52 protein-coding genes, 2 pseudogenes and 1 CRISPR repeat array (2 of these 55 cut by a window edge) are annotated in these 57,671 nt (G+C 39.4%); of the genes and pseudogenes, 35 read left to right on the top strand and 19 right to left on the bottom strand.

Features of this window, described 5'->3' with window-relative positions; genetic code table 11:
* From AC0N32_RS12820 to AC0N32_RS12810, 3 genes and pseudogenes are all read left to right on the top strand, one after another.
* Positions 1-558, top strand: partial view of a D-alanine--D-alanine ligase gene (locus tag AC0N32_RS12820; RefSeq protein ID WP_476394258.1) — the 3' portion only. 432 nt of this gene lie to the left of the window's left edge; the window shows 558 of its 990 coding nt (coding positions 433-990); the start codon falls outside the window, past its left edge; it ends in the stop codon at positions 556-558.
* 67 nt (positions 559-625) lie between these two features.
* Positions 626-1,093 carry a pantetheine-phosphate adenylyltransferase gene (gene coaD, locus AC0N32_RS12815; RefSeq protein WP_476394257.1) on the top strand — a complete coding sequence of 156 codons (468 nt, stop codon included), beginning with the start codon at positions 626-628 and terminating at the stop codon, positions 1,091-1,093.
* A gap of 87 nt (positions 1,094-1,180) precedes the next feature.
* Positions 1,181-1,810 (top strand): annotated as a pseudogene (locus AC0N32_RS12810) (trimeric intracellular cation channel family protein); the annotation flags it as partial.
* A CRISPR array of direct repeats spans positions 1,811-2,934; the repeat unit is 47 nt; unit sequence GTTGTGAATTGCTTTCATTTATCCGTATCTTTGGGATACAACACAAC.
* A gap of 58 nt (positions 2,935-2,992) precedes the next feature.
* Here AC0N32_RS12810 and cas2 read toward each other — a convergent pair.
* The 6 genes from cas2 to katG form a co-directional block, all read right to left on the bottom strand.
* Positions 2,993-3,331: a CRISPR-associated endonuclease Cas2 gene (cas2, locus tag AC0N32_RS12805; RefSeq protein ID WP_007842732.1), complete on the bottom strand. Its 339-nt coding sequence runs from the start codon at positions 3,329-3,331 to the stop codon at positions 2,993-2,995.
* 44 nt (positions 3,332-3,375) lie between these two features.
* Positions 3,376-4,269, bottom strand: a complete 894-nt coding sequence (cas1, locus tag AC0N32_RS12800) for a type II CRISPR-associated endonuclease Cas1 (RefSeq protein ID WP_476394256.1) — start codon at positions 4,267-4,269, stop codon at positions 3,376-3,378.
* 12 nt (positions 4,270-4,281) lie between these two features.
* A complete protein-coding gene (gene cas9 / locus AC0N32_RS12795) occupies positions 4,282-8,463 on the bottom strand; it encodes a type II CRISPR RNA-guided endonuclease Cas9 (protein ID WP_476394255.1) in 4,182 nt (1,393 codons plus the stop codon).
* Positions 8,464-8,824: 361 nt separating this feature from the next.
* Complete coding sequence (locus AC0N32_RS12790; protein WP_476394254.1) at positions 8,825-9,646, bottom strand: lipopolysaccharide kinase InaA family protein; 822 nt, start codon at positions 9,644-9,646, stop codon at positions 8,825-8,827.
* A gap of 13 nt (positions 9,647-9,659) precedes the next feature.
* Positions 9,660-10,700 (bottom strand): glycosyltransferase family 9 protein, encoded by a 1,041-nt coding sequence (locus AC0N32_RS12785; protein WP_476394253.1) that lies wholly within the window; start codon positions 10,698-10,700, stop codon positions 9,660-9,662.
* 260 nt (positions 10,701-10,960) lie between these two features.
* Positions 10,961-13,240, bottom strand: coding sequence for a catalase/peroxidase HPI (katG, locus tag AC0N32_RS12780; RefSeq protein ID WP_476394252.1), 2,280 nt, complete (start codon positions 13,238-13,240; stop codon positions 10,961-10,963).
* A gap of 293 nt (positions 13,241-13,533) precedes the next feature.
* Between katG and AC0N32_RS12775 the strand changes: the two genes are divergently transcribed.
* Both AC0N32_RS12775 and AC0N32_RS12770 read left to right on the top strand, forming a co-directional pair.
* The gene (locus AC0N32_RS12775) at positions 13,534-13,995 is read left to right on the top strand and encodes a heme-binding domain-containing protein (RefSeq protein WP_476394251.1); all 462 of its coding nucleotides are present in this window, start codon (positions 13,534-13,536) and stop codon (positions 13,993-13,995) included.
* Between the two features lie 10 nt (positions 13,996-14,005).
* Complete coding sequence (locus AC0N32_RS12770) at positions 14,006-14,419, top strand: thiol-disulfide oxidoreductase DCC family protein (RefSeq protein WP_476394250.1); 414 nt, start codon at positions 14,006-14,008, stop codon at positions 14,417-14,419.
* A gap of 51 nt (positions 14,420-14,470) precedes the next feature.
* On the opposite strand, the pseudogene AC0N32_RS12765 reads toward AC0N32_RS12770, so the two are convergent.
* A pseudogene (locus AC0N32_RS12765) lies at positions 14,471-15,901 on the bottom strand (alpha-amylase).
* A gap of 188 nt (positions 15,902-16,089) precedes the next feature.
* Between AC0N32_RS12765 and AC0N32_RS12760 the strand changes: the two are divergent.
* Positions 16,090-16,761, top strand: coding sequence for a DUF4290 domain-containing protein (locus tag AC0N32_RS12760; protein WP_476394249.1), 672 nt, complete (start codon positions 16,090-16,092; stop codon positions 16,759-16,761).
* Between the two features lie 2 nt (positions 16,762-16,763).
* Entirely contained in the window at positions 16,764-18,071 is a 1,308-nt protein-coding gene (gene murA, locus AC0N32_RS12755) for a UDP-N-acetylglucosamine 1-carboxyvinyltransferase (RefSeq protein ID WP_476394248.1), read from the top strand.
* A gap of 85 nt (positions 18,072-18,156) precedes the next feature.
* Here murA and AC0N32_RS12750 read toward each other — a convergent pair whose 3' ends face one another.
* From AC0N32_RS12750 to AC0N32_RS12740, 3 genes are all read right to left on the bottom strand, one after another.
* A complete protein-coding gene (locus AC0N32_RS12750; protein WP_476394247.1) occupies positions 18,157-18,468 on the bottom strand; it encodes an NIL domain-containing protein in 312 nt (103 codons plus the stop codon).
* 192 nt (positions 18,469-18,660) lie between these two features.
* Positions 18,661-19,317, bottom strand: coding sequence for a YiiX/YebB-like N1pC/P60 family cysteine hydrolase (locus AC0N32_RS12745; RefSeq protein ID WP_476394246.1), 657 nt, complete (start codon positions 19,315-19,317; stop codon positions 18,661-18,663).
* Positions 19,295-19,750: a DUF1801 domain-containing protein gene (locus AC0N32_RS12740; protein WP_476394245.1), complete on the bottom strand. Its 456-nt coding sequence runs from the start codon at positions 19,748-19,750 to the stop codon at positions 19,295-19,297. The genes AC0N32_RS12745 and AC0N32_RS12740 overlap by 23 nt, the downstream gene beginning before the upstream one ends.
* A gap of 235 nt (positions 19,751-19,985) precedes the next feature.
* On the opposite strand from AC0N32_RS12740, the gene AC0N32_RS12735 reads away from it, so the two are divergent.
* From AC0N32_RS12735 to proC, 4 genes are all read left to right on the top strand, one after another.
* On the top strand, positions 19,986-21,533 hold the full coding sequence (locus tag AC0N32_RS12735; RefSeq protein ID WP_476394244.1) for a T9SS type A sorting domain-containing protein: 1,548 nt from the start codon (positions 19,986-19,988) through the stop codon (positions 21,531-21,533).
* 179 nt (positions 21,534-21,712) lie between these two features.
* Positions 21,713-22,918, top strand: coding sequence for a pyridoxal phosphate-dependent aminotransferase (locus tag AC0N32_RS12730; protein ID WP_476394243.1), 1,206 nt, complete (start codon positions 21,713-21,715; stop codon positions 22,916-22,918).
* A gap of 95 nt (positions 22,919-23,013) precedes the next feature.
* A complete protein-coding gene (gene murB, locus AC0N32_RS12725) occupies positions 23,014-24,048 on the top strand; it encodes a UDP-N-acetylmuramate dehydrogenase (RefSeq protein WP_476394242.1) in 1,035 nt (344 codons plus the stop codon).
* Positions 24,049-24,101: 53 nt separating this feature from the next.
* Entirely contained in the window at positions 24,102-24,905 is an 804-nt protein-coding gene (proC, locus tag AC0N32_RS12720) for a pyrroline-5-carboxylate reductase (RefSeq protein ID WP_476394241.1), read from the top strand.
* Between the two features lie 59 nt (positions 24,906-24,964).
* On the opposite strand, the gene AC0N32_RS12715 is transcribed toward proC, so the two are convergent.
* Positions 24,965-25,381: a VanZ family protein gene (locus AC0N32_RS12715; protein ID WP_476394240.1), complete on the bottom strand. Its 417-nt coding sequence runs from the start codon at positions 25,379-25,381 to the stop codon at positions 24,965-24,967.
* 56 nt (positions 25,382-25,437) lie between these two features.
* Here AC0N32_RS12715 and lnt point away from each other — a divergent pair, with 56 nt between their 5' ends.
* The 6 genes from lnt (at position 25,438) to AC0N32_RS12685 (ending at position 29,271) form a co-directional block, all read left to right on the top strand.
* Positions 25,438-27,072 (top strand): apolipoprotein N-acyltransferase, encoded by a 1,635-nt coding sequence (lnt, locus tag AC0N32_RS12710; RefSeq protein WP_476394239.1) that lies wholly within the window; start codon positions 25,438-25,440, stop codon positions 27,070-27,072.
* A gap of 154 nt (positions 27,073-27,226) precedes the next feature.
* A complete protein-coding gene (gene rpmB / locus AC0N32_RS12705) occupies positions 27,227-27,466 on the top strand; it encodes a 50S ribosomal protein L28 (protein ID WP_007841810.1) in 240 nt (79 codons plus the stop codon).
* A 7-nt stretch (positions 27,467-27,473) separates the two neighbouring features.
* A complete protein-coding gene (gene rpmG / locus AC0N32_RS12700; protein ID WP_027379950.1) occupies positions 27,474-27,656 on the top strand; it encodes a 50S ribosomal protein L33 in 183 nt (60 codons plus the stop codon).
* 20 nt (positions 27,657-27,676) lie between these two features.
* Complete coding sequence (locus tag AC0N32_RS12695) at positions 27,677-27,829, top strand: DUF4295 domain-containing protein (RefSeq protein ID WP_002976755.1); 153 nt, start codon at positions 27,677-27,679, stop codon at positions 27,827-27,829.
* 177 nt (positions 27,830-28,006) lie between these two features.
* Entirely contained in the window at positions 28,007-28,960 is a 954-nt protein-coding gene (gene ftsY, locus AC0N32_RS12690; protein ID WP_476394238.1) for a signal recognition particle-docking protein FtsY, read from the top strand.
* A 47-nt stretch (positions 28,961-29,007) separates the two neighbouring features.
* Positions 29,008-29,271 (top strand): GlsB/YeaQ/YmgE family stress response membrane protein, encoded by a 264-nt coding sequence (locus AC0N32_RS12685; RefSeq protein WP_089998128.1) that lies wholly within the window; start codon positions 29,008-29,010, stop codon positions 29,269-29,271.
* Between the two features lie 66 nt (positions 29,272-29,337).
* On the opposite strand, the gene sppA is transcribed toward AC0N32_RS12685, so the two are convergent.
* Positions 29,338-31,095 carry a signal peptide peptidase SppA gene (gene sppA / locus AC0N32_RS12680; protein WP_476394237.1) on the bottom strand — a complete coding sequence of 586 codons (1,758 nt, stop codon included), beginning with the start codon at positions 31,093-31,095 and terminating at the stop codon, positions 29,338-29,340.
* A 19-nt stretch (positions 31,096-31,114) separates the two neighbouring features.
* On the opposite strand from sppA, the gene folK reads away from it, so the two are divergent.
* The 5 genes from folK to fmt all read left to right on the top strand — a co-directional run bounded on the left by folK (position 31,115) and on the right by fmt (position 37,142).
* The gene (gene folK, locus AC0N32_RS12675; RefSeq protein WP_476394236.1) at positions 31,115-31,531 is read left to right on the top strand and encodes a 2-amino-4-hydroxy-6-hydroxymethyldihydropteridine diphosphokinase; all 417 of its coding nucleotides are present in this window, start codon (positions 31,115-31,117) and stop codon (positions 31,529-31,531) included.
* Positions 31,532-31,554: 23 nt separating this feature from the next.
* Entirely contained in the window at positions 31,555-32,655 is a 1,101-nt protein-coding gene (locus tag AC0N32_RS12670; protein ID WP_476394235.1) for an OmpA family protein, read from the top strand.
* A 28-nt stretch (positions 32,656-32,683) separates the two neighbouring features.
* Complete coding sequence (locus tag AC0N32_RS12665) at positions 32,684-34,150, top strand: OmpA family protein (RefSeq protein ID WP_476394234.1); 1,467 nt, start codon at positions 32,684-32,686, stop codon at positions 34,148-34,150.
* Between the two features lie 77 nt (positions 34,151-34,227).
* A complete protein-coding gene (locus AC0N32_RS12660) occupies positions 34,228-36,129 on the top strand; it encodes a RecQ family ATP-dependent DNA helicase (RefSeq protein WP_476394233.1) in 1,902 nt (633 codons plus the stop codon).
* 65 nt (positions 36,130-36,194) lie between these two features.
* Positions 36,195-37,142 (top strand): methionyl-tRNA formyltransferase, encoded by a 948-nt coding sequence (fmt, locus tag AC0N32_RS12655; RefSeq protein WP_476394232.1) that lies wholly within the window; start codon positions 36,195-36,197, stop codon positions 37,140-37,142.
* Between the two features lie 307 nt (positions 37,143-37,449).
* Here fmt and ribB read toward each other — a convergent pair whose 3' ends face one another.
* On the bottom strand, positions 37,450-38,571 hold the full coding sequence (ribB, locus tag AC0N32_RS12650; RefSeq protein WP_476394231.1) for a 3,4-dihydroxy-2-butanone-4-phosphate synthase: 1,122 nt from the start codon (positions 38,569-38,571) through the stop codon (positions 37,450-37,452).
* A gap of 65 nt (positions 38,572-38,636) precedes the next feature.
* Positions 38,637-39,641, bottom strand: a complete 1,005-nt coding sequence (locus AC0N32_RS12645; RefSeq protein WP_476394230.1) for an LLM class flavin-dependent oxidoreductase — start codon at positions 39,639-39,641, stop codon at positions 38,637-38,639.
* A 361-nt stretch (positions 39,642-40,002) separates the two neighbouring features.
* Between AC0N32_RS12645 and AC0N32_RS12640 the strand changes: the two genes are divergently transcribed.
* The 4 genes from AC0N32_RS12640 (at position 40,003) to AC0N32_RS12625 (ending at position 42,303) form a co-directional block, all read left to right on the top strand.
* Positions 40,003-40,488, top strand: a complete 486-nt coding sequence (locus AC0N32_RS12640) for a hypothetical protein (RefSeq protein WP_476394229.1) — start codon at positions 40,003-40,005, stop codon at positions 40,486-40,488.
* 372 nt (positions 40,489-40,860) lie between these two features.
* Entirely contained in the window at positions 40,861-41,715 is an 855-nt protein-coding gene (locus AC0N32_RS12635) for a hypothetical protein (RefSeq protein ID WP_476394228.1), read from the top strand.
* Between the two features lie 4 nt (positions 41,716-41,719).
* Entirely contained in the window at positions 41,720-42,040 is a 321-nt protein-coding gene (locus AC0N32_RS12630) for a hypothetical protein (RefSeq protein WP_476394227.1), read from the top strand.
* A gap of 2 nt (positions 42,041-42,042) precedes the next feature.
* On the top strand, positions 42,043-42,303 hold the full coding sequence (locus tag AC0N32_RS12625) for a hypothetical protein (protein WP_476394226.1): 261 nt from the start codon (positions 42,043-42,045) through the stop codon (positions 42,301-42,303).
* A gap of 300 nt (positions 42,304-42,603) precedes the next feature.
* Here AC0N32_RS12625 and AC0N32_RS12620 read toward each other — a convergent pair whose 3' ends face one another.
* Entirely contained in the window at positions 42,604-42,975 is a 372-nt protein-coding gene (locus tag AC0N32_RS12620) for a hypothetical protein (RefSeq protein WP_476394225.1), read from the bottom strand.
* A gap of 275 nt (positions 42,976-43,250) precedes the next feature.
* Complete coding sequence (locus AC0N32_RS12615) at positions 43,251-45,380, bottom strand: helix-turn-helix domain-containing protein (RefSeq protein ID WP_476394224.1); 2,130 nt, start codon at positions 45,378-45,380, stop codon at positions 43,251-43,253.
* A gap of 89 nt (positions 45,381-45,469) precedes the next feature.
* Between AC0N32_RS12615 and AC0N32_RS12610 the strand changes: the two genes are divergently transcribed.
* On the top strand, positions 45,470-45,898 hold the full coding sequence (locus tag AC0N32_RS12610) for a hypothetical protein (protein ID WP_476394223.1): 429 nt from the start codon (positions 45,470-45,472) through the stop codon (positions 45,896-45,898).
* Between the two features lie 122 nt (positions 45,899-46,020).
* Here AC0N32_RS12610 and AC0N32_RS12605 read toward each other — a convergent pair whose 3' ends face one another.
* Positions 46,021-46,557, bottom strand: a complete 537-nt coding sequence (locus AC0N32_RS12605) for a gamma carbonic anhydrase family protein (RefSeq protein ID WP_476394222.1) — start codon at positions 46,555-46,557, stop codon at positions 46,021-46,023.
* A gap of 176 nt (positions 46,558-46,733) precedes the next feature.
* Between AC0N32_RS12605 and AC0N32_RS12600 the strand changes: the two genes are divergently transcribed.
* The 4 genes from AC0N32_RS12600 to AC0N32_RS12585 all read left to right on the top strand — a co-directional run bounded on the left by AC0N32_RS12600 (position 46,734) and on the right by AC0N32_RS12585 (position 49,431).
* Positions 46,734-47,612 (top strand): NifU family protein, encoded by an 879-nt coding sequence (locus AC0N32_RS12600; RefSeq protein ID WP_476394221.1) that lies wholly within the window; start codon positions 46,734-46,736, stop codon positions 47,610-47,612.
* Positions 47,613-47,677: 65 nt separating this feature from the next.
* The gene (gene hemH, locus AC0N32_RS12595) at positions 47,678-48,724 is read left to right on the top strand and encodes a ferrochelatase (protein ID WP_476394220.1); all 1,047 of its coding nucleotides are present in this window, start codon (positions 47,678-47,680) and stop codon (positions 48,722-48,724) included.
* A gap of 228 nt (positions 48,725-48,952) precedes the next feature.
* On the top strand, positions 48,953-49,183 hold the full coding sequence (locus AC0N32_RS12590; protein ID WP_476394219.1) for a hypothetical protein: 231 nt from the start codon (positions 48,953-48,955) through the stop codon (positions 49,181-49,183).
* Entirely contained in the window at positions 49,183-49,431 is a 249-nt protein-coding gene (locus AC0N32_RS12585) for a hypothetical protein (RefSeq protein WP_476394218.1), read from the top strand. The genes AC0N32_RS12590 and AC0N32_RS12585 overlap by 1 nt, the downstream gene beginning before the upstream one ends.
* Positions 49,432-49,721: 290 nt before the next feature.
* On the opposite strand, the gene AC0N32_RS12580 is transcribed toward AC0N32_RS12585, so the two are convergent.
* Positions 49,722-50,933, bottom strand: coding sequence for a type IX secretion system plug protein (locus AC0N32_RS12580; protein ID WP_476394217.1), 1,212 nt, complete (start codon positions 50,931-50,933; stop codon positions 49,722-49,724).
* Positions 50,934-51,083: 150 nt separating this feature from the next.
* Between AC0N32_RS12580 and AC0N32_RS12575 the strand changes: the two genes are divergently transcribed.
* On the top strand, positions 51,084-51,722 hold the full coding sequence (locus tag AC0N32_RS12575) for an MBL fold metallo-hydrolase (RefSeq protein WP_476394216.1): 639 nt from the start codon (positions 51,084-51,086) through the stop codon (positions 51,720-51,722).
* Between the two features lie 146 nt (positions 51,723-51,868).
* On the opposite strand, the gene AC0N32_RS12570 is transcribed toward AC0N32_RS12575, so the two are convergent.
* On the bottom strand, positions 51,869-52,423 hold the full coding sequence (locus AC0N32_RS12570) for a thioredoxin family protein (RefSeq protein WP_476394215.1): 555 nt from the start codon (positions 52,421-52,423) through the stop codon (positions 51,869-51,871).
* A 278-nt stretch (positions 52,424-52,701) separates the two neighbouring features.
* Here AC0N32_RS12570 and AC0N32_RS12565 point away from each other — a divergent pair, with 278 nt between their 5' ends.
* From AC0N32_RS12565 to AC0N32_RS12555, 3 genes are all read left to right on the top strand, one after another.
* Entirely contained in the window at positions 52,702-53,298 is a 597-nt protein-coding gene (locus AC0N32_RS12565; RefSeq protein WP_476394214.1) for a TetR/AcrR family transcriptional regulator, read from the top strand.
* A 323-nt stretch (positions 53,299-53,621) separates the two neighbouring features.
* Positions 53,622-54,782 carry an efflux RND transporter periplasmic adaptor subunit gene (locus AC0N32_RS12560; RefSeq protein ID WP_476394213.1) on the top strand — a complete coding sequence of 387 codons (1,161 nt, stop codon included), beginning with the start codon at positions 53,622-53,624 and terminating at the stop codon, positions 54,780-54,782.
* 139 nt (positions 54,783-54,921) lie between these two features.
* Positions 54,922-57,671, top strand: the 5' portion of a protein-coding gene (locus AC0N32_RS12555) for an efflux RND transporter permease subunit (protein ID WP_476394212.1). Its footprint extends 430 nt past the window's final position; 2,750 of the gene's 3,180 nt are visible here — the first part of the coding sequence; its start codon is at positions 54,922-54,924; its stop codon lies beyond the right edge, outside the window.

Genomic DNA, 57,671 nt, shown 5'->3' with positions numbered 1-57,671 from the left:
ATCAATACCGATGAGATCATAGATCACCTCGGATTGCCCGTTTTTGTAAAGCCGAATCAGTCGGGCTCTTCACTGGGCATTTCAAAAGTGAAAGAAAAATCTGAACTGCTTGCCGCTACCGAACTCGCCTTTAAAGAAGATGATGAAATTTTAATTGAAAGCTTCCTGAACGGAATGGAAGTTTCTGTCGGAGTCATTGATTATAAAGGAGAAACGATTGTTTTGGGAATTACTGAAATCGTTCCTAAAAATGAGTTTTTCGATTATGAAGCCAAGTATGAAGGAGCTTCTGAGGAAATTACCCCCGCAAGAATAGACGACGAAACAAGAATCCGCGTGGAAGAAATCGCAAAAAAAGCATACAATTCTCTGGGGATGAGCGGTTTTTCACGCAGCGAATTTATCCTGATGGACGGAATTCCGTACATGCTCGAGATGAATACCAACCCCGGATTTTCTCCGGCCAGCATCCTTCCGCAACAGGCAAAGATTTACGGAATCTCCATCACCGATCTTTGCGGAAATGAGGTTGAAAAAGCTTTAAACAAAAGAAATTAGACATTAGAAATAAGATACTAGAGTAAAAGACTCTTTTATTAGCTTATAACTTATAACTTTATCACGCATGAAAATTGCTGTTTTTCCGGGATCATTTGATCCTATCACCTTAGGGCATTACGACATTATAGAACGGGCGGCGCCGCTTTTCGATAAACTGATCATTGCTATCGGGCAGAATTCACAGAAAAAATACATGTTTCCGCTGGAAAAAAGAATGGAATTCATCCAGAATTCCGTTGCCGAATTCCCGAATGTGGAAGTCGATTATTTTGAAGGGCTTACCGTTGACTATTGTTTTGAAAAGAATGCCCAATACATCATCAGGGGATTAAGAAATCCGGCAGACTTTGAGTTTGAAAAAGCCATCGCCCATACCAACAGAACTTTAGCCCATAAAAAGCTGGAAACGGTCTTTTTACTGACCTCATCGGGAAAATCGTTTATCAGCAGCAGCATTGTACGGGAAATCATCAACCACGGCGGAGAATACGGGCTTTTGGTTCCGGATTCCGTGAGGGTTGAGAAAAGTTAAAATAATTGATCATCTATAAATGATGATTGATAGCTTACATGAAATTGACCCAATTGATTATCAATCATCATTTATCAATCATAATATATGCACGAGCAGTTTAATTTTGCCATAGAAGTTCTTGGGACGATCTCTTTTTCGATGTCGGGAAGTTTTGCTGCTATGCAGAAACGGCTTGATCCGTTCGGCGTACTGATCATTGCTTTTGTAACATCTGTTGGCGGCGGAACCGTGAGGGATTTGCTTCTGGATATTCCGGTGTTCTGGATGCACGATCTCCTGACCTGTGCTTTGATTATCCTGACCAGTATTTTCACGATGATTTTTAAATCTTTTGAAAAAAATTTCAGGGTAACTCTTTTTATTTTCGACAGCTTCGGACTCGGCCTGTTTACGATAATCGGCGTTCAGAAAGGTTTGCACGCGGATATCCATCCTCTGATCTGTATCGGCTTGGGAACGATTACGGGATGCTTCGGAGGGATTATCCGGGATATTCTTCTCAACAGAATCCCATTGATTTTCAGGAAAGAAATCTACGCCACAGCATGTATCGTCGGAGGTTCTGCGTTTCTGTTACTGACAAAATTCACGACGCTCACCTACACTATCATACAGATTTTCACCATTTTACTAATTGTAAGCATAAGAACACTCGCCGTGAAATATCACTGGCAGATTCCCAAGTTCTACGGTTATACTAATGATGCGGAAATGTAATTTAATTGCTTTCATTTATCCGTATCTTTGGGATACAACACAACTGACACTTCAGTTATTAAACATCCACACATGTTGTGAATTGCTTTCATTTATCCGTATCTTTGGGATACAACACAACTTTAATATTTTTTATTTAATAAACTTTCCTGTTGTGAATTGCTTTCATTTATCCGTATCTTTGGGATACAACACAACTGAGAGTTCTTTGGTATTCTTTGCGGATTTGTTGTGAATTGCTTTCATTTATCCGTATCTTTGGGATACAACACAACCATAATTTAATTTTTACCAAAGATAAATAAGTTGTGAATTGCTTTCATTTATCCGTATCTTTGGCATACAACACAACAAATAGGCTTTGGCGGTAGTCAGTTGATGCGTTGTGAATTGCTTTCATTTATCCGTATCTTTGGGATACAACACAACAAAAAACGTACTGAGGAAATCATAGAAGCTGTTGTGAATTGCTTTCATTTATCCGTATCTTTGGGATACAACACAACGAAAGAATCAACCCGGATAACGTAGCCTCTGTTGTGAATTGCTTTCATTTATCCGTATCTTTGGGATACAACACAACCGCCGATAAAGGCGCGTATTCCGCTTACTTGTTGTGAATTGCTTTCATTTATCCGTATCTTTGGGATACAACACAACTTTAAGCCCTAATGAGATGAGGATTGCGGGTTGTGAATTGCTTTCATTTATCCGTATCTTTGGGATACAACACAACAACAAGGCGCTTGTTACCGGAGATTTGGCTGTTGTGAATTGCTTTCATTTATCCGTATCTTTGGGATACAACACAACCACAGCGGTACACCAAATAACAATATATGAGTTGTGAATTGCTTTCATTTATCCGTATCTTTGGGATACAACACAACATCTTTTGACCTATTGCAAAACGTTTACCGGTTGTGAATTGCTTTCATTTATCCGTATCTTTGGGATACAACACAACGTATGAAGCGTGATCGACAAGTCTAATTCTGTTGTGAATTGCTTTCATTTATCCGTATCTTTGGGATACAACACAACTGTTGTATATATCCGCGTTAGCGCTGGCGCGTTGTGAATTGCTTTCATTTATCCGTATCTTTGGGATACAACACAACCTCAACATTTAACCCACTGAATAACAGTGGGTTTATTTATTATTTAGGATTAAAAAAATCAGAAAAGCTCGAGCTGTTGGAAGGTCGGAGGCGGCTCTTCTTTATTCCTGGCAAAGAAGATCTCGATGTCGCCGAACTGCTTATCCGTAATGCACATAATGGCAACTTTTCCGGCTTTGGGAAGCATAAACTTAACTCTTTTAATATGCACTTCCGCGTTTTCACGGCTCGGGCAATGACGCACGTACATGGAAAATTGGAACAACGTGAAGCCATCATCGATCAGGGCTTTCCGGAAACGGTTGGCGTCCTTCATGTTGGCTTTCGTTTCGGTCGGAAGATCATACAATACTAGTACCCACATAATCCGGTATGCATTAAACCTTTCGGCGTTCATATTTTTCTTTGTAAAATGTACAATGTAAAAAGTAATTCAATTCATCAGATCAGTTCGGGATAAGAGATCAGCCGCTTTTCTCCCGTGTAACATCTATAAAGCGAAGAAGCAGTTGATTTTACAGCTACCAGCAAAGGTCTTGTTTTACCGTCAATCAGCACATCCCTGGTCGCAATCTGAAGAATATGCGCTTTGAATTCTTTCGTCAGTTCCTCAGATTCCGGGTAAGCTTTCAGCCACTGCATCACCAGCAAATCGAGAAATGGACGGTAAGGTTCCATCAGATCATCCGCCAGGCAGTACGGATTGTATTTGTTTTTATGAAAGATGCCGAGAACCGGGAGCAGTCCTGTTTCAACAATCGCCCGGGCCACAATGCTCCGGAGCACCGCATAACCGAAATTAAAAAACTGGTTGGGAGAATCCCCGAAACGCTGTCGCAGGAAATCCAGGCTGATCAGGTATTTCCAGTAATGCTGGGCGGCAATTCCTTCTATATTAGTAATATCGCCTGACTTTACATTCCGCTGGTATTCAATCATCGGTTCGTAATAATTTCCAAGCTTTATCAGGACATTTTTCTGGTTTTCAATCTTGCATTCCACCGTCTGTTTCCACAGCTGCTTTTTCAACGGTTCACTGGCTTCCAGCTGGTCTTTTACCCTGTCTGAATGCTCGGTATGTCCGTACAGCGGCAACATGATTCCATGCGGCAGGTGATGCGCATCACAGCTGATCACTACCACATTGTTTCCCATCATTTTCTGAATAAGGTTATGCGAAATGGTGATTTGATAATGGTCCAGCATCAGCAGTCCCAGATCTTCCACAGGGACACTCCCCTTTTCCGTTTTGGTTTCCGGACAGAGGATTTTCAGCTGCTTGTCTTTGAGCTTGAGATAAGCGGGATTGCCAATATAGATGGAGCGGGTGATCATAATGTAAAAATTTTAATATTCTCCTACCTGAACTATTTTCCCCAGATGATTCAGACGAACCTTTAAAACACCTTTTAATCCGCTTAATCCCTCTCTTCTCCAAGTGACTCCTTTCAAGGCAGAATTATCTTCAACATTAGTTTCCAGATGATGCCTAAAAAAATAATCTTTTATGGTAAACTTTTGTACTCTAAACAAGTTTTTAGAAATCAAACTTAGGTTCTTATCATCAAATAAATCCGCTTCTAATGGATCAAAATCTTCAGAAGGAAATAAAAACATTTCATTTTGTTTCAGTGTAAATAAAAACTTCCAGCCTAACTCAGCATTATATTCTTTATCAATAATCGGTAAATTTTGGTTTACTCTTTCAACAGCTTCATAAAAGCTAACAACTTTTTCCTGAAAATTTCCATTTACATCTTCATAAATAGCTACATGATGATTATTGCCAGTACTCACAAAGTCGACAGCTATCTTTCTACCATTTTCATCTAAAATTTCTCTTCCTAAATGATCTTTTTTATAATGTAAAGCTTCAGCATTATTAATCCCTGAAATGGTAACCGTCTTTATAGCAATCCCTTTAGATTTATTAAGCCAGATTGGATTCTTTTCCAAATCAGAAAAAGCTTCTTTGGAATTTCCATTAAATTCTTTTAATCTTTCTATTAATATATTCTTAACCCCTTTATCAATTACCTTTTCAATATTTTTATAATCTTTAAAATTATCCGGATTGACAGCTTTTCGAATTGTATAACCTGTTTCATACCAAGCTAAAATTACACTCTCAGGTATCTTCTCATTTTCACTTAAATAGATGGGATTTTTTGAAATAATATTTTTTCCTGTAAATGCTTTTTTAGGATCTTCTCCAAATTCTTTTAATCTATGTAATAAAGCTTTTCTATAGCTTTCGTTTTGGACCTTTTGAACAGTTTCCCAATCGAATTTTCCTGATATTTTTTCTTCTCTGGTTTTAAGAAATTTTGAGCTTCCGTAAATCGTTTCTTTATGAAGCTGACCTCTTGGTGTAAGTTCTGTCTTTGCAATTATGCCACCTTTTTTCTTAATTTTATTAATGTTCTTAGTTACAACCTTATTTTTAGCTTTATGAGAAATTAAGATCTCATCTAAATATTTTCTGGCTTCTTTTCTAAGATTTTTTACAGGTTCTTTAAATCGTCTTTCTTTTGAACCATTTTTCTTTTCAACTATTTCTGTAATATTTTTCTCAATATTTGTAATTATTTTATGCTCTTTATGCTCTTCATTTTTTCTTGCATTTAAATAATTTAAATACTGAATATGATTATGTGTTGTAAAAGCAACCGTCAAAGCATCCATCGCATGATGGCGATGGTCGTTTCGTTTCGTCCAATCTATAATTCTCTGTTTCTCTTCTCCCTTCGAATTAATAACCGTTTCGGTAAAACCTAATTTTCTGTATTTTTCCAGATTAAGTTCTTTCATTGTATTTACGAGATTCCAATCCTCACGAAGTTTATCTGTTATCCTTCCAGAAGTTGAAATTACAGAATTGGTTATTCCGAAGAGTATTTCCCTAGATTTTTTCGCAATGTATTGGGTGTTCCGTAAATCTCTTTCAATAAAGCCATCTCCTATTTCAATACCTTTTTTTTGTAATTTTTCAAATTTGGCTTTTGTAATTGCTCCTTTATCATACAGATCTCGTATAATGTTGAGAAATTTTTCTAACTTTTCTTTTCCTTCTATTTCAAGATAATCGAAAGCTGTAAAATTTCCTTTTTTGAGATTGGCTCCCCGTGGTACCAAAACTTTATTGGAAAAACTGTCATCAAAAAATCGGGATTGTGGTATGATGTGGTCTATATCATATTTCTCACTAAATAAATTTTCACGTTCAATTTTCGCATTTGTATATAAATCTTTAAAGCCATTATTTGCCAGTTCTAAGTATAACTTATAACGGATAATATCATTTCTTGATGGAACAGGAATATTAAATTCCTTTCTTAAAATTTCAGCATATTTCTGATGCTGTATGGTGGCTTTGTTAATTTCAGAAGTCATGGTCGCACGTTCTTCCGCACTAAATTTAAGCTCTCGTGCAAGTTCGATTCTTATTTCATCAGGTCTTCCGTATTCTTTAATGAGTTCATTTACCAGATTAATCATTTGATTTAAGATCTTTTCAACTACAGGATTTCGTAAGGAATTTTTTGGAAGTATTTCTAACTGCTCCTTTAATACGCGGTTTTCTAACTGTTCTTTGGTCAAAGAATTTTTAGAATGATTATAACCTGCATAATTACAGGCTACACTGTATTTATGCTCTTTGATGAATGGATAAATCTTTCTCATAGCCTTAGTACTCAGACTTCCATAATCCTGAGGAAAACCGATTTCCGCCAATATTTTGGAATGTTCTTTTTTGAAACCGAATTTCTTTTCCAATAATTCATATAGCTTTTCATTCCCGGAAGGAGAATCATCACCTTCATAAGAATAAAGCAAATGCCACAGTTGATAAGAAGACTGTCTTTCAAAATCACTTCCTTCCAATTCGGGATTGAAGTTCAGAATAGAAATATCAATTCCCAATTCCGACAGCTTTTCCCTAACAAATGTTTTTATAATCTTTGCAGAAACATTTATTTTAGAAACTTTTATTTCATCCTCAATGGTTAATTTAAATTCTTTTGGGAATTCTATTCCTTCACTGGCAATAATCTTCAGAAAAGCAGTATACAAATTTTCATTGGTATAGTTTCCTTCAATTTCTTTCAAATTTGCTTTCCACTCTTTTCCTGAATAACCAACAAGATCTAAAACATCCTTTGCCGAAAGTTTTCCTTTAATATTCACTTCATCAAAAATGGATTGTTTAAAATCAAAATCTATAGGAAAAACTTCCTTTGTATCTACATTTTGAAACAGTAAATTATTAAGAACCTGCCAGATTTTAAACTCCTGAAATAACGGAGAAGACTTTGGTGCTACTTTTAAACCAATCGTCTTCTTTTTTATTTTTCCATTTTCTGTAATTTCAATTTTTCTGTTTTCAAACTCACAGATACTGATTAAACCTTTCTGTGATTTCAGTTTTCTTTGATAAAAAATAATAATATCCCGAACTTCTGCTTTTAAATCCTCCGTTAATTCTTTATGATACTTTGCTTGGGTTTCCCAAATTTTATCGAATTCGTCTAAATAATCCTGTCGATAGAAAACCTGATTTTTAAGCTTCGCGTGAGGATTGTCTTTCAACTGCTGAAATAAATATTCTCCAACAGTCTGATTCTTAAAATATAATTCCTTGCTTCTATCACTTATTGCTCCCAAATACCCGCTTGAACTATTCAGATTGCTATTGATCTCCTGAAGAACAACCGCCAGGCTTTCAAAATCCAATTGTTTTTTTACAGCTTTACTTCTCCAAAGATATTTTTCTTCTTTTTTTTCCTGAGTAGTACCTGTTTGTTTTATTCCTACAAGAGAAAATGGTTCTTTTAAAATGGCCCAGGTGGCATTTTTATTCTTTCCCTGTAAATCGTTATAAAGCTGCTCCGTAAGAATTTCAGGATAAAAATTCCTTTGAAAATTCCAGACCTTATCAAATTCCGAATGTAAATCCGAACGGTAAAAATCAGGCAATTGTTTCTTTCCCTCCTGTAAAAGTTGGTATGAATATTCTCCCGGAGTTAAATTCTCTTCATATAATTTTTTGGCAACAAACATTCCGTCTATAATCTGTCCTTCATCATCATTTTTGGCTTTACGGCTGCTTTTGTATCCTCTTTTTTTATTAATTAAAAGTAAGACTCTTGCAAATTCAGCCAGATCAATTTTTTCCTGTGCTGCTTTTGCTCTTAATTCCTGAGTTTGAAAAGTAGAATTTTTGCCTACCTCAGCAAGGAAATCATTTTCAGTAAGAATATTATTTTTTATTAAAATCTCGATAAGATTAGCCCTTCTTAACTTAAACCTTTGAAGATTTCTTCTTGCACTTCTGGCTAAAGTTCTTCCGGCATTGGTCGTAATCGGTTTTCCTTTTTCAAAATTCAATTGTTCATCAACAGTAAGCGGATTGACGCGAACTCCAAGTTTAATGATCTTATTATGTTCAGGACTTTTAGAATCTTCCTGAACATAGGCCCATCCTATTGAAGATACGCCTAAATCAAGTCCAAGTATATTTTTAGTCATAATCTATTAGTTTTTAGAAATTGCTTAAATGTAAAAATAAATGAATAAGTATTTTTACGGGAAACCATAAATCAGTTAAAAAAAAATTTTCTAGATTTGTATTCGAAAGCAATTCACAATAAGGATAATTCCGTTGTGAAAACATTTAGCGCCTCGACTATCTTCGGGGCATTTTTTATTTTCAAAAATGAACTCTTGAAGTAACTTTTATCATTCATAAAAATGCCAGCATCAAACCGGAACAGCATTTTTACGATTGTTAAATACGGATAAAATCATAAATGGTTACAAAATATCATTACAATAAAAAACAGGAAAAATGAAGGCCATTTTTCCTGTTTTTTATTTATGTAACCTATTGCTAATAGGAAAGATACACTTCACACAAAGCAATGCATAGCGGTGACGAAAAAGTTCTTTTAAAAATTTTGGTGAAGTATTTATAGAATTTTAATACCTTCTTTATTTTACGCTTGACAATCTGCCGATTAGCATGCCGGGCGATCCTGTTCAGGCAGAAATCTACCGGACAGCCGTACAGATAAGAATATTGTTCGGCAATGATTCTGATCACCTGAGGATCATTGCTGAGTCTGGCAAAATTTGCAAGTCTTTTATTCAGATCAATCGAATCGTAGAAGCTCATCCTGTTCAGATCGACCATGTAAATTGAATAGGCATCGTTTTCCTTCCGAATTAAAAAATTATTTGGTGAATTGTCTAAAAACAGGATCCCATCATTATGCAGGCGAAACATTAATGAGGTGTACTCTTTTATAATTTCTTCACGGTCAACAAAAGCAGGGTCCCGGAGAACATGGTCAAAAGTCCAGCAATCTTCCAGCTGTTCACTGACGTAGTAGCTGGATGTCAATCCGATAATGTCATGATTTTCAATATAGGCGATAGGTTTTGGGGTCCAATAGCTTTTCCGGAGAAGCATATGCGCATATTCAAATGAGCGCTGTGCTTTAGATTTCCGGTAAAACTTATAGATGTGCCTGTTGATGATATTATGTTGTTTAAATAATTTAAAATTAAAATGTACCCCCTTCAATTTAAATACTTTAATCACATTCCGTGAACCATCTCCAATTAATCTGCCGTCATATTTGAACTTTTTTAATGTTGACAGAATATCATCCTTATACGTATATAAGCCTTCAGCAAAAGTAAATTTCATATTATCTATTATTTTATTCCATGGTTTTACGCAATAAAGCCATGATATTTTCGTTTGATGTGTGTCCTGTGTTTACGGAAAAGCTTTTTGAGTTATAGGGTCTGTAAAGATTTTCATCCGTGACTGAAAACAGCCCTACGGTAGGCGTCCCGCTGGCACTGGCTAAATGCATTACCCCATTATCCGCCGCAATAAACAATTGTGTATTTGCGATAAAAGCCCCCATTTCACGGATGTCCTTACTGTAAAAATGAGGTATGGTAAAGTTTAACTTGGAAATATTTTCAACCGGCAAAAGTTCCACAATGTGATGACCAGGAAATGTCTGTTGTAAACTGCTGTAGAAATCGTGCCACCATTCTTCAGAGTAGCATTTATCTCCGGTAGCATTGGTGAACAGACAGATCACAGGTTTATCAGCTTGCACAATGGAAAATAGACTTTTCCTTCCGCTTTCAATTTCCATGGCGTCCAGTTTCAAATCCAGGAAGGGCGGTTCATTAGTATTGGCAGGCATCCCCAGCTGTGACAAATATTGTCTTAAATTATAAACAGGATGCTTGGCAGAATGCTGGTAACCAACAAATTGCCGCACGTATTTTTCATCATATTCTCCGAACAGCTTAAATTTAGCACGCGCAAAAGAAGTGGAAAGCCTTCCCGATGATGAACCAAAATTCGCATTGATCACCAGATCATACTTCCTTGCACGGAGCGACAGCCATCCTCCTACATATTTAAAAATATTACTAAACGGCTTTTTCGGAAGCTGGATCACCTTGTCAATATTTTTATAATTTTTGTAAATGATTGGAGAGATCTGCCCTTTCACGAAGAGATCGATCTTACTGTCAGGAAACGTATTGATCACTTCCTGAACCAAAGGGCTGAGTAGAAGTAAATTGCCGAGCCGGTGATTGGGTCGTGATATTAAAATTCTTTTTATTTTAAGATCATCTTTTTTAACTGTTTCAAAGTTGGTTTTGCCAATATTTTCAGTAAGCTTTCTCATTAATGACCTCCTAATGGCATTTACTTTTTTCGGTACTTTCATTAAAAAAAATATTTAACAATAATAATCATATTTAGTCATAAAACATTCATGAGTCATGAGTGATTTAACAGAAAATCCATAATAATTACCTATTATGATAATAGAAATTATCTCAGTAATTTTAACACTAAATATCAATACAATGATTTATATCCCTATATAATGAAAAATCCACATTACAATTATGCAATATGGATTTTGTTCTGCTTTAAAAGCTATGTCATTAAGATACTGTAATCAAGACTCCTTCATTGACCGTATTAATTTAAATCAAACCGGTCCAGATTCATTACTTTCACCCATGCTGAAACGAAGTCATTGACAAACTTTTCCTGAGCATCGGAACTTGCGTAGACTTCAGCGATAGCCCTGAGTTCAGAATTTGACCCGAATACCAGATCCGCACGGGTCGCCGTCCATTTTTTCTCACCTGTTTTCCGGTCAGTTCCTTCATACACCTCTTTGTCGTCAGAAGCTGCCTTCCACTGAGTACTCATATCCAAAAGATTAACAAAGAAATCATTGGTAAGCACACCGGGCCTATGTGTAAAAACACCATGCTGTGAGTGATCGTAATTAGCCTGTAAAGATCTCATTCCACCGATCAGTACTGTAAGCTCGGGAGCCGTCAGGGTTAAAAGCTGAGCTTTGTCAATCAGTAAAGACTCTGTAGAAACCGAAAATTTCTTTTTTAAATAATTCCTGAATCCGTCGGCTGCAGGCTCAAGATATTTCATCGATTCCACATCGGTCTGCTCCTGTGAGGCATCGGTTCTTCCCGGCGCGAAAGGGACAATAATAGTATACCCCGCATCTTTTGCCGCTTTTTCTACCGCAGCAGTTCCCGCAAGCACGATGAGATCAGCCAGTGAAACTTTTTTACCCCCGGTCTGGCTTTCATTAAATTCGTTCTGAATATTTTCCAAAACACCCAAAACTTTCTGCAGCTGCTGAGGATTATTCACTTCCCAGTCTTTTTGTGGAGCCAGGCGGATTCTCGCACCATTCGCACCTCCTCTCTTATCACTTCCCCTGAAGGTAGATGCCGATGCCCAGGCCGTAGACACCAATTCTGAAACACTCAATCCCGAACTAAGAATTTTTGATTTTAATCCTTCCACATCCGAATTATTGATGATGGTATAATCGGCCTCAGGAAGAGGATCCTGCCAGATCAGTTCTTCTGCAGGGACTTCCGGTCCCAGGTACCGCGCTTTCGGTCCCATATCCCGGTGGGTCAGTTTAAACCACGCCCTGGCAAAAGCATCTGCAAATGCTTCGGGATTTTCATAAAACTTTCTTGAAATCTTCTCATATTCCGGGTCAAATCTTAAAGAGAGATCTGTCGTGAGCATTGTCGGTCTGTGTTTTTTTGCAGGATCAAATGCATCCGGAATGATTTCTTCTCCGTTTTTAGCCACCCACTGATGTGCTCCTGCCGGGCTTTTCGTAAGCTCCCACTCGTTTTCAAACAGGTTTTTAAAGAAAAAATTACTCCATTGGGTCGGGGTTTCCGTCCAGGTCACTTCAAGACCGCTGGAGATCGCATCCGGGCCTTTTCCTGATTTATAAGTACTGTTCCAGCCGAATCCCTGCGCTTCAATTCCCGCTGCTTCCGGCTCTTTTCCTACGTGATCTGCGGGTCCGGCTCCGTGTGTTTTTCCGAAGGTATGACCTCCCGCAATCAGCGCTACTGTTTCTTCATCGTTCATCGCCATCCTTCCGAAAGTATCGCGGATATCTTTCGCCGCGGCAATAGGATCAGGATTCCCGTCCGGTCCTTCGGGATTTACATAAATCAATCCCATTTGTACCGCAGCCAGGGGTTTTTCAAGGTCCCGTGTATGAATATCACCATCTGCATCATCATCCGAAGGTAAAACACCACGTCCTTCCACCACCCCATCCGAACCGTGCGAATAACGAAGATCCCCTCCTAACCATGTTTTCTCAGCTCCCCAATAAACATCCATATCCGGCTCCCACACATCTTCACGACCGCCCGCAAATCCGAAAGTCCTGAACCCCATCGACTCTAAAGCGACATTCCCTGTCAGGATCATAAGATCGGCCCATGATATTTTTTTCCCATATTTCTGTTTGATCGGCCAGAGAAGTCTTCTTGCTTTATCCAGGCTCACATTATCGGGCCAGCTGTTCAGGGGCGCAAACCGCTGCTGCCCCGCTCCGGCACCTCCTCTTCCATCTCCAACCCGGTAAGTTCCTGCGCTATGCCACGCCATCCGGATGAAAAGTGGTCCATAATGACCGAAATCGGCCGGCCACCAATCCTGTGAATCTGTCATTAATGCGTGAAGATCTTTTTTTACAGCTTCCAGATCCAGGCTTTTAAAAGCTTCCGCGTAATCGAAATCCGGATCCATAGGGTTTGACAATGAGGAATGCTGGCGAAGGATATCTACCCTTAACTGATCCGGCCACCAGTCGGAATTTTTGGTTCCGCCACCGGCTACGTTTTCTTTTTTCATGCTTCCGTTATGAAACGGACATTTACTGATGTCATTAGAATCTTTTTCCATTGGAGTTTAATTTTTTATGTTGATTACAATTCGTTATTTACAGCAAACTTACATTAGTTTAAACATAAATACAATCTATCAAAAATATTTAATCAATAGTTAAAAACAATAATTTGGTAATTTCCGATTTTGGATAGAATATTGTTATTTAATAAACATTTAAGTTAGTGAAAAATGTAAGAGCCTGGAATACAACCTTAAAATTTAGCACAATTTAGAATTATTCCATTATATGATTGAGGTCATATTGTGGAATTTTTATATTATTTTTATAGTAGCTTAAACATTTGAATATGAAAAAAGTTTTGATTATAATTCTCGTCGCCTTTGTGATCATCCAGTTTTTCCCTATTGATAAAACGAATCCTGAACCCACGCCAGGAATGGATTTTCTTAAGATAAAGAATACGCCGCCGGAAGTTGCCAAACTGGTACAAACTTCCTGCTACGACTGTCACTCCAACGAAACAAAATATCCATGGTATTCGAATATTGCCCCTGCCTCATGGGTATTGAAAAACCACATCGATGAAGGAAGGAAAGAACTTAATTTTTCTACGTTTGCCGTTTATCCACCGAAAGATCAGGCACATAAATTGCAGGAGTGTATAGAAATGATTCAAAAGAAAGAAATGCCGCTGGAGTCGTATTTTATCGGACATCAGAAAGCAAAACTGAGTGATGACCAAAGAAAGATTTTAACAGATTATTTTAAAAGGGAGAAAACCGAAACGGAGAGAAAAATGCTTTATTAATTTTGACATCATGGAAGAAAATTGGCAAAACAAAAACATTGTATTTTTTGACGGCGACTGCGGGGTATGTAATTTCTGGGTACAATGGATTCTCGAAAGAGATAGGAAAGACCGGTTTATGTTTGCTTCACTGCAATCGGATTTTGGTCAGAATTTTTTATCGGAAAGAGGATTAAATACCAAAGTTTTCAACACGATGTACCTTTGGAAACCCGGACAATATTACCTGGAAAAATCAAGGGCGGTGCTAAAAATTGCCAGCCTGCTGGGAGGTATTTATATCCTATCAGGCGTGGGAAAAATCATTCCTTCTTTTTTAAGCGACAAAATATATGATACCGTGTCGAAAAACAGGATGAAAATCGCCAACCAGAAGTGCTATCTGCCAACTCCCCATCAGAGGGCAAAATTTATTCAGATTTAAAACCATAATGAAAAGCCCGCCTCCGATCAGAAGCAGGCTTTTGGTTGAATATTACTGATTTAGCGACCATACGGAATAAGAATTCGGAGCACACTGGATCTTTACCCATTTGTCCGACTGTGTCGTCGGATACCAGCCCGAGCTTCCGGTAAAATCTTTGATCTGCTGGCTTGCTCAGTTGGTCTGAACCCACCGCTCCTGCCAGCTCGAAGAATTGTTGATATATACCACCAGTCCCGGATTTCCGTTATAACCGTTTCTTCTTGCAATATATTCGTCATTATCGGTATAAAGAATAGAGGTCGTTCCCGTAGCTTTATTGTTATGGATCCAGATCAGATTGTTTAATCTTTCTTTGTTGAGCCATTCTTCATAATCTCTGTAAAAAATGGTAGGATAGCCTTCATGCGTCAGAATATAAGCATAAGCCAACATTTTGTTATAGATAATATCGGTGTCGTGATTCGCGACAAATGTTACGGCTTTGTACGGATTCCTCTTCCACATCATATCATCGTTAAGCACATTTAAATTTCCATTATCAAATGCTTCATCCATTTTGTAATAGGCTGCAAAATCAAAAACCGAACTGTTGGCATTATTCGCCCACCATTCCAGTGTATTGACATTGGAGTCCCAGAGCTCACCTACCGAAAATCCACCCACGCTGGAATTCCAGGCATTTACCACCCAGGGCCCGAAGCCTTTAACGTAATCGAATCTCCAGCCATCAAATTTCATCACATTTTTGTAGTATTTTGCCACAGAATCGTCTCTGCCCCAAAGCCAGTCCTGCACATACGGATTGGCATGGCAAAGGTCGGGGAAGCCCCCGAAAGAACCTTCATCATTATTTCCGTAGGCATTTTTGTAAAAATCATTATAGCTTCTCGGAAACTTTCCCGAAGCAACTCCTGAAAAATTCGTCCAGGTATTGGACCCTACGTAAGGATTGTACTCCGACTGACCTCCACTGTTGTGATTGATCACGATATCCGCGTAGACCTGCATATTTTCTGCGTGGGCTTTTGTGATCAGCGCCTCAAGTTCTGTTCTGGATCCGAAGCGCGTTTCCGTACTTCCGTTTTGGTTGTAATTTCCGAAGTCGTAATAATCGGTGGGATCGTATCCCATTGAATAAGCCCCGTTCTGAGCTTTCGAAGCAGGAGGAAGCCACACTGCCCCTATACCGGCATTCGACCAGTCGGTAAGTTTTCCTTTCACGGTATTCCACCAGTTTCCGCCGTCCGGAACATCCCAGTAAAAACCCTGCATGAGAACACTTCCTCCCGGCCCTGCAACGAATTTCGCATAAGGTGAAGTTCCGGTACTGAAAGGCCGCCCGTCATGATTGGTGACATTAACGATTTTGCTATGGACTTCCGGATTCTGCGAAGCTTCCTTAATCATCTCATCATTATCCTGACATGAGCTTACAATACCTAAAGCCAGCAATGAAAGCAATAAGTGTATTCTTTTCATATTTAAAATTTTAATTATTAATGTATTACCTAAATTACACTTTTATTAAAATAATATCTATAGATCGTGATATAATTTTTGTTTTTAACATGAAAGCGGTTTAAAAAATAATTTTCAGCATCATTAAAAAATCATAAACTTTAAAGATTTTAGTACAATTTTTCCATTAATCCATATATTTGCATATTATGGAATACAATACCCAAAAAACCCAGCTTCATCTGCCGGAATACGGCAGAATAATCCAACAGTTGGTTGAGCGTTGCAAAGAGCTTACTTCGAAAGAGGAAAGAAACGAAATGGCAATGGCAATCATCGATTTTATGGGTCAGAGAAACCCGCAGCTCCGCGACGAAGAAAATTATAAGCATAAACTTTGGGATCACTTGTTCATTCTTGCTGAATACGATCTTGATGTAGATTCACCATACCCTTTCCCGACCAGAGAAGAACTGGCCGAGAAGCCCAAAAGAATGGAATACCCGAAACTTCAGGGAGATTTTAAATTTTACGGGAAAAGTATTCTTCAGCTAATCGAAAAAGCAATAGAGCTTGAACAGGGAGATGAAAAAGAAGCCCTGATCGAAGTGATTGCCAACAATATGAAGAAATCTTACAACGTATATAACAAAGAGCACGTAACCGACGACGTAATTTTCCGCCACCTGAAGGAGCTTTCCGAAAACAGGCTCGACCTTACGGGAATCGATACGCTTGAAAAAAGTAAAATCTATTACACAAGCAATAACAATAGCCGTAACAACAACAATAACCGAAACCAGTCTAACAACAGAAACCAACCCAACAACAATAAAAGAAGACACAACAATAACAACAACAATCATAAAAACAGGAAGTAGACATGAGTGGAACATTTCAAATAAGAGGAGGAAAGAGACTGCAAGGTGAAATCACTCCACAAGGAGCAAAAAATGAAGCTCTACAGATTCTTTGTGCCGTTCTGTTAACTGATGAGGAAGTAAGGATCAAAAACATTCCGGATATCCACGACGTTAATCGATTAATTGAAATTTTGGGAGACTTTGGGGTAAAGGTGACCAAAAACGGACACGGAGATTATACTTTCAAAGCAGATCAGGTAAATTTTGATTATATTAAATCTTCCGAATTCAAAAAAGACGGTGCTAAGCTGAGAGGTTCTATCATGCTGATGGGCCCAATGCTTGCAAGATACGGGGAAGCCTACATGCCGACTCCCGGAGGTGACAAAATCGGAAGAAGAAGACTGGACACTCATTTCCAGGGACTTGTAGAACTTGGCGCTGAGTTTCATTATGATGAAGAAGAATTCTTTTATTCTTTAAAAGCGAAAGAGCTAAACGGGAAGTTTATTTTGCTTGAAGAAGCATCCGTGACGGGAACCGCAAACATTGTTATGGCCGCAGCTCTGGCAAAAGGCAAAACAAGAATTTACAATGCTGCATGCGAGCCTTATCTTCAGCAGCTTTGTAAGATGTTAAACAGAATGGGAGCCAATATCTCAGGAATCGGTTCAAATTTGCTAACCATCGAAGGTGTTGAATATCTGCACGGTACAGAACACACCATGCTTCCCGATATGGTCGAGATCGGCTCATGGATCGGTCTTGCCGCCATGACGAAATCTGAAATCACCATTAAAAATGTAAACTGGAATCAACTCGGTGTCATCCCAAACACTTTCAGAAAGCTTGGGATACAACTTGAACAGAGTAACGACGACATCTTTATTCCGGCTCAGGAAAATTATAAAATTCAAAAATTTATCGACGGGTCGATCCTTACGATTTCCGATGCTCCATGGCCGGGATTCACACCGGATTTGCTTTCCATCATCCTGGTAGTAGCTACACAGGCTAAAGGAAGCCTTCTGATCCATCAGAAAATGTTTGAGTCCCGATTGTTCTTTGTTGACAAACTGATCGACATGGGCGCACAGATCATTCTTTGTGATCCGCACAGAGCCACCGTGATCGGATTGAACCAGGAAACACCTTTAAGAGGAACCACTATGGTGTCTCCGGACATCAGAGCGGGTAATGCTCTTCTTATTGCCGCGCTTTCTGCAGAAGGAAAATCGATCATTCACAATATTGAGCAGATCGACAGAGGTTATGAAAATATCGATGGAAGACTGAAAGCAATTGGCGCAGACATCGAAAGAATTTAATACAAAATCAGATTTTATTTAAAAATAAATAAAGCGTTCGGTTTTCACTGAACGCTTTTGTAATTAAAAACTATATGAACCATCCTTATGTGTACTTTCTGCAGACGTATTCTACAGTGGTACTCAGAAGTTTATTTTTATTCAGATACAATTCAAGCTCTTCAAAATCATCTGAATTCACATTAATATAAAGCTGCACCGAGCCGAAGCTTCTTCCGTCCGCATATTCCACATTAGCAGATAACACCCTGTGACAGATCCCGAACTGATTGTATATCGTGTTCATCAGATGCTCAAACTTCATCTTTCCGTTCAGCTCAATTTCCAGGATCAATTCTTTTTTGGGCAGATTCATTGCATTCTGTACGATCTGGCGATTCGGGTTTGGGGTTATCATAGGAAAACTTTTTTTAGGTTTAAAAATAAATGCTCATTATTCTTTTGTCATTAAAAACTTCAACAAAAATATAAAAAATTATTAGTCTACCAAATTAGTAGGATAATAATTTAAATGATTTTAAAAAAAATTAAACAAAAAAAGCAGACCCTCTTGAATCTGCCGTATCTTTTGGATATTATAAAAAATCATTTATTCCAATTCCTGCACCCGTACAAGCTTTTCAGAAGCAGCCAGTCCGTTAGGATTACAGCCCGGCTGACCTTCGGGAACTTCTAAGTTTTTCTTTTGATAGAAATCTTTCCAGAACGCATTGGTCTTTCCGGTTGCAGGATCGATGAAAGTCATGGGTTCGAGACTGAAAATACCATCTTTACGGAACGCTCTTTCAATAAAATCTGAACAGTAATAGGTATTTTCATCCAAAATATAATTAAAGTTATAAGGTTTACCCAGCATTGAATTTGCCTTTTGAATAGCCACCGGAATAGCCGCTTTATACTGGGGCTTTAGCCTGTAAACGAATACCTTCTGCCCGTCATCAGCCTGTTCTTTAAGAAAATCTTTAAGTTTTTGCTTTTGGGAACCGCCTTTTGGAGCCGCATGCAGAACATAAAAATCGCGTCCTGTTTTTTCCAAAATCCCGATATGGTCGAAAGAAGCATTTTCCTGTTTTTGTGTAACGTTATTGATTGCCCCTGAAAGCCCGGAATCTTTTGCCATCACAAAAAGCAGATCGCCGTTTTTCAGGTCATAAAATTTTGAAATTCCACAACTTACAATACCGCACAAGATATAAAAGGCAGCAAAAATTGCAAATACAATTTTACTTTTTAAAGTTTTCTTCATAACAATCAATCCATTCCTGAACACTCATCTTCTTACACAGTTCGGCCAGTAATTCCATCGGAATTTCATCTGTTCTTTTGAAACGCACACATGATTTTCCCATATCGAGTTTTCTTTTGGAATGCCTGGGAAATTCCGAAACAAACCAATCCAGCAAATCAGGTTTTGCGTACATTCCCATGTGATAAAAGGCAATAAAGTTCTTTTGGGAAGCAATACTTATGAACGGCAATGGTGTTCCCGGCGCGCAATGGTAACCCGCAGGATAGGTTTCCAGCGGAACACCCCAGCCAATCATTCCATAACTGCTGCCCTGGGAAAAGCCTTCGGGAAGGCTATTGCTGACGGTGTCAAAAAGCTCCTTAAAGACAGCCTGCCTCTTTTCAGGAATCTTAGAAATATAATCTTTTATGGAAACGGATTGTATCTGCATTTTAAATTTTACTGATTGACGAAAATAATAAAATTTTTATGAAAACTACGCCTTAAAATGGAAACAAACCTTTTACATATTATCAATAGCTAATACCTTTCTGTGAATTGATTATTCAAGTTAAAATTATAAAAACAACCATTCCCTAATCTATACACAATATTGCAGTAATAACCTGTAAACGAAAACCATATACACAACATTTTTTTTATATTTGTAACCTAAAAAAATATAAATGACTAAAAAAATTACTTTCTTGAGTATCCTCATGATCTGTGGCGGATACTTGCAGGCCCAGGTTCCCGGAACCCTTGATTCTACCTTTGGAATTTCAGGCAAGATCACATCCAATTATTTTTCAACGCAGATGATTTTTGATACCGCCACTCAACCGGACGGGAAAATTGTTGCAGTAGGAGCCGCTACGGTAGGTTCTTCCAATAATAATACTTTCTACGCAGTGAGATTTAATGCTAATGGAGCAATTGATACAACCTTCGGGTCAAATGGGTATTTCAATTTAGACATGAGCGGTCTCGGTTATAATAACTTTGCCAGAACCGTTGAATTACAACCAGACGGAAAAATAATTTTAGGCGGTGCTGTTGCCCAGTTCATCAATGGAGACAACTATTATTTTGGGGTGCTCCGATTGAACGTAAACGGAACGGTAGATACCACCTTCGGAAACCAGGGAAAAAGCATTTTTTCAATGAGTTCTTCCAGCTCTACTTCCAACCAGATAAAAGATATCGCCTTACAAGCTGATGGAAAAATAATTGTAGCAGGAACTTATTACAACAGCCCTTCAACGGATTTTGCCGTTGCAAGGCTTAATACCGACGGATCATTGGATTCCGATTTCAGCAATGACGGGAAGGTCCTCATAGGTTTTACTTACAATTCTAGCATTAATTATGATGAAGCGCACAGGATAAAAATCCTAAGTGATTCCAGAATCCTTATTGGTGGCGAAACCTCTTTCAATGATGGCGCATGGTGTATGCTGCAGCCGGACGGATCACTCGACTCTTCTTTTGGAACAGGAGGAAAAAAGACATTCGCCACAGATAATAATTTTGATTTTGGAACCGTCTATTTCCTTCCTGATAATTCAGTTCTTTTAGGTGGCTACTATTCTGGGAACAGTGATGATGCAGCACTGTATAAAATATCCTTAGATGGGACATTGGATACAACATTCGGAAATAGCGGCAAAGCCATCGTCGATGTTGATAATTCTAGTTCGGATGGCGGTATTGTCGACCTGGATATTGATAATACGGGGAAAATTTATGCAGTGGGCAAAACTTTGACAGGAGGTACTTCTTATTTTTATCTTCTCAATTTCAATAGCAACGGTACTCTGAATACAAATTTCAGTTATGACGGAAAAGTTTTAGTAAATTTTGGAGCCAATTCAAACTACGGCAATTCTGTTTCTGTACAACCTAACGGAAAAGTATTGCTTGCAGGGTATTACAATTACCCTTATACAGGATCATTGGCGAGATTCAACAACCAACCTTATTTAAGTACGACGGAAATAGCCGAAAAAAATACATTTACCCTATATCCCAATCCCACAACAGACTTTTTTATGATTTCGAAATCTGAAATAAGTAATAAAAACCAAAAAGTTGAAATAGCGGATGAAGCCGGTAGAATCATAAAAACGGTATTTATCAATGCTGACAACCCTAAGGTAGAGGTATCGGATTTAAAAACGGGAGTTTACTATGTACACTTAAATAAGGTCACCAAAAAATTGATTATAAAATAGTTGTCATTAAATCTCTATACCATTATGGCGTTCTTTGCGGAGCGCCATATTTTTGCTTTATAAACAACCTTAAACTTCACTCAAACCGAACAGATCTTTATAAAATCCTCTTCTTTCCGGTCCTTAATTTTAATATTGCGGAATTAAATCTTATTTTTGCCATACAAATTTTTTGAACAATGCCGAATATTTCAAACAGAGCACTGCACATGCCGCCTTCGCCGGTAAGAAAACTGGTTCCTTTTGCCCTTGCCGCCAAACAGAGAGGAATAAAAGTCTATCATTTGAACATCGGGCAGCCCGATATCGAAACTCCGGAAACGGCACTGAATGCTTTAAAGAATATCGATCTGAAAGTCTTGGAATATGCACTTTCTGAAGGTAATCTGGACTACAGAAAAGCGTTGACAGAATATTACCATTCACTAGGTTTTAATGATCTTACAACAGACAATTTCATCGTTACCAACGGAGGTTCCGAAGCTTTGAATTTCGCCATTTCCACCCTGTGTGATGATGGAGACGAGGTGATTATTCCTGAACCTTATTACGCCAACTATAATGGGTTTACAAGTACTTTCAATGTAAATGTGGTAGCCGTTCCTTCAACCATAGATACAGGCTTTGCCCTGCCACCGATTGAAGAATTTGAGAAAAAAATTACCGAAAAAACAAGAGCAATCGTCATCTGTAACCCGGGCAACCCTACGGGGTATCTGTATACCCGCGAGGAGCTTCAGAAACTGGCAGAAATTGCTTTAAAATACGATATTGTCGTTATTTCAGATGAGGTTTACAGGGAATATGTATACGATGGAAAACAGCAGATTTCTATGCTGGCTTTTCCTGAGCTTGCAGAAAACTGCATCATTATCGATTCAGAATCAAAACGTTACTCGATGTGCGGCGTGAGAATCGGATGTCTGATCACCCGTTCCAAAAAAATACACGATGCGGCAATGCTTTTTGCACAGGCCAGACTAAGCCCGGTTCTTTTAGGCCAAATCGCCGCGACAGCTGCCCACCAGAATGACGGTGCTTACATCAGAGCAGTAAGGGAAGAATATACACACAGAAGAAATATTTTGGTAGATCTTTTAAATGCCATTCCAGGCGTTATCTGCCCTAAGCCGAAAGGAGCTTTCTATTGTGTAGCAGAACTTCCGGTAGACGATACCGAGAAATTTGCACAATGGCTGCTTGAAAAATATTCGAACCAGAACGAAACAATCATGGTTGCACCGGCAGGAGGTTTTTACAGCAATCCTGAACTTGGTAAAAAACAGGTAAGAATCGCATACGTTTTAAAAGAAGAAGATCTGAAAAGAAGTGCTGCTATCCTCAAGGACGCGCTTCAGCAGTATAAAATAGAATTCAGCCTTTAAGCTGAAAAAAATTGATCTGTCAGCAATAAATTTTGGGATTGAAATTTTTCTTCTCTATTTTTATTGCTGATATTTTGTTTTTAGAGTTAAAGTTTATGAATCGTTTAAATCATAAGATGCAGGAAAATTTTTCATTAAAACCATACAACACATTTGGCGTTGATGCCAAAGCCAGATATTTCACTGAAGTTCATTCTGCGGAAGAATTGCTGGATGCACTCAACGATTCAAATACAAAGAGTTTACCCCTGCTGTTTTTAGGTGGCGGGAGCAATATGCTGCTCACCCGGGATTTCGAAGGGATTGCTATTCAGCTTAACCTCAAAGGTATTCATGAAGATTTTATAAATGATGAAGAAGTGCTGGTTACCGCAAAAGCAGGCGAAAACTGGCATGAATTCGTGCTCTTTTGCCTGAATAAAAACTATGGCGGACTGGAAAATCTTTCTCTGATTCCGGGAAATGTAGGAACATCGCCGATGCAGAATATCGGAGCGTACGGCACTGAAATTAAAGATACGTTCGTAAACAGTACGGTTCTCAATCTTGAAAATCTAAAGCTGGAAACCTTCAGCCTGGAACAATGCAGATTCGGATACAGGGATTCTGTTTTCAAGCAGGAAGGCAAAGGAAAATACGTGATCCTGGAGGTCACTTTCAAATTAACCCGGAAAAACCACCGGATCAAAACAGAATATGGTGCGATAAAATCGGAGCTTGACAATTCAGGCATCACCAATCCGACTATTCAGGATATTTCAAAAGCGGTTATCAGCATCAGGAAAAGCAAACTTCCCGATCCAAAAGAAATCGGAAATGCAGGAAGCTTTTTTAAAAACCCGACTATTCCAAGAACTCAATTTGACACGCTTAAGCAACAATTTGAAAACATCCCGGGGTATGCCAATGGAGACTTCGTAAAAGTTCCGGCAGGCTGGCTTATCGAACAATGCGGCTGGAAGGGAAAACAAATCGGAAATGTTGCCTCTCACAAATTACAGGCACTGGTCATCATCAACGCCACAGGAGAAGCGACCGGACAGGAAATTTTTGATTTTTCCACAAAAATTATCGATTCGGTACGGGAGAAATTCGGTATTGAGCTGGAACGGGAAGTGAATATTATTTAAACAAAATTTCGTCAAAGAGAAATTTGACAAAGTTATAAAAACACATAGAAAACATGAAAATAGCTATACTGGGAGCCGGAAATATGGGTCTGTCTTTTTCAAAATCGTTTTTAAAATACGAACTCATCAAGCCTGAAAATCTTCATCTGATCACGAGAAACGAATCCCGGTTTTCAGAAATATCAAAAGAGTTTCCCAAATCTACCATTTCAACTTTTGATCAGGTACATGAGCTGGATGCGGATTTAATCGTCATTGCCGTAAAGCCTCAGGACTTTCAGTACGTGTCGGAACATCTGAAGTTTCAAATCAGGCCAGATCAGATGATATTATCCATCATGGCAGGAATTAAAATCGAAAAAATTCAAAGTTTATTACACCATCCTTTGGTGGTAAGAGCGATGCCCAACTCTCCCACTCTCCTCGGAATGGGAATCACCGGCTATACCTCGGCACCGGGAATTTCTTTCAGCCGGCTTATCAACATCGAAAGACTTTTAAACTCCACCGGAAGATCGGTTTATCTTGAAAACGAAGAGCTTCTGGATGGTGTTACAGCCCTCTCCGGAAGCGGACCTGCTTATTTCTATTATATTATTGATGCCATGATCAAAGCGGGCGTTGCCATGGGAATCGAAGAAAATCTTTCCAAATTGTTCGTACAACAAACCATGCTGGGCGCCTATCATCTGATTAATAATTCCGATAAAAATTTAGAAGAACTGATCGGGGATGTGGCTTCCAAAGGCGGTACCACAGAAGCTGCCCTGAAAACCTTTAATGAGAACAATCTGAAAGAAATTCTCAAAGACGGCATTCTGAATGCGGAAAAGCGCGCGAAGCAATTGAACGTGTAATTGGGCTAAAAAACTTTGTCAAAGTTCGGAACTTTGACAAAGTTATCGAACATCCGGATTCACAAATTTTCAAACCTCTTTTCAATATTTTTTTTAATTAAAAATCCTAAAAAGACCCCGAACGTATTCAGGATAATATCATCTACTTCAAAAATACCCAACCTTGAAAAATACTGAAGCGCTTCAACGATGGTAATGGCTGAAACGACAGTAAACAGAAGGCTTTTAAGGATATTAAGCTTAGGAAAAATCCATCCCAGAAATCCGAAAGGCATGAACATCACAATATTTCCTCCGACGATTACAAAAGCATCTTTCCAGGAAATACAGCCTTTGATGAAATTTAGGGTGGACACGATAGGTTCTACCGTCAGTAAATTGTCATCCATCTGCCGCCTTCCCATCCCGAAGAACATTAGGTATAGCAGGAATAGAGTATAAGGAACAATAATAATTTTATAAAATTTCTTTAACATCCTTTTACAAATGTATTCATTTCAAAAACATTAAATTTGTATATTAAAACAAATTCATGAAATACGTTTTGCTTACGCTCATTTCGGCGATGCTCTTATCCGTTTCCTGGCCTACTTACGGGGTTCCGTTCTTTATATTTTTTGCGCTGGTCCCGCTTCTGATGATGGAGCACGGGGTTTCAAAATTTTCAGACTATAATAGGAAAAGCTGGGTCGTTTTCGGACTTTCCTACTTATGCTTCGTCATCTGGAATGTGGTGACGACCGGCTGGCTGTACGGTTCCAAAAACCCCGACGGAAGCCATTCTATGATGGCGGTATTATTCCCGGTTTTGGTGAATTCCTTTTTGTACGCACTGGTTTTACAATGTTATCACTGGTATAAAAACGCACAGGGAACGTATTGGGGACTCGCTTTTTTTATTGCTATATGGATGAGCTTCGAAAAATTCCACCTAGGTTGGGAACTGACCTGGCCATGGCTGAATCTTGGAAATGTTTTCTCTGATTATCCTAAAATGATCCAGTGGTATGATACACTGGGTGCTACCGGGGGAAGCTTCTGGATCCTGGCAGTGAATGTCCTGATATTCTACACCGTAAGAATCTGGCAGGCAGGAAGAAAAAGAAAAGATCTCATCAGAAATACGTCCATGGTTGCAGGCTTAATTATTATTCCTATGGTCATTTCATTGGTGAAATACAATAATTTTAATGAAAAGCCGATCGGAAATGTCAATGTCCTGATGCTTCAGCCCGACCTTGATCCTTATGCTGAAAAATATTCCAAAGACAGCTTGGTTATTGAAAGTGATCTCCTGGATCTGGCAGAAAAAAATTCAAAAGGAAAAATAGATTACTATATTGCCCCGGAAACCGCTCTTCCCGGTCGGGGCTCAATCTCCGAGCGGTCTTTTGAAAAGAGTTTGATTTTAAATAATCTTAAAGCATTTTTAGCCAAACATCCCGGCTCAGTATTCGCAACAGGAATTTCTTCACATAAATTCTATAACTCCAAAGAAAATCTTCCGGTGGAAGCTTATCAGCTGAACCCCGGACTCTGGGTAGAAAGCTTCAATTCGGCCGTTCAGGTCATTCCCAACCGCAATGTGGAGGTATATCACAAAGGAAAACTGGTTCCCGGTGTAGAGATCTTTCCTTACATGAATTATCTGAAACCTCTTCTGGGAGACGCCATGCTGAACCTGGGAGGAACCGTTGCTTCACTGGGAACCGATAAAGAAAGAATCGCTTTTTCAAATCCCTTCAACAAAGGTAAGATGGCTCCCATCATCTGCTATGAAAGCATCTATGGTGAATTTACGGGCGATTATGTAAAAAAAGGTGCCAATTTCCTGGGAATTATGACCAACGATTCATGGTGGGGTGTTTCAGAGGGACACCGACAGCTTCTGTCGTATGCGAGACTGCGTGCCATCGAGACCAGAAGAGAGATCGCTAGGGCCGCCAACAGCGGAATTTCCGCTCATATTGATGCGAAAGGAGAAATCATTGAAGATACTTTTTACGGAGATAAAACAGCCTTATTTGCAAAAGTGAATCTTTATGATCAGCTGACTTTTTATACGAAAGCCGGAGATTTACTCTCCCGTTTTTCGATTTTTGCACTGGGCTTTCTCCTGTTTTATTTTCTGATTAAAAGGTTTCAGGCAAAAACACAAAAAAGCTAGAGAAACAGGAAGTTGGATGCGGAAATAATGATTTTACAACGGGACAAAATATTTAATTTATTTATAAATAATTTCCTAAAAGATTTGTCTATCTGAAAAATTCTTCGTTATTTTGCACTCTCAAATATTATAGTACAAATAAGAACATCGAGATATGTCAAGAATTTGCCAAATAACAGGAAAGCGTGCAATGGTTGGTAACAACGTTTCTCACGCTAATAACAAAACGAAGCGTCGTTTTGAAATTAACTTATTGGAGAAGAAGTTTTACCTTCCGGAGCAAGATAAGCACGTAACACTGAAAGTATCAGCTCATGGATTGAGAGTGATTAACAAGATTGGAATCGAGGAGGCTCTTGAAAGAGCTGTAAGAAACGGATTGATTAAAAAGTAATTGAATCATGGCAAAAAAAGGAAACAGAGTTCAAGTAATCCTTGAATGTACAGAGCATAAAGAAAGTGGTATGCCAGGAATGTCCAGATACATTTCTACAAAGAATAAAAAGAACACAACTGAAAGATTGGAATTGAAAAAATACAATCCTGTTCTTAAGAAAGTAACCGTTCACAAAGAAATCAAGTAATTATTAAAATATAATTTACCATGGCAAAGAAAGTAGTAGCAACCCTACAAAGCGGTCAGTCTAAAAAGATGACTAAAGTGGTGAAAATGGTGAAGTCTTCTAAATCAGGAGCTTACGTTTTCGAAGAAAAAGTAATGAATGCAGACGAAGTGGACGGTTATTTGAAAAAATAATCTACACTTTATTTACAATATAAAAAAACTACTCAGCTTTTGGGTAGTTTTTTTGTTATCTTTGTTTTTAATCTGGCTGGAAGTCATAAGCCTGAGATGGGAAAGGCACAGCAATTTAAGCATCATATTTCCCCGCTCCCTATTCCGCCATAATCATTAAATTCCCTTTTCATAAAGATGAGTTGGTTTAAAAAAATTTTTAAAAAAGAAGAAAAAGAAACCTTAGATAAAGGATTGGAAAAATCCAGCCAGGGTTTTTTCGAAAAAATGACGAAAGCCGTGGTCGGTAAAAGCAAAGTAGACGACGAGGTTCTGGATGACCTTGAAGAAATACTTATCGCTTCCGACGTCGGTGCATCTACAACCATCAAGATCATTGAGAGAATTGAAGAACGCGTTGCCAGAGATAAATATGTAAGCGTAAATGAGTTGGATAAAATTCTCCGTGAAGAAATTTCAGGACTTCTCCTGGAAAACCCTCATGCCGGAACCGGAAACATAGACACGTCCAAAAAGCCTTATGTCATCATGGTAGTAGGCGTAAACGGCGTTGGAAAAACCACTACTATTGGAAAACTGGCTCATCAGTTTACTTCAGAAGGCAAGAAGGTAGTATTAGGCGCCGCCGATACCTTCCGTGCTGCCGCAGTAGACCAGCTGGTCATCTGGAGTGAAAGAGTCGGTGTCCCTATTGTAAAGCAGGAAATGGGTTCGGATCCAGCTTCCGTAGCATTTGATACCGTACAGAGTGCTGCTGCCCAGAATGCAGATGTCGTAATCATCGACACCGCAGGAAGGCTTCATAATAAAATCAACCTGATGAATGAGCTCTCAAAGATCAAAAGGGTAATGCAGAAGGTCATTCCTGATGCTCCCCACGAAGTTCTGTTGGTTCTAGACGGTTCTACAGGCCAGAATGCATTTGAGCAGGCCAAACAATTTACAGCCGCTACCGAAGTAAACGCTCTGGCAGTCACGAAACTCGACGGAACGGCAAAAGGAGGTGTTGTCATCGGGATATCAGATCAGTTCCAGATTCCGGTAAAATATATAGGGGTTGGCGAAAAGATGCAGGATTTGCAGTTGTTTAATGGTACAGAGTTTGTAGATTCTTTTTTCAAGAAGAGATAAATCTTTTTGAATCAAATCATCAAATATTAACATTAAAAAATGTAACTATGGGATTTTTAACATGGATTATTTTCGGGCTGTTGGCCGGAGCACTGGCTAAAGCAATCATGCCGGGAAAACAAGGAGGCGGAATGCTGATCACTATGATTCTCGGGATCATCGGTGCCTTCATCGGAGGAGCAATAGGCGTATATGTACTTCACTGGGGAGATGTAGATTCTTTCTGGAATTTCAGAAGCTGGATCCTGGCCATCGGAGGAGCTTTAATCGTTCTCTGGATTTACGGAATGCTGACTGCCAGAAGAGTTTAATCAGTACCATAAAAATTAAAGCGGCGGATTTGAAATTCAAATCCGCCGCTTCTTTTACAATATAATTTAGTTAATTTTAATCTGGTAAGGCATTTCCATTTTTATTTCAGACTGCAGTTTTCTCTTTTCAGTAACCTGCTGAAGAATTTCATAATTTGATTTTCCTATTTTGTTTTTAATCACCCTTGCCGAAATTTCATCCTGGTTCAGATCTTTAAATATCTGCTCAAAAGGAGTCATGCTCTTAGGATACGACGCCACAGCATAAGATTTCAATCCCGCTTTTTGCGCAGCAAATTTTACAGCGTCATTCAATGTTCCCAACTCATCTACCAGGCCGATCTGTTTGGCTCTCGTTCCGCTCCATACCCTTCCGCCACCGATATTATCGATTTGCTCAAAGGTCTGCTTTCTGTTCTGCGTTACAAAATATACGAATCTTTTGTAAGTCCCTTCAACACTTCTTGTAATAAGGTTTACGCCATACGGGGTTACTCCATTAAGAGAAGAGTAATACTGCGAGTTCGCGTTTGTAGAAACAATATCGGAACGGATACCGTTTTTATTCGCAAGATCTTTAAAGTATGGAATAACTCCGAAAACACCTATTGACCCTGTTAAAGTATTAGGTTCGGAATAAATTTTATCTGCCGCCATGGCAATATAATAACCTCCGGATGCGGCATAGTCCCCGAAAGAAACAATTAACGGCTTCTTCTTTTTCAGCTGCTGCAGTTCAAACAGAATTTCGTCGGATGCATTGGCACTTCCTCCCGGAGAATTAATTCTGAATACAACCGCTTTTACCTTATCATTTTCCTGAAGGTCTTTTATATATTTAATGTATTTTTCAGAATGGATATCAGCATAATCATCACCACCATAAATGGATCCTGAAGCATATAAAACAGCAACTTTATCACCCGAATTTTCATCATCAGAATAAGAAGCGATATACTTTCCTAAAGAGATCTTATTTAATTTATCATCACTCTTAAGCTTTAATTTTGATTTGATCAACTCATCATATTCTGTTTTCTGCATCAGCTTGTCGGCCAGTTTGTATTTTAAACCTAATTCGGGGATCATTCCGTACAGGCTGTCTACCACAGTTCTGAATGCTGCCGTATCAATTTTTCGGGAAGCTGCCATTTTTGACGATGTATTTTTCCAGATATCATTTAAAAGAGTGCTCAGCTGCTCCTTGTTTTCCGGAGAAATATCATTTCTTAAAAAAGGCTCGACGGCAGACTTGAATTTCCCATGACGGATCACCTCAATGCCAATGCCATATTTGTCAGCAAAATCTTTAAAGAACGTAACTTCCGTAGCAAGGCCTTTCAGCTCGATCATTCCGGCCGGATTCAGATAATACTGATCTGCCACTGATCCCAAATAATAAGAAGCCTGTGACACCGCGTTTCCATAAGCGTATACGAATTTTCCGCTTTTCTTAAAATCTGTGATGGCATTTCTTAAATCATCAATCTGAGTGACCCCGGCATTAATATAATCGGATTCAATACTGATTCCTTTAATATTATCATCGGTCTTTGCTTTATTAATCGCCTCAATGGCATCATAAATCAATACATTTTTGTTCTGGTCACTGATATCGAACAGACCTTTTTGCTCCTCGGTCGGGCTGTCGATAATATTCGTTTTCAAATTAATGGTAAGGACGGAATTCTTTTTTACAACTACAGACTTCTCGCTTCTCATCGCGCTGAAGACCAGCATGATGATGAAAAAGAAGAAAAACAGGACACATAATATGACAATAGCCACTATATTTGCCAGTACATTTTTAAAAAAGCTTTTCATAAATCAATCATTTTACAATATGTCGCACCATAAAGTCATTTTGTTACTGGGAAGTAATCTCGGAGATCAAAAAAAAAATCTCGAGACTGCATTGGATCACATAAAAAATGCCGGAAACGAAATTGTACAGGCAAGCGATTTTCTGACATCAGAACCTGTAGAATTTGTTAGTTCCAATATTTTTTGTAATATTGCAGCAATAATATCCACACATCTTTCTCCGATTCAGCTTCTTACCCTCATCAAAAGCATTGAAACGGAAATGGGAAGAGCTAACGATTCGAGCGTAACCGGAGGATATACCGACCGCGTTATTGATATAGACATCGTAAAGTACAATGAGATAAAATTCATATCGGAAAGGTTAGAAATCCCTCATCAAAAACACCTTTCTGAGAGAGAATTTTCACGGATATTATTAAAAGATTTTATCTGAAATAAAACATAAAAACATATTGTATGAAATTAAATTTGTTATTATTGGCAGCATTGCCTATTGCGACGTATGCGCAAGACAGTATTGCCGTCACTTCTAATGATAGGTATCCCAATACATTCTCTTCAGGATCTGCAAATGTACAGTCTTTTAACAATACAGCCAGAAGATTCAATGATTGGTCTGTGTCGGTGGGCGGTGGTGCCGCCTTCATGGTTCACTCGGACCTGAAATCAATCACAGATCAGCACATAAACTGGGGATACAACTCATATGTAAGCCTGGATAAACAGATCAGTCATGTCATAGGATTAAGCCTGATCTACCAGAGAGGTGAAACAACACAGAAAGCACAGCTTGATGAAGCTTCTGGAGTGGCGGAAGCAAAAACAAAATATAACCAGATTGCTGTGATGGGCGATATAAATTTTTCAAACATTTTACGACGCGTAGACAATCACTCTCCTTACCGATGGGCCATGCACGGCTATGCCGGTATCGGCTTCATGAACTTCAACACTTCACTGCATGACAACAAAGATTACAGCTGGAGCAGCAATCCCAGAAGAATTCCACTGTTTATGAATCAGAAACTGGGGCTTAATTCCTCCTATTTTCAATTTGGATTAGGCTTAAAATATAATGTGTCTGAACTGATTGATATCGAAGCGCGAACGATGTACATCATCAGCGGTGATGATGAATTCGACGGCGGAGGATATGCCGGCCCCGGAGATTATGACCCCAACTCAGCCATCCCTAAATATAATATGATCGACAAAAGGAGGTCTGACAATGCTCTGACGATCAATCTGGGGCTTTCTTTTAAGTTAGGAAAACACACGACCCATCTCGCATGGTATGATCCGTTGCAGGAAGCCTACTACAGAGCACACATCCTGGAAAATAAAAGTACGGAACTCATCGTTTGTGAAAAAGGAGACCAGGACAATGATGGTGTTTGCGACGACTGGGACCGACAGCCCGACACTCCGGCAGGAGCAAGAGTAGATGGTGCCGGGGTTGCCTTAGACATGGATCTTGACGGAGTAATCGACCTGTATGACAAATGTGTAACCGTTCCGGGACCTGCTGAAAACAAAGGATGCCCTTCAAATAAATAATTATAATTTAATTAAACAAAAATACATTATGAAATTAAGTTTAGCAATTGTCGCATTAGCATTATCTGTTCCTGCATTAAGCTTTGCACAAGACTCGACGGCAGTAGCTTCGAACGGAAAGTATCCCAATACATTCTCTTCAGGTTCTGCAAATATTTCCCCTTTTACAAATACAGCAAGAAGATTCAATGATTGGGCAATTTCATTTGGTGCAGGCGTACCACTGGTTCAATCCGCAGATCTTACCTCAATAAAAAACGGAAACGGTAAAAACATTTTCGGATACTCTGCTTATGTGAGCATTGATAAGGCGATCACCCATGCTTTCGGTATCAATCTACAATACGACAGAGGAGAGACAAGACAAGGCTGGTTCAATACAAAAAAAGAGGCTCCTGCCAATGCTTCATTGTATCAGCAGGTGGGAGCAAGAACCCAATATGATGCTATCTCGTTGTTGGGAGATGTTAATTTTTCAAATTTATTCAGAAGAGTAGACAATCATTCTCCTTACCGTTGGGCACTCCATGGATATGCAGGTTTAGGGACATTGGCATTCCGGGCCTATCAGAAAGATGAAATGGGCAGCAGAATGGTATCTGAAGTAAAACCTTTCAATCTGAATTCAATGTTTGCCCAGGCCGGTGCCGGATTTAAATTCAAAATAAACAACAGGATCGACATTGAAAGCAGATTAATGTACGTCATTACAGGCACCGATGAATTCGACGGAGGCGGTGACAAATACAGCGTCATCAATCAAAGGGAAGAACAGATTTCCGACAACTTCTTTAATGCCACCTTAGGGCTTTCATTAAAGTTAGGAAAACACGAATCTCACCTCATGTGGCACGACCCGCTTCAGGAAATGTACTATAAGCTGGATGTGCTGGGAAACAAAAATCAGGATATTGAAGTCTGTAAAAAAGGAGATCTTGACAACGATGGTGTTTGCGACGATTGGGACAGACAACCCGACACGCCTGCCGGAGCAAGAGTAGATGGTGCCGGTGTTGCCCTTGACACAGACCTGGATGGCGTTATCGATCTTTACGATAAATGTGTAACCGTTCCAGGCCCGGTTGAAAACAACGGATGCCCGGTGGTAACGCCAGCTCCCGTAAAAAACGGACCCGTAGATGAAAGTGAAACAAAACTGGAAGGAATTGAGTTTAACCTGAATTCAGATAAGATCTTACCTTCCAACACACCGATCCTGAACAATGCCGTGAATTACATCAATTCTTCCAGCGGAAAATATACCGTGATCGGAACCACCGACACCAGGGCTTCCGAATCATACAATCAAAAGCTGTCCGAAAGAAGAGCGAAAAATGTTAAAGATTATTTGATTAAAAACGGTGTTCAGTCGGATAAATTAAATGCGGAAGGAAGAGGCGAGAAAGACCTTAAATATCCTGAATGCAACCCGGCTACAAAATGCCCGGAATGGAAAAACAGAGCCAACCGAAGAGTTTATTTTGAAGCCAAATAACCCTTCGTTAGGAATACTATAAAAAGTCACGCGGTGCGTGGCTTTTTTTGTCAGCTTAGTTTCATTAATTTTATCCCATGATTTCTCAACAGGATTTTCAAGAACTAAAATTTAAGACCTTAAAATATTTTTGGGGCTACGATCACTTCCGCGACAGCCAGGAGGCAATTATTGATTCTGTGATCAACGAAAAAGATACGCTGGTACTGCTACCGACCGGTGCCGGAAAGTCGCTTTGCTACCAGCTTCCCTCTTTACTCAAAGAAGGAACCTGTTTGATTATATCGCCGCTTTTAGCTTTGATGAAAGATCAGGTAGGCCAGTTGAAATCAAGGGGAATTGAGGCAGAATACCTGTCTTCGGAACTGGATGAATATGACGCGGAAGGCATCTATGACCGCTGCAAGGAAGGGCTCACCAAAATGCTTTATATTTCCCCGGAAAGACTGACAAACAAACAGTTCCTCCAGAATATTGAAGAAATTCAGCTGTCTTTTATCGCAGTAGACGAAGCACACTGTATCTCCGAATGGGGACAGGATTTCAGACCCAGCTATCAGAATATAAAAGAATTCAGAAGAAACAACCCGAAGATTCCATGTCTGGCTTTAACGGCAACGGCAACCCCGAAAGTACTGGAAGAGATTAAATTAAAACTAGAACTTAAGAATCCACAGGTATTCCAGAAAAGCTTTAAGCGGGACAATATCCGGATTTTTACCGAAGAAGTCTCTGATAAATTTCAGAAGATTTATGATATCTTAAAATTTAACAGAGAAGCAGGAATTGTATATGTAAGAACCCGCCGGGAAGCTGAACTTCTCAGTGAATTTCTCATAAAAAACCAGCTGAAAAATGTAGACTTTTTCCATGCAGGCCTTACCACGAAGGAAAAAAATGCCAAACAAACGATCTGGAACAACAGCGACAGCCATGTTTTGATTTCCACCAATGCATTCGGAATGGGGATCGACAAAGACAATGTACGCTTTGTTATTCACTATTCCCCCGCTCCTTCCATCGAAAATTATTACCAGGAAATCGGAAGATCAGGCAGGGACGGCCAGGAAAGCTTTGCTTTTTTGCTCTGGGATAAGCAGGAACTGTCGAATTTTGATGACATCCTGAAGAACCAGACTCCTGGTAAATCGGAATTTTTAAAAATCCTTACGTACCTCTACTCTATTTTCCAGGTGGCGGAGTTTGAATTGCCGGAAAAGGTTTTCCAGCTGAATATTAACGGAATTCAGAATTTCACCAGATTGTCTTCAGCGAAGATTAAAAATGTCCTGAATTTCCTTAATAACCAGGAAATTATTTATTTTAATGACCATAAAAGCTTATCCTCCCTTCAGCTTCTGATGCAGGCGGATGAGATCGATCAGCTTCCTCAGAAAGATGCTTATTTTATTGAGTTGATGCTGAGAACCATTTCAGGAATCACGACCCATAAAGTAATGTTCAGCGAGCAGCAGGTAAGCAATAAGATTGGCGTAAGCGTTCACTTAATAAAAGAAAGGTTAAAAGAACTTCAGCAGAAAGGCTATGTGGAATATGTGGACGGCGCTTTATCGAGCATTAAATTCTTGAAACCCCGCGACGAGCGGCTGAATAAATCACAATACTGGAAGCTTTTTGAACACATTCAGAAAAACAAAATCCAGAAATGGGAAGAGATGAAGTTTTACATTGAAGATAGCGCACATTGTAAAATGAAGCTCATTCTCCATTATTTCGGAGAAAAAAAAGCGAAAAACTGCGGGAAATGCTCGGTTTGTGAGAAAAATAAGCAGTCGATTTTCGGGAAGAACATTTCCGGTGAAATCCTGACCATACTGACGAAACGACCTTCCACGATTGAGGAACTCTCGATTCAGCTGAATTATCATTCCAAAGAAAATATTCTTGAAAACCTGATTTATCTTCTCGATTCCGGAAAAGTAAAAATGCTTAATTTCAGAACATACGCGATCGCATGAGTAACGGGCAATAATTAATTCTTTTAATCTTTTTGATCCTTTGATAAAGACCTTATCTTTGCAGTATGAAATCATTGAAAGTCGTTTTTTTAGGCACTCCGGAATTTGCAAAAACTTCTTTGGAAGCCATTTTTCACTCAAGCCATCAGGTAGTCGGCGTTGTAACGGTAGCAGATAAGGCAAGTGGGCGCGGGCAGAAGATCAGCCAGTCGCCGGTGAAAGTTTTCGCCGCAGAAAACAACATCCCTGTTTTTCAGCCGGAAAAACTAAGAAATCCTGAATTTCTGGAAGAACTGAGAAAACTGGATGCCGATGTTTTTGTGGTGGTGGCCTTCAGAATGATGCCGAAGGTACTTTTCGAAATGCCAAAAATGGGAACATTTAACCTCCATGCATCTCTGCTTCCCGATTACAGGGGTGCGGCGCCAATTAATTATGCGGTCATCAACGGAGAGGAAAAAACCGGCGCTACGACATTTTTCATCAATGAGAAGATCGACGAAGGGAATATCCTGCTTCAGGAGGAACTGGCTATTCTACCCGATGAAAATGCAGGCAGCCTCCACGACCGCCTCATGGAAATGGGCGCAAAACTCGTGGTAAAAACCCTCGACGGATTAGCGGAAAATACCATCACCGAAAAACCTCAGCCGCATGTCGGGCATCCTAAAAATGCCTATAAAATATTTAAAGAAGACACCAGAATAAACTGGAAGAAAAAATCAAAGGAAATTCATCAGTTTATACTCGGTATGTCGCCTTATCCTGCAGCCTTCACGACATTGAAAATTGGAGAAGAGGAAAAAGGACTGAAAATTTTCGGCGGTAAATTTGAAGTTTCAAATCATGATAAGACAGCCGGAACTTTAGCTATTTCAAAAAACGAATTTAAAATTTATACCGAAGACGGAATATATTATCCTCTTGAATTACAGCTTGAAGGAAAAAAAAGAATGAACGTCAAAGATTTCCTGAACGGGTTCAGGAGCTTTGAACACATAAAAATGGCTTGATTTTCATCAAGCCATTTTTATGTGTTGTCAATTGTGAATTTTGTTTGGCAAGTCAATAGTCAATTTTTAAACCTACAAAAAATTCACAAGCAAAGCGAATTGACCATTCACCATTCACTTTTAAAGCTGCACCATCTCCGTCACCTCAACATCATATCCTCCACTCTGAACACATAAAAATGGCTTGATTTTCATCAAGCCATTTTTATATGTTGTCAATTGCGAATTTTGTTTTGTAAGTCAATAGTCAATTTTTAAACCTACAAAAAATTCACAAGCAAAGCGAATTGACCATTCACCATTCACTTTAAAGCTGCACCATCTCCGTCACCTCCACATCATAACCGCCAACCTGCGGCTTGATATCAGGATTCTGGGTGATTACTTTAAATTTATTGATTCCAAGATTTTTAAGGATCTGCGTTCCGATTCCATAATCTCTGTAATTGAAGGCAAGGGTAGGATGCTGTTGCTGTCCGTCCTGATAGTTTAGGAACTGCTGCAATTTCTTTAATGTATTTTCAGAATTTGAAACGTTGTTGATGAAAATGATGGCGCCTTTTCCAGCTTCATTCACCATATTCGTTACTTTCTCCAGCAAAGGTTTTTCACCGTTATTCAGTCGGGTCAGCACATCAAAATACGAATCGGACGATTGCACCCTTACCAAAACAGGTTCGTTTACCGTCCAGCTTCCTTTAGTTAAAGCAAAATGGATCTGATCATTGGAAGTTTCCCTGAAAGCGAAGAAATCAAAATCCCCGTAAGCGGTTTTTACTTTTCGCTCCTCTAATCTTTCGATAAGGTTTCCTTTTTTCAGCTGATAATGGATCAGATCTTCAATCGAAACGATCTTCATATCGTGTTTCTGGGCAAAAGCGTAAAGTTCCGGCAAACGCGACATCGAACCGTCTTCATTCATGATTTCACAGATCACGCCACCCTCTTTTAATCCTGCCAGGCAGGTAAGATCAATAGCGGCTTCGGTGTGGCCCGCTCTTTTCAGAACACCACCCTTTTTCGCACGGAGCGGGAAGATATGTCCGGGACGCATAAAATCGGCAGGCTTCGATTTTTCATCCATTAAAGCTAAAATCGTTTTTGCCCTGTCTGCTGCGGAAATCCCTGTCGATGTTCCGTTTCCGAGAAGGTCTACCGATACGGTAAAGGCGGTTTCCTTGGGATCGCTGCTTCGGCTTACCATCACTTCCAGTCCCAGCTCATCACATCGCTTTTCAGGAAGAGGCATACAGATCAGCCCTCTGCCGTGAAGCGCCATAAAATTGATGATCTCGGGTGTCGTAAGCTCAGCGGCACAAAGGAAATCTCCCTCATTCTCTCTGTCTTCATCATCTACTACTATGATTATTTTACCATTTTTAAGGTCTTCAATAGCCTCCGGAATAGTATTTAATTTAATATCAGACATTTTTACTTTAAATTTCTGCAAAGATACTCATAAAATAAGCATCTCCCAATTATGATAAGGGTTTGTTAGATTTTGAATATCGCGTCTTTTGCTTTTCTGAAAATCGAATACGAATCCAGTCTTTTCTGATGGTCATAAATATGAGAATTGATCATCAGCTCATTCACATTGAATTTTTCCTGGAAGGTCCTGAGTTGTTCCTCGATTTCAGCCTGATCCCCGATGAGGGTGTAGCGCAATTTCTGTAAAACCATTGATTTTTCCATAGGCGACCAGATCTCATCCATTGTATCTACGGGCGGGGCAAAAGGCTTCCTGTCGTTGCGGATAATATTGATAAATGCCTGGAACAATGTCGTTGAAATTCTGTGCGCTTCTTCGGAAGTTTCTGCGGCCACGCCGTTGACACAGGCGATAATATAAGGCTGATCACAATATTCCGAAGGTTCGAAATTCTGCCTGTAGATATTGAAGGCCATTTCCATCTGCTCGGGAGCAAAATGTCCGGCAAAGGCGTAAGGCAATCCCAACTCGGCAGCCAGAAACGCACTGTCGGTACTAGATCCCAGGATATATAAAGGGATATTCAATCCTTCTCCCGGAATGGCGCGCACCAAAGCATCGCGATTTTCTTTGGAAAAATATTTTTGCAATTCCAAAATCTGTCTTGGAAACTGCTGATTAATGATCGCAGGATTCCGTCCCAAAGCCTGCGCCGTGAGACCATCAGTACCGGGAGCCCTTCCCAGACCCAAGTCAATTCTTCCCGGGAAAAGAGATTCCAGGGTCCCGAATTGCTCGGCAATGACTAATGAACTGTGATTGGGCAGCATGATCCCCCCCGATCCTACTCTTATTTTTTGGGTTCCGTTGGCAATGAAACCGATAAGCACCGACGTTGCCGAACTGGCAATGCTTTCCATATTGTGGTGTTCGGCAAGCCAGAATCTTTTATAATCCAGACTTTCCGCATGATTGGCCAGAGACAGGCTGTCCTGAAACGTATCGTGAATGGTCTTTTCCTGTTTTACCGGAGCAAGATCCAGCACGGATATTTCGAAATTTTGCATAATTCTACATTTATAGTCTTTTAAGACCAGACAAATTTAAAACATATAATCCGCATTAGTTACTTTTTGTAATTGATAAGACTTATCGATCAATTCAGCGAAAAACTATTGGGGAAATTATTTTTTATAATCGTTCGCCCGTGATCTATGTTTCTAAAATTCCGGATGAATGGCCCATAATTTTTCAGAATTTCTGTTTCGCAGGTATAATATTCTACATGCGAGGACTTTATATTTAAAATATTAATTCAATAACTATTTAACAATAAAAATTTAAATAAAATAGTCAATTATTGCTAATTACATTAATTAATTATCAACTAAATAATTTTTAATACATTTGTTTAAATATTTTATAATTATGAAAAATGCTATTCAAACGCAGCTTACGCCTGCTTTCCAAAAAGAAATCGACATTAAAATCGCAGAATTAGAATCTCTATTTCAGGGAAAACTGTCCGCATTAAATGCAGACCAGCGAAAATTTTACGGGCTCATTAACGAACAGAATAAGCTCTTTGTAAACAAAGTAAGAGATTATAGACAAAACCAACCTCAACTGAGTGCTGATGATGTAGACTGGGAAGAATTTGAGAACGATTACCAGGCCAGGGTTTTCTTAGAAACGAGAAAAGATAAATTGGCCAGCCTGGTCTATCAGATGGAAAGCACCAAGATTTTACATGATTACGATAATTACAATGACGCACTAGACGATTATGCATACTCCCAATACAAGAAAGGAAGAGAGGTAATCGGCTTTGCAGAAAAAGTAGCCGAGCTGAAACAGTTCTTTCCAAGAACACCGAAAAGCAGTTCTTCAGAAGATAAAAACAAAGCTGATTAGTGTTATTTAGCACTAAGACCTAAACATTTAAGTCATTTGATGATCCGTTTAAGTCTTTTTAATTTCCGTTTAGGTCTTTGGGTTAAAGTTTTAGGTCTCTGGGTTAAAATTTTAGGTCTTTCGGCTAAAGTTTTAGGGACTTTCATTAAAAATTTAGCAAAAACGAATCAGACAGTTTTAGCGGCTGTCTGATTATTTTTAGAATTACGAAAAAGTTTTCTAACTTTTTTTATAACAAATAACTAGAGACTATTTTCATTAGTAAAAGATCAATTCTTCACATAAAATAACACGTCAAGTTTTGACACAGGCAAGATTTAGCTTTGCTTTTAGAAATATTTAAACAATTAATAATCATTAAAAACACAACTTATGGAACGAAGATTAGCCTATTTGCTGAGCAGAGAGTTCGACAGTCCATTAGGACAAAATAGCCTGTTTTATGAAACTTTTGTAGTACCACCAGAAAAGAAGGTAAATTATCCACCGTCAGAAAAATATACTATGGTTCATCATCAGGCTGTTTTTTGCGAAAGCGGAACCGAAGTTTTTGACAAATACGAAAAAGACCCTATTGAGCCTGATTATTTTACCATCTATTACGAAATGGTTTCTAAAGATACCAGTAATTTTTTTGGAACTGCGTGTAGAGTGAAAATGGGAGATTATGCAAGAGAGCAGTTGATAAAGCATTATTACAGCAAAGGAAAAACGATCAATTACGATGGAAATACTTTAGACAGAAGCGTATCGGATTTCAATAGCCTTATGAAAGTGATTGCAGAAGATTACGGCATTGATGCTACCCTTTTGAAAGGGGCTATATATTTGGAAATCTTAGACAGAAATAAAATAAACGATACCTTTAAAAAAGTATCTTCATTAAACAACCAATTGGCAGATTGGTTAAAAGGAGGTATAGAAGCTACTGAAAAATGGAAGTTTACAGAAGAAAACTACGATTACATAAAATACTACGTATTGCCAATGTATAGTAATTTTCAAAATAAAATAGGCGCAAGTGGTTTTCCAAAACAGGAAGTTAAATTCAAACCTATTATCCCTGTTCCTTTTCCCAACAATCAATATCTTTACCGCAGGAGAAGGCAATGTGGTAAAAGGAGCTACTTATGTAGAGAAAGCATCCAGCCTGCTTTGGGTTCTGACCAGAGAAGCATTTTCGGCAGCTACATTTGGACTTACAGATTTGTTACTGGGTCTTGGTAAACTGATGTTAAGATTCTCCAAAGCCTGCGCAAAAGACTTCAAAGGGTTTATTAAATTTATTGAGGAGCTGCTGCAGGGCGCTAAAAATGGTGCGAAAGCAGAGGATTTGGTGGAAGAAGCGCAGGATATAGAGGAGGTTATTATAAAAGCTAATAAAAAGAATGCAAAAGATTTTAGTGAGTTTGAGGCATTAGAACTTCTTAAAAAGTACAATTTTCATGGGCATTACGGACCATCTGACCTAAAGAAAATATGGATAAGAAGTATGACCTTAAAGTTTACCACAAAAGAAATGGTAGATTTTGTAAAACAGGCAGTCTGCTAAAAATGGAGAGAAAATATCTTATCCAAGAAATGAATTTCTTCACCAAACAACTAAATAATAAATTTGCTTTACAAACCTCTAAACTGATAAAAGGTAAAAACTGTTTGCGAGATTTTGATATAGCCAATTGCGGCGGAGAAATCTTAAATCTGGACTGGCAAAATATAGAAATCTTTGAAGAGGGTTTAGATTTGGTGAAAGCTCTTTTAGAAAGGTTTAAATTTGATGATTGGATGAAAAACAATTTTTTCCGAGAACGGTAAAAAGCAGTCCTTCTGAAGGCCAAGACAAGAATAAATAATATACATAATTATCGAAACATCAAATGGTAAGGTCTTTTGATGATCCGTTTAAGTCTTTTTACGTTTCGTTTAGGTCTTTTGGTTAAAATTTCAGGTTTTTTTATTAAAATTTTAGAAAAAACGAGAATAAGGGCATTTCTAAGGATCCTGGCAAAAGTAGAGGCTGACCATTTTTCTGGTCAGCCTCTATTGTATTTTAATCGATGTCCTTTAATTCAAAAAGATTATCAGATTTCCTTTATGCATTCAGATAAAAATCATTTAATCCGGGCTATGAAAACGTTTAAAACTCATCTTCTGCTTGAGGTCTTTTTTATTCTGAAGAACAATATAATCATTGTTAAGCTCTTCGATTTCAAATGATTTTTCCTGGCCAAACATTGTAATTTTAATGATTTTATCAGACCTTTCAATCTTATAAGTACCCTGCATACCGCCAATCAGCGCTTTTGTCTTTCCGTTTCTCATTTCCAGCGTTGCGGTACTGTCTTTTTTAAAGGTAAAAACTCCCGTTGAAGTGGTATTGGCAAAATTATCCTGTGACCAGGATCCTATCAGTATATTATAGTCGTAATCGTCCTTTTTGTCGGAATTCAGGAATAATAAAAGAAAAAAAGTAAACAGATATTTCATGATAATTGTTATTTACCTAAAAATACAAAAATTACATGATTTGTTGGCTGGTGATTTTATATAAATTAATACGTTTTGCAGTTACAGGATTTCCATATTGGATCCGTCAATTATACCATGCGAATTTCCCTCCGTCTGTTCGAGTAAAATTCTGCAAGAATTTGTATCGAGAACTTGTGGGTAAGGCTGACCGGTAGCCCAACTTCTTGATACTACTTTTTTTTTAAAACCTATTCGAATTGACGAAAACTATCAATCCGTAACACGTTATAAAATTAAATCTTACCCTTCTCCTTCAGATAAGTAAAATGATTGATAAGGATCCTGATTTCATTAAACTCAAAATCATTAGGCAATGCATTTTTCCATTCCGTTAAAGTTTCTTTGGGATCATTTCTAAATATACCTTCAAAAGCTTTAATTTTATCTGAAGTAATAACTCTTGAGATATCCAGCAGCCCCTGTTCGGCAAATTTGGCCAGATGGCCGATCACCGTTTCTTTTACCAGCCCTCTTTCAAGCGCTATTTCTGAAATGGTTTTCCCTTGCTCAAAAAGCTGGAACGTAAGCACCTGGGACGGGACTTTGGCAATTTTCATGCTGACTTCCTTATCGTTTTTTTCGTCAAGAAGCCTGGTTTCCAACAGGTGAATTTCTTTTAAACTGTTTAAATATTCCTCAATATCTTCCAGCCACACCCTGAAATCCTCGTTGTATTGCTTTAATCCTTTTGTCCCTTTGATTTCCGCATAAAAATCTTTCAGCGGACTGAAAACTTTATCCCGGATCTCCGTAAAAAAGAAGTTGACAGCCCCTTTGGTTTTATTCTCGATCTCGGACCATTCTTCTTTCTGTTCAATAAAATTACTGACCTTCTGTGAAATTACCCGGTCAAGCTTTTCAAAAATCTTACCCAGGTTTACGATTTCGTGCTTAAGCTGCTTATACAGCTGATTGGTCTTCATGTGATCGATGCTTTTGGTAGTGACGGAAAGCTTATTCCAATCTTCCACTTCTTTCAGGAGCCACTGCGAATCGATGGTACGAAGCACTTTTTTAAGGCTGTAATCATACTTTTCATTGTTTAAAATAGCTTCCACTTTATCATTCGCTACCGTATCGGTGTGAAAATGCAGGATCCTGTTGTCTTTAAAAATAACTTCGGGGGTAATTTTAGACTTTAAAACAATTCCTTCCAAAGTTCGGCACCGTGACAGGGCCACGTAGACCTGTCCGGCCGTAAAACTCTTCCCTGCATCAATAATCACCCTGTCGAAGGTGAGTCCCTGGCTTTTATGGATGGTTACCGCCCAGGCAAGCTTTATCGGAAACTGCTCGAAGCTTCCCAGCACTTCTTCTTTGATATTTTTATCCGTGTCGAGAAAATATTTTTTCTGCTCCCAGACTTCTCTTTTTACAGTGATCTCCCTTTCGCTGCCGTCGAGGATTACTTTAATTTCATTTTCATCAAGCGCAGAAATTTCCCCCAGCTTTCCGTTAAAATATTTCTTTTCCCCTGAAATATCATTGCGGATAAACATGATCTGGGCCCCTATTTTCAGGTCTAAAAACTGCTCATTCGGAAACTGGTTTTCCCTAAATTCCCCGAAAAGCTTGGCCTCATACGTTTTTGAACTGGCCTTTAATTCATCGAGCTTCTCCTGATTGATATCATCGGCCATCTTGTTGTGTGAACAGAGATAGACATACGGCTCATCACCCATATCAAAATCAGGGTCGTATCTTTCATTTAAATGTTCAAAGTCAATATTAGCTACATCTCCGTCACGGATCGCGTTCAGGATGGCCAGGAAATCTTCATCGGACTGGCGGTAGACCTTCGTGAGCTCAATGGTAATTAAAGGAATCTCTTTAATCGCATGGCTGTCGAAAAAGAAAGGCGAAGAATAGCAGATCTTTAAAATATGCTCATCCCGAACTACCGGCGGAAGCTGATAAAGATCCCCGATGAACAACATCTGCACCCCACCGAAACGCTGGTTGTTTCTACGGATAAACCGCAGGGAGAAATCCATCATATCCAAAACATCCGCACGCAGCATAGAGACCTCATCGATAATGATGATTTCTACCTCTCTTAAAAGCTTCAGCTTGTCTTTCCGGTATTTGAAATGCGGCATCAGGTCGGCAATATTATTGGCCATGCTGGTGTCGATGCGGTCTGTGGTCGGCAGAAAAGTCCGCAGCGGCAGGCCAAACATCGAGTGGATGGTAACACCGCCCGCATTGATGGCTGCAATCCCGGTGGGCGCGACCACAATGTGTTTCTTGCGTGTGCGTTTCACAAAATCGTTGAGAAAAGTAGTCTTTCCCGTACCCGCTTTACCCGTTAAAAATACACTTCGGTTGGTATGTTCTATTAAGTCAAAAAAATGATTATTCATCGTTGTCAAAATTACGGAAAATGATATTTAAATCCTTACCTTGGCACAACTTTTGAAAATCCCTCATCATAACGAGAGAAAAACAACTTATGAAAATCCCTGTATTCATCTTATGTGCAGCGCTGTTTGCAGCCTCATGTTCTTCAACAAAAAATATGGATGCCAATTTGCCGAAAGACATTTCGGAGCGTCCTGCCGATGAAAACAACCAGAAATACGAGCAGGCCCAGCTGGATAAATTAAAAGCGTCCATCGAATCTGAAATTGCAAAAGAAAAATGTACCGATGCCGCAGAATGGACATTTGCCCCGATGGGCGCCAAAGCGTGCGGAGGTCCTCAGCTGTATATTGCTTATCCTAAAAAACTGGAAACTTCGGTTTTACCAAAAATAAATGACTACACTGAAAAAGTGAAAGCCTTCAATCAAAAATACAGCATCGTTTCCGACTGTATGATGATCATGCCGCCCACTTCTATAAAATGCGTAAACGGAAAAGCCGAACTGGTGAATTCCTAAGAAATAAAAAAATCTTGCTCCACACCGGGCAAGATTTTTTATTTTGATAAAGTTTTTAAATCAATTTTGAAACGTGAAATTTACTTTATCTTCATAAATTCACCATTCACCATTCACCCCTATTACCCTTCCACATGTTTTACGTTTTCCTTATACCATGAGGAATATTTAACATAATTATTAGCGATCCTGTTGACCTCTCCTTCCAGCAGCTGGGAACTGATGTCTTTGATCTTTCTTGCCGGAACTCCGCCCCATACTTCTCCCGATTTGATATGGGTACCCTGGGTAACTACCGAGCCTGCACCGATAATAGAATTTTCTTCAACGAGGCAGTCATCCATCACAATGGCACCCATACCGATCAGCACATTATCTTTGATCGTGCATCCGTGAACAATGGCATTGTGGCCGATCGAAACATTATTTCCGATATTCAAAGGATGTTTCTGGTAAGTGCAGTGCAGCATCGCATTATCCTGAACGTTTACCTTATTTCCCATTTTAATATAATGAACATCACCTCTGATCACCGCGTTGTACCAGATACTGCAATCGGTTCCCATGGTTACATCGCCGATGATCGTTGCCGTTTCCGCTAAAAAGGTATTGTCGCCTATCTGAGGTGCTTTTCCTAAAAGTTCTTTTATCAGTGCCATATATTTAATTTGAAAATTTGAAAATCAGTTTATTTGAAAATGGATAGATCAGGGCTTACGAGAATCCGATTCCGGCTCCTTAATTTTTAAATCATGCCGATAGCAAAAATCTAACTTCCAACCCGCAGCTCCTAATTTCTAATTGCGTATTTTTGTATCTCAAATTTAAAGAAAAAATGCATACTATACTTATAGAGCCTACCGAAAACCCGAAAGTGATGAAATTTGTAGCAGATTACAACCTGATTCCGGGATCTTTAGAGTTGGACAGAGATTCAGATATTTCAGAAATCCCTTTGGCACAGGAGCTATTCAATTATCCGTTTGTGGAAAGGATTTTCATCACTGCAAATTTTGTTGCGGTTGCAAAACAGGACACCGTAGAATGGGAGCATGTAGCGGAAAGCCTGAAAAATGTAATTGAAGATGAGCTTCTGGCCAATCCGAGAATTTATCTTCAGAAGAAAAAAGAGCTGTATCAGATCTACGCGGAGATGACTCCCAATCCGAATGTGATGAAGTTTGTTTCCAACAAATTGTTGATGGAAGGTTTCGTAGAAGTAAAATCAAGAGATGCAGCGGAAGGCGTTCCTTTGGCAGAGGCTATTTTCAAGGAATTCGATTTTGCGAAGGAAGTATTCATTTCCGATAATTTCGTAGCGGTTACGAGAGACAATTCTGTAGAATGGCACCAGGTGATGATGACCGTTCGCGCCCTCATTGCAGAATATCTTCAGAATGGCGGCGAGATCTCCAATATTGAAGCCCAGAAGCACGAAAATCCTGTGGAAAAGATCATCAACAGGGATTATACGGAAGACGAACAGAAAATTTCCGATATCCTTAACGAATATGTGGCTCCTGCCGTAGAAAACGATGGCGGAAAAATTTCCCTGATGGAATACGACCAGGAAAATAAAACCGCAAAAATGCTTCTTCAGGGTGCATGCTCCGGCTGCCCAAGCTCTACCGCTACTTTAAAGAACGGAATTGAAAATATTTTAAAACAATTCGTTCCCGATCTTGTGGAGCATGTAGAAGCGGTGAACGGATAAAAGAATTCAAGAACTCAATGCTTTAAACCAAATCTTTAGTCGTAAACATTTAAACGAGAAAAAAATTGCATAAAGAAGCTTCAAACCCGAAAAAAGGAATTTTATTGGTGAATCTTGGCTCACCACGATCAACAGACATAAAGGATGTAAAGGAATATCTCGATGAATTCCTGATGGATGAAAGAGTGATCGACTACCGGTGGATCTTCCGGGCACTTCTCGTACAGGGAATCATCCTTAAAACACGTCCTCCGAAATCTGCCGAGGCTTACAAAACGGTATGGACCGACGAAGGCTCCCCACTGATTGTGATTACGGAAAAGATTCAGAAGAAGCTGCAGAAATCAGTCGACGTCCCGGTAGAAATCGGAATGAGATACGCAGAACCCAGCATAGAAACCGGCATCAGAAAGCTGGTTGACAAAGGCGTTTCTGAGATCGTGCTTTTCCCTCTTTACCCTCAATATGCGATGAGCACCACCGAAACCGTGATCGAAAAGGCGGAAGAGGTGAGAAAGCAGAAGTTTCCAGGCGTAAAAATCAATTATATTCAGCCTTTCTACAACCGCGAAATCTATATCAACTGCCTGGCAGAAAGCATCCGTGAAAAACTTCCTGAAAATTTCGATGCCCTGCAGTTTTCGTATCATGGTGTTCCGGAAAGGCATATATTTAAAACAGACCCTACAAAAACGTGTAACCTCAACGACTGCTGCACGCGGGAAAACAACCCGAGCCACCAGTTTTGCTATCGCCACCAGTGCTATAAAACGACGGAGACTGTGATTGAAAAACTCAATTTACCGAAAGAAAAGGTCATTGTTTCCTTCCAGTCGAGACTTGGAAAAGATAAGTGGATCGAGCCTTATACTGACGAAACTTTTGAGACTATCCCTAAGAAAGGAATCAAGAACCTTGCGGTGGTTTGTCCGGCCTTTGTTTCCGACTGTCTTGAAACACTGGAGGAAATTTCCGTGGAAGGCAAGCACCAGTTTACCGGCGCGGGCGGAGAAAACTTTCATTATATTCCCTGCCTGAATGACGAAGACCGGTGGATCGAAGTGGTAAAAACCTTATGCGAGGAAAAGCTTAACGAATTCTATTTAGTATAGACATCATAACCTTCGGAAACGGAGGTTATTTTTTTATTCAGAAATGAGCACATCATCAGAAAAAAATTAAAAATTCTCAACACACCCCCTTAAAAAATTACAAACAATATTAATTTTAATTAAAATAAACAATACACCCCTATAATTTCACTATAATATTTTACAATTTAAATATTTTTACTACCTTTACCCCATCAAAACAATATCATCAACCTTTAAAACTTAGAAATGATGAATGCAACTGCAGAAATTTTAAAAAATAAGATTGAAAAATTCAGTCCTGACACTTTGGAAGCTTTTGCAAGAATGATGGAAAGCTTCGAAAAGAAGAACAATGCCGCCGCATCAAAATTTTACATGGACGAAATTTTATACAGAATACAGTTTCACAATGAAAATCCTTCTACCAAACTGGATTTTTATGAAAACATTTCAGAGCTGAAAAAGTATTGCGCGTAATGAAAATTCTTCTTTCCTCTATTGCCAAAAACGACATAAGGCTTCTTGTGCGGGTCTTCTGTGCAGAACACAAGCAAAAAGGGATTTACTTTCTGGAGAGCCTTAAAGACTGTATCAATGAGATTGCGCAGGAACGTGAACGCTCAGAAGAGATCAGCATCCGCACGATGGAAGACTTTCCGGTGAATATTCATTACATGTTCGAGGATGAACAAACGTTGTTTGTCACGGCCATATTCAGAAGCTAAACAATTTCCACACTATTATTATATCAAACCTTGCAAATTTTATTTGTGAGGTTTTTTGTTAAATAAAAAAGACGTCGGCACCCATTATCCAAAACGTCGGGACCTTTTAAGTAAAACGTCGAAACGTTTTGACCAAAACATCGAAAGGTTTTCCCTAAAACGTCGGGACGTTTTTAACCAAGGATAATAACCATTGAAAATTAAAACATTAAGTTTTAAATCAGCAAAACTCAAACTCACAACACCCCAAAACTCTAAAACTCTCAAACCCTAAAACTCTCAAACCCAGCCTACCTCACCGGCGTTCTGAACTCACCATACCCCATCAGCCCGTCATAATTTCTTCCGAAAGGAGCGTAATAGAGGAATGCCTGATACAGATTCTCGGTCTGCCAGAAATTACCATTGATTTCCCCGAAATCCAGGCGGCCGTCCGCGCTTTTGGTGGCTAATATATAATTATAGAAACCCTGTTTCAGATAGATCCGGGCCACATATTTTTTGGTTTCGGCATCATACTGCATTTGGTTTTCTTTATTCGGGATAAAACCGTTGAACCCACCCAGGACATAAATATCCTTGTCGGCAGGATCGGACTCGAGAGAGAAATAGACCCATGAATAATCGGCTTCCCTTTCCGCGTCCCTTTCTCTTCCGAGGTCATTTCTCCGGTAATACCAGGCTCCGTTTACGTCCGGCTGATATTGGTAATTCAGGGGAAATGCCCATACCGGATGAAGATAGGTATTATTGACCCCGTCTTTCACTTCTGTGGCGCGAACCATATCCGCGGCCATGTTCATGTTTTTATTGTCAAAATAATAGAATTCATTATTTCCCGGGAATACCAAAGAAAGCTGCTGGAAAAGCAACTGGCTGCCCATTGTTGAGCTCGGCTTTAAATTGTTCACCGTGACATTCGGATTATTATTCTGCATCACATTCAGGGTCATCGAATTGACATTGGAGGCAAGCTCGCCGCCTTTGGAAACCGCTTTTACCTCTACCCTCTGGTTGGCGTCAGGATTTCTGGCATCTGCAAATCTTGAAACGCCCACGGCAAGGGTCGCAGCATTTTCCACCACGTAAAACCTTCTGGTAAACAAAGGCTTGTCGGCAGAATCTTTATAGACAATGATTTCGAAGTTACCCGAGATCTTCAGCTGCATTTTATCATTCGGGAAATTCAGTTTGTAGTGGGTGTACGACTGAAGCGTATTGAATGAATACTGAAAACTGTCTAATAAACCGTTCAAGCTTCCTGTGGCATACTCCGTAAAGAAAAGGTTGTCATCTTCCCAGTTCCTGTTGTAATGCTTGATCGTATAGCGGTAGATCTGGCTGGAATTGGTAAGGTCGTCGAAGCTGAGCACCAATTGCTGATTGGAATAAATAACCGGCGTTTCATCGTTGGTCTGCGGGTTAAACAACTGGATGCTTTGGATATTCTGCCCAAAGACAAAACCACTCAGGGTAAGTAAAAGTATTCGCAAGGTTTTCATTATGACGAAGATAAAGAAAAATCATTTCAAACCATAACAGATTAAATCTTTATTCCTTAAAATATCGCTTCCCGGTCCTGAAAATCTTTCATCTTATTTTTAAACCCAAACTTTTGTGCCTACATTTGCGTCTTCAAAAACATTTATCATATGCTTCAGATACAAAGTTTCGTATTTAATTTTGCGAGCGAAAACACATACATCCTTTATAACGAAAATAAAAATGCCTGGCTGATCGATCCGGGAAATATGAATGAACAGGAAACCAAAATTCTCGGTGACTTCATCACAGAAAAAGGCCTGAAGATTGAAAAGATCCTTTTAACCCATGCTCATATCGATCATATTCTTGGGCTCCAGTGGGCGGCGGACACTTTTAAGGTTCCCGTCTATATGCATCAGGAGGATAAAGAAGTCTTAGACATGTTCCAGATCAGCGGAATGCGGTTCGGGATAAATGTCGATCACATCCATGCGGACATCCGCTACCTTAAAGAAGGAGACGAATTGGATCTTGACGGCGAAAAATTCAGGATTTACCATGTTCCGGGGCATTCCCCGGGAAGTATAGTCTATCATCATGAAGGGGAAAAGTTCATGATCTCAGGAGATGTTCTTTTTGAGGGGAGCATCGGGCGAACTGATCTTTTTAAGGGGAATTATGAGCAGCTGATTGAAGGAATTAAAACCAAGCTTTTCATCCTTGATCCCGAAACGAAGGTATTTTCCGGCCATGGAAATCCTACAAGTATTGGTTTTGAGAAAGAATATAATCCGTTTTTCAGATAGTGATGCAGGGCGGGCGTTACTTATGTGTATTATCCACAGGATTTTCCATCAAATAAAAAAGCTGTTCCAAAAAGAACAGCTTTTACATTTTATATGATACCGTTGCAAAAAGCCATCAACCGACAACCCGCAACGATCAACCAAATTTATTTCCATTTAATATTGCATCCCATGCTTGGCCTCTGGATTTCTTCCTGAGGTTCACCTGCCAATAGATTTTCAAAGGCAATAATCAAATCTTCACCGGTAACATCCTTATGATTCCCTGGTCTTGAATCATCCATCTGACCCCGGTAGATGAGATCTAATTTTTCATCAAAGAAAAAGAAATCGGGTGTGCACGCAGCATCGTAAGCTTTGGCAATAGCCTGGCTCTCGTCATACAAATACGGAAAGTCGAATTTTCTTTCGATCTGGAATTCGATCATCTTCCCCGGAGCATCTGCAGGATATTTTTCCACATCATTGGAATTGATGGCGATGAATTCAATCCCTTTTTCATTATAATCTTCATACAGTTCGTTTAATTTGTCAATCACGTGCAGAACAAACGGACAATGATTGCACATAAAGATCACCAGCGTACCTTTCTCACCTTTCAGATCATCCAAAGACTGTATCTCATTCCTTTTTGAGGGGTTCGGAAGTTCGAAAAACGGTGCTTTTGTACCTAAATCGATCATATTTGAGGGCGTATTCATAACTTTTTTATTTGATGGCAAAGATAAAGATTTTCCTGATTATTTTAGTAAGGAAGATGGATGCAGGAAGTAAAAGGACATTAATTGAGCATGACTATAAATCTTATTAATTTTTACAATAATTCTAACACGTAGACCTTTTAACTCCCATTCTTACTGGATCTAAACAAGTTGTAACAGTCTTCAAACTTTAACTTCAAAAAATTTAACTCTCAATTTGTTTGGAAGATATGTTCAAAAGTTTGTAGTTTTGCTAACACTGTTAGTAAATAAAAATCATGGGTTTACATGAACGCCGTCAAAGAGAAAAAGAAAACATACGTGCCAGTATCCTGGATGCGGCTTTTTCTTTGGCTAAAACCGAAGGCTGGGCTTCACTTTCCATGAGAAAAATTGCCGATGCCATAGAATACAGTGCACCGGTAGTTTATGACCATTTTGAAAACAAAGAAGCTATTTTATATGAAATCTCATTGAATGGTTTCCATTGTTTACATATTGAATTGTTGAAAGCTCAGAGAGAACACGACAATCCTGAAGATCAGTTAAAGGCGATTGTGGATGCTTACTGGAAGTTTGCCTTTAAAAACAAGGAGTATTATCAGCTGATGTTCGGATTGGGAATGCAGTGCAGCGGAAAAGGGATGATGAAAGAAGAATTTTCTTCATTCCAGGATATGCTGTATGACTGTACTTACGAGATTATCAAAAAGAAAGGATCAAATCCTGCGAATGCCTGCCATTCATCACATGCTTTGTTTTCTGCTATCCACGGACTGATCTCAATCATGATGATGCGCAATGATGATATTCCTTCCACGATGAACAAGACGACTTTGGATGAAACGGTTTCCGCATTCATCAAGTCTTTATAATTTTTTTTGAACTTAAAATTAACACCGTTAGGAATATTAACACCTAATTAATAATGATATAAAAAAATATTCATGCAAGACTAAAAATATGCGGTGTTTTTTCACAATAGTTAACACTGTTAGTAAAAATAACACATTTTAAATTTCAACTATTTACTTTTAAAACTTTTAAAACAGATTTTATCATGATTACAACTACTAATTGAGTATTACATATTCCGGATTTTTTTTATTCACCATTAACACTGTTAGGAAATATAACGGAATAAAAATTAAAAACAACATTACTTTATTTAACACTTCATTAAAAATTTAAACTCAAAATGAAAATATTTGGAAAAACGAGGATCATCGTACTTATGGCAAGTATTATCCTTTTACAAAATTGCACCAAGGCAGCGGAAGGATCGAATGCAGCTCCACCGCCACCCCAATTGCCTGTTTATACCGTAACGACCTCTCCGGCTACCGTTTACCAGGAATTTCCGACAGCCCTTGAAGGAAAAAACAATGTAGAAATAAGATCCCAGGTTGATGGGTATCTTGATAAAATTTATGTAGAAGAAGGGGCTTATGTAAGAGCCGGACAGCCTTTATTTAAAATAGATTCGAGAGCATACGGCGAGCAGATGAATATGGCTTCAGCGAATCTGCAGGTAGCCAATGCCAATATTCAGAAAGCGAAGGTTGAGGTTGACAGGCTAGAGCCTCTGGTTGCTGCAAAAGTAGTCTCTGACGTACAGTTGAGAACGGCAAAAGCCAATTATGCAGCTGCCGTGGCCGCCGCTTCACAGGCAAGAGCATCTGTGGGAAGCGCAAAAATCAATGTAGGATTCACAACCATTACAGCACCGGTAAGCGGCTATATAGGGAGAATTCCTTATAAAAAAGGAAGCCTGATCTCAAGAACGGATCCGAATCCGCTGACTCTGTTATCCGATATCAGTGAGATTTACGCATACTTTTCTTTGAGCGAGCTGGATTTCATTGCTTTCCAGAATAAATACCCGGGAGCAACTTTAAATGAAAAACTGAAAAACATGCCGCTGGTAGACCTGGTAATTGCCGACAATACCATTTATCCTGAAAAAGGAAGAATGAGCATCGTAGACGGTCAATTTGACAAAACCACCGGAGCCATCAGCGTTCGCGCGGTATTCCCGAATGCCAACGGAACTTTGAGAACCGGAAACACAGGCAGGGTGCGCATGCCTCAGCTTTTCGACAAAACTTTGGTTATTCCACAGGAATCTACTTTTGAAATTCAGGACAAAACCTATGTGTATGTACTTGGAAAAGACAAGAAGGTAACCGGAAAACCTGTGACAATTTCAGGGAAAACGGACAGCTATTACTTTATTTCTGAAGGTTTGTCTGCGGGAGATAAGATCGTATTCACCGGAATCGGGGTATTGAAAGACGGGGTTACGATTCAGCCGAAAGTGATTTCATCTGACAGCCTGCTTAAAGCCAGACCTTTATAACAGTTTAAATTTCTTTAACCACAAAAGTCAAAACAGTGTTTTTTAAAGCCTGGTCTACTGACATTTTAAAGTAAACATTGTGAATCAGTTAGGCTTTTGGTGGAAGAAAGTTTAAGCAACATTAAAAAATAAACTTCTTATGTTAAAACAATTTATAGAAAGACCGGTACTTTCCACCGTTATTTCCATCATACTTTTATTATTGGGTGCTTTGTCACTCTTTAATTTGCCCATTGCCCTGTTTCCGGACATCGCGCCGCCAAGCGTTCAGGTGACCGCATTTTATCCGGGAGCGAATGCAGAAGTTGTAGCCCGTTCGGTAGCAACGCCAATTGAAGAAGCGGTGAACGGAGTGGAAAACATGACCTACATGACCTCCAACTCGAGTAACGACGGAACGATGACACTGAGCGTGTTTTTCAAGCAGGGATCAGATCCGGACAATGCTGCCGTAAACGTTCAGAACCGTGTATCGAAAGCGATGAGCCAGCTTCCGCAAGAAGTGGTACAGGCAGGAATTTCGACCCAGAAAGTTCAGAACAGTATGATCATGTTTATGGGATTAACCAGTAATGACCCCAAACAATACGACGAACTTTTCTTACAAAACTATTTAAAGATCAACATCATCCCGCAGATACAGCGTATTCCGGGGGTTGCCCAGGCACAGGTTTTCGGTACAAGGGATTATTCCATGAGACTCTGGCTGAAACCGGACCGACTGGCCGCCAATGGACTTTCTCCCCAGGAGGTTTTAAATGCCGTAAAAGATCATAACCTGGAAGCCGCTCCCGGACGTCTTGGACAGGGAAGTAAGGAAACGTACGAATATATTTTAAAGTATAAAGGTAAATTAAATAAAAACGAAGACTACGAAAACATTGCCATCAAAGCCAACAGCGACGGCTCATTCCTGAGACTGAAGGATGTGGCGAGAGTAGAATTCGGTTCGTACACGTATACTGCAGCCAACAGAGTGGATGGGAAACCGGTATCCGGTTTTGCCATTATGCAGACCGCAGGATCTAATGCCAATGAGATTCTTACGGAAATTGAAAAGCAGGTCGATCAGTTTAAAACTACCCTTCCAAAAGGAGTTGAGCCGATCATCATGTACAATTCCAAAGACTTTCTGGATGCTTCCATTCATCAGGTGGTAGAGACTTTGGTCATTGCCTTTATCCTGGTATTTATTGTCGTGTATATTTTCCTACAGGACTTCAGGTCTACCTTAATTCCTGCGATTGCCGTTCCTGTGGCGATTATCGGTACGTTCTTTTTCCTACAGCTGTTTGGTTTCAGTATCAACATGTTGACTTTGTTCGCTTTGGTACTCGCCATCGGTATTGTGGTGGATGATGCGATCGTAGTGGTAGAAGCCGTTCACTCCAAAATGGAACATACGGGAATGCCCGTGGAGCACGCCACCATGAGTTCAATGAGTGAAATTTCCGGTGCGATTATTTCCATTACGTTGGTGATGTGTGCCGTGTTTATTCCGGTTGGATTCATGCAGGGGCCTGCGGGTGTCTTCTACAGACAGTTTGCCTTTACACTGGCCATTGCGATTATGATTTCTGCAGTGAATGCCTTGACCTTAAGCCCGGCTTTATGTGCAATGTTTTTAAACGATCCGCAGGGACAACATGGAGAATATGGTAAAAAAACAGGATTTGGAGCAAGATTCTTCAATGCTTTTAATACCAGCTTTAATAATTTAACTAAAAAATACATTTACAGCCTTAAATTTTTAATTAAAAATAAATGGGTTGCCGTAGGAGGATTAGTATTGATTACTGCCGCAAGTATTTTCTTAATTAAAAAAGCACCGTCAGGATTTATTCCTACAGAAGATCAGGGATTCATTCTGTATGCAGTAAACACCCCTCCCGGAAGCTCACTGGACAGAACCCACAGGGCTACCGAACAGATCGATAAAATCATCAATGGTGAAAAGGCCAAAAATCACCTTTGGGTGGCAGACGGTCTGAATTTCATCAGCAATGCCAATGCCTCTCCGTATTCTGCAGGTTTTATTAAATTAAAAGATCATGACCAGCGTGGTGAAATAACAGATCCTGATCAGATTGCCGCGGGATTGACAGGGAAAGTTTCCCAGGTAAAAGATGCAAGTGCATTCTTCTTCAACTTTCCTACCGTTCAGGGATTTGGTAACGTTTCCGGTTTTGAATTTATGCTTCAGGATAAAACTAACGGATCCCTGGAAAATTTAGGAACAACCACCCAGGCTTTCATCGGAGAGCTGATGAAACGTCCGGAAATTGCTTTTGCTTTCACTACTTACGCAGCTGGAAACCCACAGTTTACAATCGAAGTTGATAGTGATAAGGCTAACCAGCTGGGAGTTTCCATTACAGAATTGATGCAGACGATGCAGATTTACTATGGAAGCAGCTTCGTTTCAGATTTCAACAGATTCGGAAAATACTACAGGGTGATGGCGCAGGCCGATATTCCTTACAGAACGGACGCTAACTCCCTGGAAGGAATTTATGTTAAAAATAAATCCGGCGAAATGGTTCCTGTAAAGACCCTGGTGACCTTAAAAAGAGCTTTCGGGCCTGAAACAGTGACCAGAAACAACTTGTTCAATGCAGTAACCATTAACGGAACGCCAAAACCTGGCTACAGTACCGGAGACGCGATCAAAGCCGTGGAAGAAGTAGCAGAAAAATCACTTCCGAGAGGCTTCGGATACGAATGGACAGGAATTACCCGCGAAGAGATCAAAACCAGCGGACAGACTGCTTTTATCTTTATGCTAAGTATTTTGTTCGTCTACTTCCTGCTGGCGGCTCAGTATGAAAGTTACATTCTTCCGTTTGCGGTTATTTTAACAATTCCTACAGGTATTTTCGGCGTATTTGC

This window comes from Chryseobacterium endophyticum (genome assembly GCF_056333165.1).
This window is presented reverse-complemented; position numbering and strand designations above follow the sequence as displayed.

Coding starts and splice junctions, on each gene's coding strand:
- coaD (WP_476394257.1), top strand. CDS start 626: ATGAAAATTGCTGTTTTTCCGGGATCATTTGATCCTATCACCTTAGGG.
- cas2 (WP_007842732.1), bottom strand. CDS start 3,331: ATGAACGCCGAAAGGTTTAATGCATACCGGATTATGTGGGTACTAGTA.
- cas1 (WP_476394256.1), bottom strand. CDS start 4,269: ATGATCACCCGCTCCATCTATATTGGCAATCCCGCTTATCTCAAGCTC.
- cas9 (WP_476394255.1), bottom strand. CDS start 8,463: ATGACTAAAAATATACTTGGACTTGATTTAGGCGTATCTTCAATAGGA.
- AC0N32_RS12790 (WP_476394254.1), bottom strand. CDS start 9,646: ATGAAATTTACTTTTGCTGAAGGCTTATATACGTATAAGGATGATATT.
- AC0N32_RS12785 (WP_476394253.1), bottom strand. CDS start 10,700: ATGAAAGTACCGAAAAAAGTAAATGCCATTAGGAGGTCATTAATGAGA.
- katG (WP_476394252.1), bottom strand. CDS start 13,240: ATGGAAAAAGATTCTAATGACATCAGTAAATGTCCGTTTCATAACGGA.
- AC0N32_RS12775 (WP_476394251.1), top strand. CDS start 13,534: ATGAAAAAAGTTTTGATTATAATTCTCGTCGCCTTTGTGATCATCCAG.
- AC0N32_RS12770 (WP_476394250.1), top strand. CDS start 14,006: ATGGAAGAAAATTGGCAAAACAAAAACATTGTATTTTTTGACGGCGAC.
- AC0N32_RS12760 (WP_476394249.1), top strand. CDS start 16,090: ATGGAATACAATACCCAAAAAACCCAGCTTCATCTGCCGGAATACGGC.
- murA (WP_476394248.1), top strand. CDS start 16,764: ATGAGTGGAACATTTCAAATAAGAGGAGGAAAGAGACTGCAAGGTGAA.
- AC0N32_RS12750 (WP_476394247.1), bottom strand. CDS start 18,468: ATGATAACCCCAAACCCGAATCGCCAGATCGTACAGAATGCAATGAAT.
- AC0N32_RS12745 (WP_476394246.1), bottom strand. CDS start 19,317: ATGAAGAAAACTTTAAAAAGTAAAATTGTATTTGCAATTTTTGCTGCC.
- AC0N32_RS12740 (WP_476394245.1), bottom strand. CDS start 19,750: ATGCAGATACAATCCGTTTCCATAAAAGATTATATTTCTAAGATTCCT.
- AC0N32_RS12735 (WP_476394244.1), top strand. CDS start 19,986: ATGACTAAAAAAATTACTTTCTTGAGTATCCTCATGATCTGTGGCGGA.
- AC0N32_RS12730 (WP_476394243.1), top strand. CDS start 21,713: ATGCCGAATATTTCAAACAGAGCACTGCACATGCCGCCTTCGCCGGTA.
- murB (WP_476394242.1), top strand. CDS start 23,014: ATGAATCGTTTAAATCATAAGATGCAGGAAAATTTTTCATTAAAACCA.
- proC (WP_476394241.1), top strand. CDS start 24,102: ATGAAAATAGCTATACTGGGAGCCGGAAATATGGGTCTGTCTTTTTCA.
- AC0N32_RS12715 (WP_476394240.1), bottom strand. CDS start 25,381: ATGTTAAAGAAATTTTATAAAATTATTATTGTTCCTTATACTCTATTC.
- lnt (WP_476394239.1), top strand. CDS start 25,438: ATGAAATACGTTTTGCTTACGCTCATTTCGGCGATGCTCTTATCCGTT.
- rpmB (WP_007841810.1), top strand. CDS start 27,227: ATGTCAAGAATTTGCCAAATAACAGGAAAGCGTGCAATGGTTGGTAAC.
- rpmG (WP_027379950.1), top strand. CDS start 27,474: ATGGCAAAAAAAGGAAACAGAGTTCAAGTAATCCTTGAATGTACAGAG.
- AC0N32_RS12695 (WP_002976755.1), top strand. CDS start 27,677: ATGGCAAAGAAAGTAGTAGCAACCCTACAAAGCGGTCAGTCTAAAAAG.
- ftsY (WP_476394238.1), top strand. CDS start 28,007: ATGAGTTGGTTTAAAAAAATTTTTAAAAAAGAAGAAAAAGAAACCTTA.
- AC0N32_RS12685 (WP_089998128.1), top strand. CDS start 29,008: ATGGGATTTTTAACATGGATTATTTTCGGGCTGTTGGCCGGAGCACTG.
- sppA (WP_476394237.1), bottom strand. CDS start 31,095: ATGAAAAGCTTTTTTAAAAATGTACTGGCAAATATAGTGGCTATTGTC.
- folK (WP_476394236.1), top strand. CDS start 31,115: ATGTCGCACCATAAAGTCATTTTGTTACTGGGAAGTAATCTCGGAGAT.
- AC0N32_RS12670 (WP_476394235.1), top strand. CDS start 31,555: ATGAAATTAAATTTGTTATTATTGGCAGCATTGCCTATTGCGACGTAT.
- AC0N32_RS12665 (WP_476394234.1), top strand. CDS start 32,684: ATGAAATTAAGTTTAGCAATTGTCGCATTAGCATTATCTGTTCCTGCA.
- AC0N32_RS12660 (WP_476394233.1), top strand. CDS start 34,228: ATGATTTCTCAACAGGATTTTCAAGAACTAAAATTTAAGACCTTAAAA.
- fmt (WP_476394232.1), top strand. CDS start 36,195: ATGAAATCATTGAAAGTCGTTTTTTTAGGCACTCCGGAATTTGCAAAA.
- ribB (WP_476394231.1), bottom strand. CDS start 38,571: ATGTCTGATATTAAATTAAATACTATTCCGGAGGCTATTGAAGACCTT.
- AC0N32_RS12645 (WP_476394230.1), bottom strand. CDS start 39,641: ATGCAAAATTTCGAAATATCCGTGCTGGATCTTGCTCCGGTAAAACAG.
- AC0N32_RS12640 (WP_476394229.1), top strand. CDS start 40,003: ATGAAAAATGCTATTCAAACGCAGCTTACGCCTGCTTTCCAAAAAGAA.
- AC0N32_RS12635 (WP_476394228.1), top strand. CDS start 40,861: ATGGAACGAAGATTAGCCTATTTGCTGAGCAGAGAGTTCGACAGTCCA.
- AC0N32_RS12630 (WP_476394227.1), top strand. CDS start 41,720: ATGTTAAGATTCTCCAAAGCCTGCGCAAAAGACTTCAAAGGGTTTATT.
- AC0N32_RS12625 (WP_476394226.1), top strand. CDS start 42,043: ATGGAGAGAAAATATCTTATCCAAGAAATGAATTTCTTCACCAAACAA.
- AC0N32_RS12620 (WP_476394225.1), bottom strand. CDS start 42,975: ATGAAATATCTGTTTACTTTTTTTCTTTTATTATTCCTGAATTCCGAC.
- AC0N32_RS12615 (WP_476394224.1), bottom strand. CDS start 45,380: ATGAATAATCATTTTTTTGACTTAATAGAACATACCAACCGAAGTGTA.
- AC0N32_RS12610 (WP_476394223.1), top strand. CDS start 45,470: ATGAAAATCCCTGTATTCATCTTATGTGCAGCGCTGTTTGCAGCCTCA.
- AC0N32_RS12605 (WP_476394222.1), bottom strand. CDS start 46,557: ATGGCACTGATAAAAGAACTTTTAGGAAAAGCACCTCAGATAGGCGAC.
- AC0N32_RS12600 (WP_476394221.1), top strand. CDS start 46,734: ATGCATACTATACTTATAGAGCCTACCGAAAACCCGAAAGTGATGAAA.
- AC0N32_RS12590 (WP_476394219.1), top strand. CDS start 48,953: ATGATGAATGCAACTGCAGAAATTTTAAAAAATAAGATTGAAAAATTC.
- AC0N32_RS12585 (WP_476394218.1), top strand. CDS start 49,183: ATGAAAATTCTTCTTTCCTCTATTGCCAAAAACGACATAAGGCTTCTT.
- AC0N32_RS12580 (WP_476394217.1), bottom strand. CDS start 50,933: ATGAAAACCTTGCGAATACTTTTACTTACCCTGAGTGGTTTTGTCTTT.
- AC0N32_RS12575 (WP_476394216.1), top strand. CDS start 51,084: ATGCTTCAGATACAAAGTTTCGTATTTAATTTTGCGAGCGAAAACACA.
- AC0N32_RS12570 (WP_476394215.1), bottom strand. CDS start 52,423: ATGAATACGCCCTCAAATATGATCGATTTAGGTACAAAAGCACCGTTT.
- AC0N32_RS12565 (WP_476394214.1), top strand. CDS start 52,702: ATGGGTTTACATGAACGCCGTCAAAGAGAAAAAGAAAACATACGTGCC.
- AC0N32_RS12560 (WP_476394213.1), top strand. CDS start 53,622: ATGAAAATATTTGGAAAAACGAGGATCATCGTACTTATGGCAAGTATT.